This is a genomic window from Paenibacillus sp. J31R30, assembly GCF_059692115.1.
This window is the reverse complement of record NZ_JCAUAV010000002.1, coordinates 173,015-230,685: the sequence shown is the minus strand read 5'-3', so window position 1 is coordinate 230,685 and position 57,671 is coordinate 173,015. Positions and strand designations below refer to the sequence as shown.

The 57,671-nt window shown below is 45.4% G+C and carries 50 protein-coding genes and 1 pseudogene (1 of these 51 cut by a window edge); 11 read left to right on the top strand and 40 right to left on the bottom strand.

Going from position 1 to position 57,671, the window contains the following annotated elements; all coding sequences use genetic code 11:
* From AC58QO_RS06985 to AC58QO_RS06960, 6 genes are all read right to left on the bottom strand, one after another.
* Window positions 1-478, bottom strand: the 5' end (the start) of a protein-coding gene (locus AC58QO_RS06985; RefSeq protein WP_497264577.1) for a sensor histidine kinase. It extends 1,268 nt beyond the left edge of the window; 478 of the gene's 1,746 nt are visible here — the first part of the coding sequence; the start codon lies at window positions 476-478; its stop codon lies off the left edge, out of view.
* 126 nt (window positions 479-604) lie between these two features.
* Complete coding sequence (locus tag AC58QO_RS06980) at window positions 605-1,327, bottom strand: amino acid ABC transporter ATP-binding protein (RefSeq protein ID WP_497265440.1); 723 nt, start codon at window positions 1,325-1,327, stop codon at window positions 605-607.
* A gap of 12 nt (window positions 1,328-1,339) precedes the next feature.
* Entirely contained in the window at window positions 1,340-1,987 is a 648-nt protein-coding gene (locus tag AC58QO_RS06975; protein WP_497264576.1) for an amino acid ABC transporter permease, read from the bottom strand.
* Window positions 1,988-2,071: 84 nt separating this feature from the next.
* Window positions 2,072-2,848: a basic amino acid ABC transporter substrate-binding protein gene (locus AC58QO_RS06970; RefSeq protein ID WP_497265439.1), complete on the bottom strand. Its 777-nt coding sequence runs from the start codon at window positions 2,846-2,848 to the stop codon at window positions 2,072-2,074.
* Between the two features lie 237 nt (window positions 2,849-3,085).
* Window positions 3,086-3,388: a YunC family protein gene (locus AC58QO_RS06965; protein WP_056624253.1), complete on the bottom strand. Its 303-nt coding sequence runs from the start codon at window positions 3,386-3,388 to the stop codon at window positions 3,086-3,088.
* Window positions 3,389-3,822: 434 nt separating this feature from the next.
* Entirely contained in the window at window positions 3,823-4,053 is a 231-nt protein-coding gene (locus AC58QO_RS06960) for a hypothetical protein (RefSeq protein ID WP_497264575.1), read from the bottom strand.
* A 144-nt stretch (window positions 4,054-4,197) separates the two neighbouring features.
* Here AC58QO_RS06960 and AC58QO_RS06955 point away from each other — a divergent pair, with 144 nt between their 5' ends.
* Window positions 4,198-4,677 (top strand): hypothetical protein, encoded by a 480-nt coding sequence (locus AC58QO_RS06955; protein WP_497264574.1) that lies wholly within the window; start codon window positions 4,198-4,200, stop codon window positions 4,675-4,677.
* Window positions 4,678-4,719: 42 nt separating this feature from the next.
* Here AC58QO_RS06955 and AC58QO_RS06950 read toward each other — a convergent pair whose 3' ends face one another.
* From AC58QO_RS06950 to AC58QO_RS06915, 8 genes are all read right to left on the bottom strand, one after another.
* Window positions 4,720-6,579 carry a putative bifunctional diguanylate cyclase/phosphodiesterase gene (locus AC58QO_RS06950; RefSeq protein ID WP_497265438.1) on the bottom strand — a complete coding sequence of 620 codons (1,860 nt, stop codon included), beginning with the start codon at window positions 6,577-6,579 and terminating at the stop codon, window positions 4,720-4,722.
* 198 nt (window positions 6,580-6,777) lie between these two features.
* Window positions 6,778-7,146, bottom strand: a complete 369-nt coding sequence (locus AC58QO_RS06945; protein ID WP_497265437.1) for a DUF423 domain-containing protein — start codon at window positions 7,144-7,146, stop codon at window positions 6,778-6,780.
* 35 nt (window positions 7,147-7,181) lie between these two features.
* Window positions 7,182-7,484, bottom strand: a complete 303-nt coding sequence (locus tag AC58QO_RS06940) for a hypothetical protein (RefSeq protein WP_497264573.1) — start codon at window positions 7,482-7,484, stop codon at window positions 7,182-7,184.
* A 97-nt stretch (window positions 7,485-7,581) separates the two neighbouring features.
* Window positions 7,582-8,502 carry an AEC family transporter gene (locus tag AC58QO_RS06935; RefSeq protein ID WP_497264572.1) on the bottom strand — a complete coding sequence of 307 codons (921 nt, stop codon included), beginning with the start codon at window positions 8,500-8,502 and terminating at the stop codon, window positions 7,582-7,584.
* Between the two features lie 39 nt (window positions 8,503-8,541).
* The gene (locus AC58QO_RS06930; protein WP_497264571.1) at window positions 8,542-8,982 is read right to left on the bottom strand and encodes a MarR family winged helix-turn-helix transcriptional regulator; all 441 of its coding nucleotides are present in this window, start codon (window positions 8,980-8,982) and stop codon (window positions 8,542-8,544) included.
* 133 nt (window positions 8,983-9,115) lie between these two features.
* Window positions 9,116-10,708 (bottom strand): extracellular solute-binding protein, encoded by a 1,593-nt coding sequence (locus AC58QO_RS06925; RefSeq protein WP_497264570.1) that lies wholly within the window; start codon window positions 10,706-10,708, stop codon window positions 9,116-9,118.
* A gap of 80 nt (window positions 10,709-10,788) precedes the next feature.
* Window positions 10,789-11,679: a carbohydrate ABC transporter permease gene (locus AC58QO_RS06920; RefSeq protein ID WP_497264569.1), complete on the bottom strand. Its 891-nt coding sequence runs from the start codon at window positions 11,677-11,679 to the stop codon at window positions 10,789-10,791.
* Window positions 11,680-11,691: 12 nt separating this feature from the next.
* On the bottom strand, window positions 11,692-12,615 hold the full coding sequence (locus AC58QO_RS06915) for an ABC transporter permease (protein WP_497264568.1): 924 nt from the start codon (window positions 12,613-12,615) through the stop codon (window positions 11,692-11,694).
* Window positions 12,616-12,888: 273 nt separating this feature from the next.
* On the opposite strand from AC58QO_RS06915, the gene AC58QO_RS06910 reads away from it, so the two are divergent.
* The 3 genes from AC58QO_RS06910 to AC58QO_RS06900 all read left to right on the top strand — a co-directional run bounded on the left by AC58QO_RS06910 (window position 12,889) and on the right by AC58QO_RS06900 (window position 16,423).
* The gene (locus tag AC58QO_RS06910; protein WP_497264567.1) at window positions 12,889-15,174 is read left to right on the top strand and encodes a helix-turn-helix domain-containing protein; all 2,286 of its coding nucleotides are present in this window, start codon (window positions 12,889-12,891) and stop codon (window positions 15,172-15,174) included.
* Window positions 15,171-16,109 (top strand): hypothetical protein, encoded by a 939-nt coding sequence (locus AC58QO_RS06905; RefSeq protein ID WP_497264566.1) that lies wholly within the window; start codon window positions 15,171-15,173, stop codon window positions 16,107-16,109. Before AC58QO_RS06910 ends, AC58QO_RS06905 begins: the two co-directional genes overlap by 4 nt.
* A gap of 74 nt (window positions 16,110-16,183) precedes the next feature.
* On the top strand, window positions 16,184-16,423 hold the full coding sequence (locus AC58QO_RS06900; protein WP_497264565.1) for an NHLP leader peptide family RiPP precursor: 240 nt from the start codon (window positions 16,184-16,186) through the stop codon (window positions 16,421-16,423).
* A gap of 70 nt (window positions 16,424-16,493) precedes the next feature.
* Here the strand turns inward: AC58QO_RS06900 and AC58QO_RS06895 are convergent, their stop codons facing one another.
* From AC58QO_RS06895 to AC58QO_RS06845, 11 genes and pseudogenes are all read right to left on the bottom strand, one after another.
* Entirely contained in the window at window positions 16,494-18,401 is a 1,908-nt protein-coding gene (locus AC58QO_RS06895) for an ATP-binding protein (protein ID WP_497264564.1), read from the bottom strand.
* A gap of 137 nt (window positions 18,402-18,538) precedes the next feature.
* A complete protein-coding gene (locus tag AC58QO_RS06890) occupies window positions 18,539-19,792 on the bottom strand; it encodes an amidohydrolase family protein (protein WP_497264562.1) in 1,254 nt (417 codons plus the stop codon).
* Window positions 19,793-19,822: 30 nt separating this feature from the next.
* Window positions 19,823-20,638, bottom strand: coding sequence for an ABC transporter permease (locus tag AC58QO_RS06885; RefSeq protein WP_497265436.1), 816 nt, complete (start codon window positions 20,636-20,638; stop codon window positions 19,823-19,825).
* Window positions 20,639-20,740: 102 nt separating this feature from the next.
* The gene (locus AC58QO_RS06880; RefSeq protein WP_497264561.1) at window positions 20,741-22,081 is read right to left on the bottom strand and encodes an FAD-binding oxidoreductase; all 1,341 of its coding nucleotides are present in this window, start codon (window positions 22,079-22,081) and stop codon (window positions 20,741-20,743) included.
* A gap of 20 nt (window positions 22,082-22,101) precedes the next feature.
* Window positions 22,102-22,905 carry an ABC transporter ATP-binding protein gene (locus AC58QO_RS06875; RefSeq protein WP_497264560.1) on the bottom strand — a complete coding sequence of 268 codons (804 nt, stop codon included), beginning with the start codon at window positions 22,903-22,905 and terminating at the stop codon, window positions 22,102-22,104.
* Between the two features lie 38 nt (window positions 22,906-22,943).
* Window positions 22,944-23,756 (bottom strand): creatininase family protein, encoded by an 813-nt coding sequence (locus tag AC58QO_RS06870; protein ID WP_497264559.1) that lies wholly within the window; start codon window positions 23,754-23,756, stop codon window positions 22,944-22,946.
* Between the two features lie 102 nt (window positions 23,757-23,858).
* A pseudogene (locus tag AC58QO_RS06865) lies at window positions 23,859-24,580 on the bottom strand (NAD(P)H-dependent oxidoreductase).
* 9 nt (window positions 24,581-24,589) lie between these two features.
* The gene (locus tag AC58QO_RS06860; RefSeq protein ID WP_497264558.1) at window positions 24,590-25,969 is read right to left on the bottom strand and encodes an amidohydrolase family protein; all 1,380 of its coding nucleotides are present in this window, start codon (window positions 25,967-25,969) and stop codon (window positions 24,590-24,592) included.
* A 36-nt stretch (window positions 25,970-26,005) separates the two neighbouring features.
* On the bottom strand, window positions 26,006-27,091 hold the full coding sequence (locus AC58QO_RS06855) for an ABC transporter substrate-binding protein (RefSeq protein WP_497264557.1): 1,086 nt from the start codon (window positions 27,089-27,091) through the stop codon (window positions 26,006-26,008).
* Between the two features lie 203 nt (window positions 27,092-27,294).
* The gene (locus AC58QO_RS06850) at window positions 27,295-28,290 is read right to left on the bottom strand and encodes an aromatic ring-hydroxylating dioxygenase subunit alpha (protein ID WP_497264556.1); all 996 of its coding nucleotides are present in this window, start codon (window positions 28,288-28,290) and stop codon (window positions 27,295-27,297) included.
* 25 nt (window positions 28,291-28,315) lie between these two features.
* Window positions 28,316-29,701 carry an amidohydrolase family protein gene (locus AC58QO_RS06845; RefSeq protein ID WP_497264554.1) on the bottom strand — a complete coding sequence of 462 codons (1,386 nt, stop codon included), beginning with the start codon at window positions 29,699-29,701 and terminating at the stop codon, window positions 28,316-28,318.
* 275 nt (window positions 29,702-29,976) lie between these two features.
* Between AC58QO_RS06845 and AC58QO_RS06840 the strand changes: the two genes are divergently transcribed.
* Window positions 29,977-30,438: an Lrp/AsnC family transcriptional regulator gene (locus tag AC58QO_RS06840; protein WP_497264553.1), complete on the top strand. Its 462-nt coding sequence runs from the start codon at window positions 29,977-29,979 to the stop codon at window positions 30,436-30,438.
* A 171-nt stretch (window positions 30,439-30,609) separates the two neighbouring features.
* Here AC58QO_RS06840 and AC58QO_RS06835 read toward each other — a convergent pair whose 3' ends face one another.
* The 3 genes from AC58QO_RS06835 to AC58QO_RS06825 form a co-directional block, all read right to left on the bottom strand.
* Entirely contained in the window at window positions 30,610-31,566 is a 957-nt protein-coding gene (locus tag AC58QO_RS06835; RefSeq protein WP_497264552.1) for a 3'-5' exoribonuclease YhaM family protein, read from the bottom strand.
* A 113-nt stretch (window positions 31,567-31,679) separates the two neighbouring features.
* The gene (locus AC58QO_RS06830) at window positions 31,680-32,300 is read right to left on the bottom strand and encodes a hypothetical protein (RefSeq protein ID WP_497264551.1); all 621 of its coding nucleotides are present in this window, start codon (window positions 32,298-32,300) and stop codon (window positions 31,680-31,682) included.
* Between the two features lie 131 nt (window positions 32,301-32,431).
* A complete protein-coding gene (locus AC58QO_RS06825) occupies window positions 32,432-34,285 on the bottom strand; it encodes an FAD-dependent oxidoreductase (protein WP_497265435.1) in 1,854 nt (617 codons plus the stop codon).
* 359 nt (window positions 34,286-34,644) lie between these two features.
* Between AC58QO_RS06825 and yhbH the strand changes: the two genes are divergently transcribed.
* Window positions 34,645-35,802 (top strand): sporulation protein YhbH, encoded by a 1,158-nt coding sequence (gene yhbH, locus AC58QO_RS06820; RefSeq protein ID WP_497251522.1) that lies wholly within the window; start codon window positions 34,645-34,647, stop codon window positions 35,800-35,802.
* Window positions 35,799-37,232 (top strand): SpoVR family protein, encoded by a 1,434-nt coding sequence (locus AC58QO_RS06815; protein ID WP_497264550.1) that lies wholly within the window; start codon window positions 35,799-35,801, stop codon window positions 37,230-37,232. Before yhbH ends, AC58QO_RS06815 begins: the two co-directional genes overlap by 4 nt.
* 85 nt (window positions 37,233-37,317) lie before the next feature.
* On the opposite strand, the gene AC58QO_RS06810 is transcribed toward AC58QO_RS06815, so the two are convergent.
* The 4 genes from AC58QO_RS06810 to AC58QO_RS06795 all read right to left on the bottom strand — a co-directional run bounded on the left by AC58QO_RS06810 (window position 37,318) and on the right by AC58QO_RS06795 (window position 41,003).
* Window positions 37,318-37,899, bottom strand: coding sequence for an RDD family protein (locus AC58QO_RS06810; protein WP_497264548.1), 582 nt, complete (start codon window positions 37,897-37,899; stop codon window positions 37,318-37,320).
* A gap of 37 nt (window positions 37,900-37,936) precedes the next feature.
* Complete coding sequence (locus AC58QO_RS06805) at window positions 37,937-38,476, bottom strand: hypothetical protein (protein ID WP_497264547.1); 540 nt, start codon at window positions 38,474-38,476, stop codon at window positions 37,937-37,939.
* 479 nt (window positions 38,477-38,955) lie between these two features.
* Complete coding sequence (locus AC58QO_RS06800; RefSeq protein WP_497264546.1) at window positions 38,956-40,059, bottom strand: ABC transporter permease; 1,104 nt, start codon at window positions 40,057-40,059, stop codon at window positions 38,956-38,958.
* Window positions 40,056-41,003, bottom strand: a complete 948-nt coding sequence (locus AC58QO_RS06795; protein ID WP_497264545.1) for an ABC transporter ATP-binding protein — start codon at window positions 41,001-41,003, stop codon at window positions 40,056-40,058. Before AC58QO_RS06795 ends, AC58QO_RS06800 begins: the two co-directional genes overlap by 4 nt.
* 319 nt (window positions 41,004-41,322) lie before the next feature.
* On the opposite strand from AC58QO_RS06795, the gene AC58QO_RS06790 reads away from it, so the two are divergent.
* Both AC58QO_RS06790 and AC58QO_RS06785 read left to right on the top strand, forming a co-directional pair.
* Window positions 41,323-41,535 (top strand): hypothetical protein, encoded by a 213-nt coding sequence (locus tag AC58QO_RS06790; protein ID WP_173111184.1) that lies wholly within the window; start codon window positions 41,323-41,325, stop codon window positions 41,533-41,535.
* A 152-nt stretch (window positions 41,536-41,687) separates the two neighbouring features.
* Entirely contained in the window at window positions 41,688-42,476 is a 789-nt protein-coding gene (locus tag AC58QO_RS06785) for a hypothetical protein (protein ID WP_497264544.1), read from the top strand.
* Window positions 42,477-42,554: 78 nt separating this feature from the next.
* Here AC58QO_RS06785 and AC58QO_RS06780 read toward each other — a convergent pair whose 3' ends face one another.
* The 6 genes from AC58QO_RS06780 to AC58QO_RS06755 form a co-directional block, all read right to left on the bottom strand.
* Window positions 42,555-43,394 (bottom strand): aldo/keto reductase, encoded by an 840-nt coding sequence (locus AC58QO_RS06780; RefSeq protein WP_497264543.1) that lies wholly within the window; start codon window positions 43,392-43,394, stop codon window positions 42,555-42,557.
* Between the two features lie 268 nt (window positions 43,395-43,662).
* Window positions 43,663-45,108 (bottom strand): nicotinate phosphoribosyltransferase, encoded by a 1,446-nt coding sequence (locus tag AC58QO_RS06775; RefSeq protein ID WP_497265434.1) that lies wholly within the window; start codon window positions 45,106-45,108, stop codon window positions 43,663-43,665.
* Window positions 45,109-45,171: 63 nt separating this feature from the next.
* Window positions 45,172-45,720 carry a cysteine hydrolase family protein gene (locus AC58QO_RS06770; protein ID WP_497264542.1) on the bottom strand — a complete coding sequence of 183 codons (549 nt, stop codon included), beginning with the start codon at window positions 45,718-45,720 and terminating at the stop codon, window positions 45,172-45,174.
* Window positions 45,721-45,907: 187 nt separating this feature from the next.
* Window positions 45,908-46,228: an SPW repeat domain-containing protein gene (locus tag AC58QO_RS06765; protein WP_497264541.1), complete on the bottom strand. Its 321-nt coding sequence runs from the start codon at window positions 46,226-46,228 to the stop codon at window positions 45,908-45,910.
* Between the two features lie 463 nt (window positions 46,229-46,691).
* On the bottom strand, window positions 46,692-47,807 hold the full coding sequence (locus AC58QO_RS06760; RefSeq protein ID WP_497264540.1) for a stalk domain-containing protein: 1,116 nt from the start codon (window positions 47,805-47,807) through the stop codon (window positions 46,692-46,694).
* Window positions 47,808-47,928: 121 nt separating this feature from the next.
* Entirely contained in the window at window positions 47,929-49,632 is a 1,704-nt protein-coding gene (locus AC58QO_RS06755) for a methyl-accepting chemotaxis protein (protein ID WP_497264539.1), read from the bottom strand.
* Window positions 49,633-49,793: 161 nt separating this feature from the next.
* Between AC58QO_RS06755 and AC58QO_RS06750 the strand changes: the two genes are divergently transcribed.
* Complete coding sequence (locus AC58QO_RS06750; RefSeq protein WP_497264538.1) at window positions 49,794-53,588, top strand: response regulator; 3,795 nt, start codon at window positions 49,794-49,796, stop codon at window positions 53,586-53,588.
* Window positions 53,589-53,672: 84 nt separating this feature from the next.
* Window positions 53,673-54,578, top strand: coding sequence for an oxygen-dependent tRNA uridine(34) hydroxylase TrhO (trhO, locus tag AC58QO_RS06745; protein WP_497264537.1), 906 nt, complete (start codon window positions 53,673-53,675; stop codon window positions 54,576-54,578).
* Between the two features lie 147 nt (window positions 54,579-54,725).
* Here the strand turns inward: trhO and AC58QO_RS06740 are convergent, their stop codons facing one another.
* Both AC58QO_RS06740 and AC58QO_RS06735 read right to left on the bottom strand, forming a co-directional pair.
* Window positions 54,726-55,256 (bottom strand): hemerythrin domain-containing protein, encoded by a 531-nt coding sequence (locus AC58QO_RS06740; RefSeq protein WP_497264536.1) that lies wholly within the window; start codon window positions 55,254-55,256, stop codon window positions 54,726-54,728.
* 142 nt (window positions 55,257-55,398) lie between these two features.
* Window positions 55,399-57,606, bottom strand: coding sequence for a methyl-accepting chemotaxis protein (locus AC58QO_RS06735; RefSeq protein ID WP_497264535.1), 2,208 nt, complete (start codon window positions 57,604-57,606; stop codon window positions 55,399-55,401).
* Window positions 57,607-57,671 lie beyond the last annotated feature (65 nt).

The window sequence follows — 57,671 nt, the reverse complement described above, 5'->3', positions numbered from 1 at the left end:
ACGCTTCTCCTAAAGGCTCAAAACGTTTATTCATACCTTCCACTCGAGAAGCTAACGACCCTTCGGCTTCCCCGCTATGCGCACATAACGTTCGATTGGATGCTCGAATTGTCAGACAAACCTGCTCAATATAACGATTTTGAAACGTTTGCTCCGTTAATAAGCTATTCGCATAATTCGTTAGTTCTTTGGCAGTCTGTGAAGATGAATCTTTGAGTTTAGCCAATGAAATGAGGCCATAATCTGTTGCGTCTCGATGTGTCATTTCGGCAATAAAACGTAACTCCTGTTGGAATCCATTGATGATTTGATCGTGTTGCTGATCCACGGTATTCGTCATTGTTTTCTCCATGTACGATGAGAACTGCTGATTGCCAACATAAAGCAAAAGGAATAAAGGCAAGGTAATCGCCAAGAGTATATACAGGAACACACGCAGTTGGGATCGGTTAATGAGATGAGCAAACAACGATGGCATACGTCACCTTTCGTTTCGAATAGATTAATTAACTTAACCTCCATCATAGCATATTGGAATTTTTTCCATCTCATTTTTTTGGCAAAAAAAATAGAGCCGCGTTAAGCGACTCTATCCGGGATAGCTCTATAGCACTTTAGACAAAAATGATTTCGTACGTTCCTGGGTCGGCGCCTCAAAAATTTGATGCGGCTTGCCTTCTTCCACAATAACACCTTGCTCCATGAACATGACGCGATCACCAACTTCACGTGCAAAGCCCATTTCATGCGTAACGACAACCATCGTCATGCCTTCTTTAGCCAATTGCTTCATGACGTTCAGCACTTCACCGACCATTTCTGGATCAAGCGCTGAGGTTGGCTCATCGAACAGCATAATCTTCGGCTCCATGGCAAGTGCTCGTGCAATCGCAACACGCTGCGCCTGACCACCAGATAAGGAGTCCGGAAGTGCATCAGCTTTATCTGCAAGACCTACCTTAGCTAACAGCTCCAAGGCTTTCTTCCGTGCTTTATCCTCCGGCCATTTCCGTACTTGGATTGGCGCAAGCATAATATTATCAATAACCTTCATATGCGGGAATAAGTGAAACCGCTGGAAGACCATGCCCAAATCCATGCGGATCTCATTAATTTTATTCGTAGGATCCATGAGATTACGGCCATCAATCGTGATGGTACCGCCATCAGGCTGTTCCAAAAGGTTCAAACATCTGAGGAAGGTGGATTTCCCTGAACCTGAAGGTCCAATCACAACCAATACCTCTTGATGCTTAATCTCCGTGCTGATGTCACGCAGAACAACATTATTTCCGAACGCTTTTTTCAAATTCTTTACTTCAATCAAAGCTGTCATCCGTTATACTCTCCTTTCGATATAGCCAAGAAGCTTGCTAAGAGAGTAGGTAAGAATGAAATAAATAAGTGCCGCAGTTAAATAGGGCTCCCAAACTTTGAAATATTGGCTGCGCATTGCATTGGACCAATACATAAGTTCAGGTGCAGCAATGATCGCAAATAACGAGGAATCCTTGATCAAAACGATAAACTCATTACCAAATGGCGGAATCATTCGTTTAATCGCTTGCGGTAAAATAACGGATTTCATCGTTTGGAAATGTGTCATTCCTAATGAATGTGCGGCTTCAGTTTGCCCTTTATCAATGGATTGAATCCCTGCACGGAAAATCTCAGCCATATAACCCGCTGAATTTAAGGACAAGGCAACAATCGATGCAATGATCGGGTTCGTAGAGCCTATGAATAAGGGTACAACACCAAAGTGGACAAGCAATATTTGAACCAGCAACGGTGTGCCGCGGAAAAAGTTAACGTAAATACTAGTTGGCCATCTCAGATAGCCGCGGTGTGACATTTTGCCTAAACCAACTGCCAGCCCCAATACGGAACCAAAACAGATGGAGAGAATGGAAATACCAATCGTCCATAGCGTGCCTTTGAGCAGCAAGGGGACATAATCAAGAATGATATCAAAACGAAAATCCATTCCACACTTCCTTTCTATCGTTTATTCTGCTACTCACAGAAGAAAAGCATGCGTTAGGTTAAGTCACGCATGCTTTTGAACTTTTTATTTTTGGTCGAGCAACTTCTTCGTATCTGGCTCTTGACCGAACCATTTTTTGTACACAGTCGCGTATTTACCGTTCTCGATTACTTTCTTGATCGCTGGATCAAGTTTTGCTTTAAGGTCACTGCCTTTTGGAAGCAAGATGCCGTAGTACTCGGATTCAAAATTCTTCGCATCCGCAATCGAAACGAATTTTTTGTTAGGATTGTTTTTAACATACTCACGAATAATAGCAATATCCGCAACAACTGCGTCTACACCGTTATTCTCAAGTTCCATAAGCGCAAGTGTGTTGTTATCCATACGTTTCAGGGACTTGTTATCGCCACCCATGATTTTCGTCATAAGCGTATCCGCTGTTGTAGAAATTTGAACTGCTACTTTCTTGTCTTTCAAATCGACTGCACTTTTGATCGGGCTGCCTTCTTTAACAAGAATCATGTTCGTTGACTCAAAGTAAGGAGCGGAATAGTCATATGTTTGTTTACGCTCATCTGTAATCGATACGCTAGAAATCCCAGCTTGGTACTCTTTACCTTGTTGAACACTTGTCAACATCGTGTCCCAGCCAGTGTTAGTAACACTGTAAGAAAGACCTGCTTCTTTCATCACTTCAGCAAGGAAGTCGATATCGAAACCAGCCACCTTGTCTTTATCCATATATTCCATCGGTGCATAGGCTGCATCTGTTGCAAATTTAATTTTTGTTCCACCGCTGTCTTTTGACCCACACCCTGCGATTGTCAAAACCAAAGCTGCTGCTACGACAGAAATCATTAACTTTTTCACTTTTATTCCCCCGTTCTATGTAATGGACGAATCATATATTAACACTTGGTTAAATAAATAACAACTCTTTTATTGGTAAAATAGCCAAGGAAATTGCAGGAAGTGTGAACTTTTATACAATTTTAGTCTCATGCACTACTAGGCTATGGTTTTTTGTTCAATTGCATCATTAAAAAACGCCAAGGTCCTAAGACCCTAGCGTTTCAATTTGCCAATTCAGCTGATTTACATCATTTTCAAAATAGCTTCTCTACCCGTCATCCCGGCTACAATGCCAAGGTCTTCCGCCGTATAGGTTACTGACTCAAGCGGTGCTTCCAGGAGCTCCTCGATCGTTCGAACCCCAGTGGCTCGTGCCGCTACAATATTCCTGTCACTTAATCGCTCGTTGAGCAGCGCCACATCGAGGGCGCCACACATTATATAACCTTTATCCGTTGTCACAACTAGCAAGGTCGTCTTGGGCAATTTAACCTCTATCGCGATTGCTGTATGTCCTTCAAGAAGAATGGGTTCTACGCGCATCATGCTCTGCACAGCTCCTCTTCGCAGTCTTACGGTAGTATATGCGCCTGCGGCTAGTACGGTGTGAGGACACTGTAAAGATTCTGTGTAATTTTCCATTTTGTAGTTAAAGGGCATTCCTGATAACTTACAACCTCATTAAAGCTCTCCGCTCCGCTTGTGGTTTACATACCTTACAAACGCCAACGACTCTCCCTTGTTCATCTGAGTAGAAGGACAGTTTCTTCTCCTTCTTCCGACAAAAGGAACACATTTGCTTGTTGATCCTCATCGGTTTTTTACCCTGCAAAGACATTCTAATCACCTTAGTTGTCTCAACCCGGTCTCTCATTTTCAAAATAATTGTATAACCCAAAAGAAGGATACCAAATAGGATAATAACGAGTACGATCCATTTCATAAACTCTACCTTCCTTCATTCTATGTCTATTTCACATTTATTGGAGGTGTAGGCTTGATGTTGCTTTAATCATCCGAATTTTTTCTTTCTGTTCCTTGATCATAACTTCGTATTTCTTTAATTGACTTACATATAAATCATATTCTTCCTCGGCTTCTTTGAGAATGGCTTCTGCCTCAATTAACTTTAATCTCAAATCTTCTCTCGCTGCAAATTCATCCAAATCTGTTCCTCCTCCACATCCAACTAGAGCGTTCATTAGATCCATAGTACTTCTCCAGTGTATAGTAGGCAATACAAATATTACCTATCGGGTTGGTGAATGTTAGCTATTTATCAAAAGGAAGCTACATTTGGTTAGAATATCATGATATAGTTAGGATGAGTGCGATTTCAGTGCAGCAAGGAGGCTATGATGAACCAGCGGAATAAGAATGGACATTTATTCACCGTAGAGATATTAATTGAAGAAGACACAAATGGCCAAGCAATGGAAAAGCTCCTTCATTTATTAAATGTGGATAGCGTTAAAGATTATCAAATACTTAAGGGTATTCAGCTTGGTCAACTCATTGAACTGAACACGAAACAAGGAAGCCCAGCTTCCCTTCATTCAAATAAAAAGCCAACTGCTCCTACGCCGTCACAAGCAGGGAAATCAACGGATTCAGCAGCAGCCCTGCATATTGTTGAACAGTTAGAGAAATTCAAAGCCAATAATACCTTGATCCGTTTGACGGTGATCAAAGCGCAAGGTATTAAGCTGAATCTCCCTTGTCGCATCCTTAATTTTGACACAAGCAGCCAGAATGTTACCGTCTACCATGTTGATGAGAAGAAGGTATATCTGTTCAAGCTGAACGAAATTGATGATTATGTCACAACAAATTGACAAAAAGGTACCTTCGCTGACCACCAGCAAGGGTACCTTTTTCTATTCACCTGACGCTGCAGGTGTCGTGACTGAAATGCCATTTCTCAGCATCTGTTCAAGCTCCATGCTATCCACAGGAGGGCTGAACCAATAGCCCTGAACCTCGTTGCATCGGTTTTGATACAAGAATTTCAATTGATCTTCTGTCTCTACACCTTCGGCAATGACCTTCAAATTCAAATGGTGCGTCATGGCAATAATCGTCGCAACAATGGCCGCGTCATTCGGATCCACCATAATATCGCGCACGAAGGACCGGTCAATTTTCAGCTTATCAATCGGAAATTTCTTCAAATAGTACAGTGAGCTGTAACCCGTCCCGAAATCATCGATGCTCACATTGACACCAAGTTCTTTCAATTCAAGCAATGATTGTATCGCATGATCAACATCCATCGTCATACTTTCGGTAATTTCCAGCTCCAAATATTGCGGGTCCAGCCCTGTTTGCTCTAAAACATGACTGATCTTCCCTTTCAGATTATGCTGGAAAAATTGTCGCATCGATAAATTCACCGAGATGGGCATAGGGGAATACCCTTCTGACTGCCATTTCTTATTCTGCTTACAAGCCGCGCGTAGCACCCATTCACCGATAGGAACAATCAAGCCACTTTCTTCCGCTAAAGGGATAAAATGATTGGGCATAACCATGCCCTTTTCCGGATGCTTCCACCGAATTAAGGCTTCTACCCCAACAATGCGCCCTGATTCAATATCCACCTGAGGCTGGTAGTACAGCACGAATTCATCATTGACTAGCGCTCTTCGCAGCTCATTCTCCAGCCTCAACCGATCAATGGACACGGATTTCATATCTGTATTGAAAATCTGAAAATCGTTTCTGCCCTTCTCTTTGGCCCTTGCCAGTGCAATATCCGCATATTTCATCAGCATATCCGCATCATCCGTGTCTTCTGAGGAAATCGCGACGCCAATGCTAGCTGTGACATGAAGCTCATACTGCTCTAGGAGGAACGGCTTCTCCAATACACGGTTGATCTCCGCAATGACGGTCATAACATCATTCACATCTTCAACATTCGAATAGAAAAAGGCAAACTCGTCACCTTCCGTGCGCGCTAGGAAATCCTCCGCGGTTATGCACCGTGTGAAACGCTCGGCTAGTTGAAGCAGCAGCATGTTCCCATAGTCATGTCCGAAGCTATCATTTACGAGCTTAAATCGGTCAATATCCAAATAAAACACCGCGACGTTATGCCCATCCGCTTTGATTGCACGCAGTCGCTCATTCAGATGATCTTTAAATAGCCGCCGATTCGGAAGTCCAGTCATGTCATCGTAATAAGCCATATAACGGACTTGCTCGTCGCCACGCTTACGCTCTGTTACATCTTGGCAGATCAGAATGCTTCCTTTGGTATGGTGCTGGATATCAACAGGAACAGCTGTTACATGCAAATCTACACGATAACCACGCTGATGATGCACAGAAGTCTCAAAGGTATAGGGGATCCCATTATGGCTTTGCTGTAATTGCCACTCTGTACGCTTCAACTGTTCTTCCGTGACAATGTTCGTAAAGGGTTGATGCATGAGCTCAGTGGCCGTATAGCCCAGAATGGATTCCGCCGCTTGATTCATACGAATGAATTTGCCATCATCATTGAAGATACCGATCGCATTCGGATTATGTTCAAAAAGGGAATCCAACACACTCAGATAGGCATGATCCCTTGGCAGTTCCTTGGGAGTAGGTTGTTGCCGCGACATCCTTTTAGCACGCAGCAGGTAAAGCAGTGCAAGTGCGCCAAAGAGACAAATCCATGGGGCATACGGCTTTACAAATAGGCTAACGAATATGGCGGCGACGACATATACGCCAATATAGAGCCGCATTTTCACGAAATTGGCCTCCTTATATTGTTTAATCTTCGTTAGGGAAGCATTTCATTGATCTCCGATCTTGCTCCCAGAAGTAGTTCGTTTATCACGGTCTCATTACCATTCCTTGTTCTCTTTCTACAAAGGTTATGCCATTTCCTGCTAACCTGCCATAAAATACGAAAAAGAGCCAGATTTCTCCGGCTCTTTGTCCTATCTTATTTTGAGCGCAGCTAGGGCAAGCAGGATCCAGCCTACTAGGAAGCTCAATCCGCCTAGCGGTGTAATAGGTCCAAAGACCTTAAGTCCTGTCAAGCTTAGCGCATATAGACTACCTGAGAACAAGATAATTCCGATGAAGATTGCCCAACCAGAGGCATTCACCAATGAAGTATTTCCCAGCTTGTCCGACAGCAGCGCGATCACGAGTAAGGCAACCGCATGAATCATGTGATAATGAACGCCTGTTTGAAAGACATCGATCTTATCGGGAATTTTCGTTTTTAAATAGTGGGCACCAAACGCACCTAATGCAACTGAAAGGAAGGCATTTAAGCTTCCAATCAGCATAAACAATTTCATCATAAGACTTTATTTCCTTTCCTAACAAAAAATGATTATTCGAAATCTCCAATATCATGTTGGCCTACAATCAATTGAACAGGCTCCAAGAAAACACGCGTTACCGTTGGCTGCTCAATTAAATTAACTTCGATATCTTCAATTTTATAACGAATCGTCTTGCCTTCACGCTTGTCATAGACGACATCGAACTGCCTCAACCCCAACTGATGAATGAGTACAGAGGAACCAATAGCAACTGCATTAGACTCGTACACTCCATGTTCAAAGAGTACCTCAGACAAAATCTCTTCATTCATATCGACAATCGTAACATACTGGCAAAATTCATAGCGCATGGCATGTATCCCCCTTGAATTGGATAAAATTAGGTATAAGTACCCATTCGCCGAAAATTGTCGATATTCCTGCTAGTTTCATCATACCCTAGAATCTTCAAATAAAATCCAACAAATATATGACAATTGGGATCGTGAACATGCTAAACAATGTCGAAGTAAAGACAGCCTGTGACGAAAACTCCGCCTCATTCTCATATTCAATGGCAAGAAGCACACTGCTCAGTGATGTTGGCACTGCGCAGGACAGAATCAACGCTTTCGCCGTCAAGCCTTCGATCCCCAGCATCCAAACAACGAAGAAACCTAGCAGCGGCCCAATCGCCAAGCGCAGCATATTCGACAGCAGCACATTCGAGAAGTGAAATTCCCACTTCATTGCGCCCAGCTGCACACCTAATGTTAGCAATGCGGTAGCCATAAAGGCATTCGCTATGTAGGTCAAAGGAATATGGATCGAGGAAGGCACCGGCACATGGTAGTATCGCAGCAACAGGGCTATCGGAATCGCATAAATGACGGGTAATGAAAGTATCGTTTTCATCGTCGCTTTCCAAGTGGCTTTGTGTGCATTTAAGGTGTAAATACCGTAGGTATTCGGGATGAGCGATTGCATAACCATAATAACCATTTGGATTGCTAATGTGTAAGCATTACCGCCGAAAACGGTTTGATTCAGCGGGAGCGCATAGTTCGCACTATTATAGAAAATAACACTATTCCGCATGGCGATCCGCATGCCGCGCTGCAGCTTCTGTATACGAATGATCGCTTCGATTATGGCAAATAGCAGACTGAAGAAAATGACAAAAAATAAGAGCACTTGCATCAGTATGGAGAGACTCATTTCGGACTCATAGAGCTTTACAAAAACAAGCGCAGGCGAGAACACATAGAAATTCAACTTCGATAGGGTTCGAATATCAATGCGAAAGGCGCGATACATGGTCACGCCAATCGCGATCATAATACAAATTGGAACAATATTATTGATAAGAATATAAACGAAATAATTCATTTCCAAGCCTCAATTCCTCGAGAATCCCCATGATGCTCCTTACATTGAGGCATTCACGCTAGTAATAATTCGTTTCAATTGCGCATTGAAATTCACAATTTCCTCTGGCGATAATCCACTTGAAACAAATAGGGTCTGTGGAATGCAGAGCGCCTGCTCGTAAAGTGCTAGACCCGCCTCGGTGATGCGGATCAGTACAACCCGCTCATCTTCCTGCGAACGGTTCCGAACAAGCAGCTTTTGCGCTTCCATCCGTTTGAGCATCGGAGTCAGTGTGCCTGAGTCCAGATCAAGCTTGTCACTCAGCTCTTTAACCGTGCTTTCCTTTTGTTCCCAGAGCACAAGCAGAACGAGATATTGCGGATACGTGATGCCAAGCTCTTCCAGCATAGGGCGATACATGCGAGTAATCGCTCTGGAGCTCGCATATAAGCTAAAACAAAGCTGATTCTCCAGCTTCAAAAATTCACTGCTGCTCATTGTCGTTTCCTGTCCCTCCGTCATATTGTGAACAATCGATTTGCTTCCAATTTAAACAAAAAGCCCCCGACTGTCAATACAAAGCGAAAAGAGCACCCGTCCAACGGGCGCTCTTCCACTTATGCAAGCTTACTTATTTAATATTTTGACTTTTCACATACTCCAGCCACTGCTTCTTGTACTCAGCTTGAATTTTATCAAGTCCTGCTACTTTGGCTTTTTCCATGAATGTTTTCAGTCCGCCTTCAACATCTGCAACCAGACCTGCTTCAAGTGGATACAGATATTGTTTCTCCACTTGCTCTAATGCCGCTCTTTCAGCTTGGTAGCTTGTGTAGTCTTCTGCAAAGCCTGTGTATTTATCAGGTGTCGCAATTTTATCCAGATCAGCGAAGATCTTTTTCACGCCATCATAGCCTTTGTCGAACAACATAAACTCAGGATTTCTCCAAGCCCAGCCTTGCATAGCTTCTCTAGGGAAACCGTTGCTGTTGCTGTCACCGATCATGGTGTAATAGCCATTATCAACGGTATAGTTTTTGCCTAAGATACCGTACTCAGTCAATTGATTGTAAGTTTTGTCAGTTACCATTTTTTCGTAGAACGCAAGTGCGCGCTCAGCGTTTTTGCTGCTTTTTGGAATCGCGAAGCCGTTGTGAATTGGGTGAACCGGCTCTGCATGGCCTTTGATCATAGGTGCTGGGTAGTATTCAAGCTTCCAATCTGGGTGTGTAGAAGCAATTTTCAACTTTTGATCGTTAAAACGAGTAGGATTATCGCCTAAGTTCGCTGCTGCTTTACCGCTTGTGATCAGGTCTGTCATGGCATCCTTCGTATTCAGGACGTTCTTTGTAATGTAGCCGGCATCCTGCCATTTCTTCATCGTTTTCAGCTCATTCAAGTGCTCTGGAGAGCCCCAGTAAGAGCCAACCTCCGATGGTGTTTTATAGCCAATGTTCAACCCGTAAGGAACAGCTCCAATGGGATCGATGGTCAAGTTTTTGTATTGATCAGAAAGACTGCCCTTTACATCACTGTTCGCTGCCAATGGAACCATATCAGGCACATTTTTCTTGATTCCAGCTAGATACGCTTCGAAATTAGCAAGGGAATCCGGCTTCGGCAAATTGAATTTCTCTCTGAGGTCTTCACGCCAGATGAAGCCAGTCGTTACATACTCTTTATAGGTGGCAGGAACGGTGAAGATCTTGCCATCAATTTTGACAGCTTCCCACATATCCTTCGGTACGAAGCTATTTAATTTAGGGGCAGCTTTCGGGAGGAGCTCATCCAGTGCCAGGAAGGCCCCTTTTTTCGCGTAAGACTGGTACTGTGTCCACTCCGCCGTGAAGATCAGATCCACCGCTTGGCCGGATGATAGGAGAAGCTTATATTTTTGATCCCAATCCGTCCACGTTGTGAAGTTGAATTTGACTGTCGCGTTCAAATCCTTCAAAGCCAGCTTGTTAATTTCCTCTTCAATGACAGGAAGATCTTTCGGTGCAGGCCCTAGCATGTAAAATTGCAATTCCACTTTCTTGGATGTATCAAGTCCTGCTGGCTTAGCTGACGCTGCTACTGTAGCTTCTGGTGCTTTCGTTGCTTCTGCTGCTGCGGAAGGACTGGGAGAACTTGTGGATGTGGAACTGCTGCATCCTGCAACAACGGAGCCGGCAAGTGCAATTGCCATCGACACACTGTACATCTTTTTCGCATTACTTTTCATGTAAATCCTCCCTTTAATTGTGCAAATTTAAAATGGATAAAGCCATCTATGTTAGCTGACGGAATAGTTCCGTTTCAGTTCTAACCTTTAACAGCGCCGATCGTTAGGCCTTTTACAAAGAATCGTTGGACGAATGGGTAGAGGAATAGAATTGGACCTGTTACGATAATTGCCATTGCTAGTTTCGTAGATTCCGTTGGTATTTCCTGACTCATCGTTGCACCTGTGCTAATGCCAAGTGATGAAACAGCTGCCGCTGTGTTGATGATGTTGTACAAGAAATACTGCAGCTCGTATTTGTTCTGATCATTAATAAAGAGCGATGTCGAAAACCAGCTATTCCAATAATGCAAGGCAAGGAATAATCCAACTGTGGCAATCCCAGGCATCGCCAGGGGCAGCACGACTCGATAATAAATCGTAAAATCATTTGCGCCGTCAATTTTAGAACATTCGGTAAGCTCTTCAGGAATCGAAGACTTAATGAAGCTGCGCATTAATATAATAAGAAAGGGGGACATAAGCCCTGGGAAAATCAGTGCTGCGTAGGTATCTGTCAACTGAAGATATTTGGTTATCATGATGTACCATGGGACAAGACCGCCACCGAACAGGGTGGTGAAGTAAATATAGAAGGAAAGCTTATTGCGATATTTGAAATCTTTCCTCTGGAGCACGTAGCCGGCCATGGTCATCATGAACAATCCAAGAATCGTTCCAACCACGGTGACGAAGATGGTGACGCCGTAGGCTGTCAGTACTTTTTCAGGATACGTAAGTACCGCTTTGTAAGCTGTTAATGAAAAGTCATTCGGAATGAGGTGATACCCTTCTCGTATAATGGATTCATTATCTGTTAACGAGCCAGAAATGATGAGCAGGAATGGAAAGATACAAACGACGGAAATCGCAATAATGATGAGATAGGCAATGATATTAAATGTGACAGAATCAATTCCTCTGGTTCGCAAGGGGGTCACCTCCTAGAAAAGTGCATACTCTTCATTTGATTTTTTGATCAGATAGTTAACGGTCATGATTAGTACGAAACCGAAGATGGACTGATACAAGCCAGCAGATGTCGCCATCCCGATATCGAAAGTCACCTTCAAGGAGCGGAACACATACGTATCTAAGATATCCGTTGCATTGTACAGGATGCCGTTATTTCCAATCAGCTGATAGAAGAGATCGAATTGCCCCTTCATGATGCTGCCTAGTGCAAATAAGAGCAATATAATGAAAGTTGGCTTCAACATCGGAACTGTAATGTACCAAATCCGCCCAAAAATATTGGCCCCATCGATTGTAGCTGCTTCATAATACTCATCACTAATGCCTGTAATCGTTGCCAGATAGATAACCATTGTATATCCGACATTTTTCCATACATAGAACATCACAAGTAAAAACGTCCATGCTGACGGTGTGTTATAAATATCAATGGGGGTAGAGCCCCAAGATTTCAGCGTTGCGTTCACAAATCCAGTGTCGTAATTAAACATGTTGTAAGCGATTGCATTCAATAGAACAAATGAAATAAAATAAGGTAAGAACATCACGGATTGCGTAATTTTCTTGAAATACTTTCCTGTCATTTCACTTAATAGGATGGCGCAGAAAATCGCTGTCACATTCAGGAACACAATAAATGCCAAGTTGTAAGCTACGGTATTGCGTGTCAGTGTCCACAATACACCTGATTTCCATAAGAATTCAAAATTCTCCAATCCTACAAATGGACTTCCGAAAAGCCCCCCATTAAAGTCAAACCTAGTGAATGCGAAGTAGATCCCAACCATCGGTACGTACGAATTAATAAAGAAGAAAATCAATGTTGGCGCTATCATGAGAAACAACAATTTATTTTTGTTTAACTCATAGAAAAATCCTTTCTTCCGGATCATGCGGTAAACCTCCCTGCGTTAATATGTCCTGTCTAGCTTGTCGGTTGCCATACTCGAATTATAAACAGATCGATTCCCTCTCGGATACTGAATATCTGCTAACATTTATGAACGAACCGACCAAGAAAGGCTCAATTCACATATGTACAAATTAAACTTTCATGGATAAACTGGCTTTTCTAGTGCTTTTTCAGCCCCCAGGACTATCCGATTTCATGGCTTGCAGTATATAGTTGGGATATACTTTTTCTACCAAAGGGGGAGACGATTGACATGTTGCTTCGAAATCAAGAGAGCAAATTCATGTATCGCAACATACTTCTTAGTATTGTTTTGTCCATTGTCATTACACTGCTTGTCTCCTCAACCATCCTCTACGTCAATTTTGATAATATTGCTCTCAAGCAAGTGTATGAATCGGACTCCAACTCCTTGCTGCAGACCAGCCAAGAAATTCGGACCATAACCGAGACTGCAACCTCCCTGTCCTTTCAAATTTATCGTGATTTCGTGATCAGTAAATTGTTGTTTTACGATAAACCAGATATCTATGATGTCCAAGGCAGCATGTCACAACTGAATTTATATCGACTAGCGATGCCTTTTATCGAATCCATCTATGTGTATAACGGAAAATCAGAGCTATTCTATGTCAGTTCGAACAACTTTCAGAGCGGTATCCAAACGAAAGAGAACCTAGGCGATCCTAGCATGGTCGATATTCTCGATCATTTCCGGGATTATATTCCTTTTTTGCCGATCCCAAGGACATTCAAGACAACAGATGTAAGCACAATTCAATCCACTTCTATCGGGATCTATTCCTACTTGTGCTATGATGCCATCAATTTGAATAACTCCTTGAATTCTGCCGTTATCGTCAATATTTCAGAATCATTCTTTAATAAATCATTGAGAAACTTCGCAAAGAATCGGGCAAGCAACGAATTTATTATTAATAAAGAAGGCATGCTGATCTCCACCGATGGGACAAATCCTGTACTCTCCAATTATGCTGATAAAAGCTACATCCAAAAGATTATCGCCAATGCTTCTTCACCGGGTTATTTGGTTGACAACGTCATGGATACGAAGTCATTAATTTCCTATACAGCTCCTGATTCACTAGGATGGCGTTACGTTCGCACAACCCCCTACACAATCATCACCGAAGAGATCAGAGACATGCGAGCCAAAACGATTTATATCTCGCTTAGTATTCTTCTAGTCGGGCTGCTTACTTCGTTCTTCATGTCCAAACGATTATTCGATCCCATTGATAAAGTCATAAGAAGCCTAAAAACGTTAGAAATCGAAAAGCGTGATAATCTTCAAATTTTACGACAAAATTTCCTGAGAAATATTATGATGGGAAGAGATGTCTATCACCCTCAAGCTCTGCAAACGAAATTAACCTATTTCGGCTCCAAAATCACCATCGGGCATCCCTCTTTACTTCTCATGGTAAAAATCGATGATTATGAAGAAAATATTCGCACCTATAAGGATCAGCTCACTTTGCTGCGCTACGCGGTCATGAATATATGTACCGAAATCAGCTCCTCCACCTTCCACGCGGAAGGCATTGATATGGGGGATGATCATATCATTTTGCTGCTTTCCTCGAAGGAAGCTGATTTCCAGTGGGATCCTCATGCTTTCACCGAGCTGCTACATAGTATGCAAGCCTCGATCTCATCCTTCATTAAGCTATCCGTATCGATAACGGTAAGCCCGCTTCAGGACGAAGCGACCCAGTGCTCCCAGCTCTATAAACAGCTGCTAGAAGCCTCTTACCATCGCTTGTTTAGAGGCCATGGATGTATCATTTGGTCAGACGAGATCATTGCGTACCGCACCAAAGAGTACAAGTTCCCGTCGCAGAAAGAGAAACAGCTTGTCGATTGCCTCATGACGGGTGATTCGGAAGAAGCCGAAATCATTTATACCGAGATCGTGAATGAAACCTCCCTATATCCATACACGGTCGTACATTTGGCCATTTCCCATCTGACGTTAACGGTCAATAACGTGCTTACGACCATCAATAAGAATAACGCGCTGGCTTTTCCCCTCTATTTGGATGCAGATGTCGCTTCCCTTACCCATGTAGAGACGATTGAAGAAATTAACACGCAATTCATTGACGTATTCAAGCAGCTTCAGAAAAAGCTGGATGAGAAACGAAGCTCCAAGCATGTAGAGCTCATCAAGAAAATGAATGACATCATTGATCGGGATTATGCGAATCAGAATCTGTCACTCAACTCCATCGCTGATGAGCTTGCGATGTCTTCCATTTATATCAGCCGCTTATATAAACAACATACAATGGCCGCTATTACCGATGTCATACAAGATGTCCGCATGAATAAATCCAAAGACCTGTTATTGAACACAACGCTTTCCGTTGCAGAAATCGCCGAGAAGACTGGCTTCACGAGTGACTCTTATTTCTATCGGTTATTTAAGAAGTATAATGGCATTACACCTAACGATTTCCGCAAGCAGCTCAAATACGAAAACACCCTCACCCAGAAAGGGATGGAAGAACGATGAATTGGCTAAGTGCTCACGAAAACCAACTAAACGGCATTTTTGCCGAAGCAAAGGAAGCAGTACGCCAATATCCTGCGCCACTGGACCAATTAGGGCTTGCCTATTTAGCTAAGTTTGATGCTACGCATGAAGGGAGTACCAAAAATTATATTTGTTATCTCCTCCCGTATTGGATGAAAGATATTTGTGAGCTGACTGCCGAGGAGTTCAACAAGCTTTCGCTGGCTAATGTATTCGTTATGCTCTATTACTTCATTCAAGATGATATTATGGACACTGCTAAGGGAGAACACGCGAGCAAGCTGCCGCTTGCCAACCTATTTCACGTCCAATTTCTGTCCATCTACCGAGAACTCTTTCCTTCCCATTCGCCGTTCTGGAGCTATTATGAAACCTACATTCTGGAATGGTCCAAGAGTGTAACCAATGAGCTGCAATCCGATTACTTTCATCATGACAAAATGCAAATTGCCAAGAAAGCCAGCCCTGTCAAAAATGCCAGCACCGGTGCACTTCTCCTTGCCAACCAAGCTCATCTCATCCCAATTGTGACCGCAGCTGTTGAACAAACACTTGTTACCCTGCAAATGCTAGACGACTGGGCGGACTGGGAAGAGGATCTAGAGGAAGGGACGTACAACTGCTTACTTGCCTCAATTCGCAAACATTTACAGCATTCTACAGCAGACGACCTCAGCCATGAAATGGTCAAGCAGCAGCTCTATGTCCACGATTATTTGACCGCATATGGCACAATTGCTGATGCCCATCATGAGCAGCTAATAGGCTTATCAGTTGGCATGGAGCAACTCATAGCTTTCCATGATTCTCTTGTTCAAAATATCCATCGTGTTACCCAAGAAATTAAAGAACGGAGAGCAGCGTTAGTCTCTGGCGGCTTCTACTATTTTTTGTCTAATTCTGATGAATTTTGATAGATTAATAGCTATTTCCATGGTATACTTTTATTTGTAGGAAAAATTACCCAGATGACTAGGAGTGATTATTTATGTCCACAAATGAAAGCGTAAAAGCCAAAATTATTCAAAAAGCTTGGGAAGACGAAGCCTTTAAACAACAACTTCTAGCCGATCCTAAAGCAGCGCTGAAACAAGCATTTAACATTACACTCCCTAATGACATTAAGGTAAAAGCTGTTGAAGAAACATCAACAGAGTTTGTTCTTGTAATCCCTACTAATCCTGCTAAAATTTTGGTAACATCAAGTGCTCAAGAAGCACTTTGGTAAAATAATAAAGGTGTCCCGCTAGTCTAGCGGAACACCTTTTTCTTACCCCATAGGAAGGGAGTAGTTGTACTTATTCGATACTTCCATTGGGAAAACGCATGATGACCTCAGTTCCAAGGAATCTTTGACTTTTAAACTCGATATGACCCTTCATGATTTCAATCAGTCGAAACGTGACCATTAAACCTAGGCCAGTCCCCTTCGTCTTCGTTGAGTAATAAGGTTCCCCCAACTTCGTAAGCTGCAAAGGTTCAATCCCCTCACCATTATCCTTGATATGAATGAAGACCTCGTCATCCTTCTTATAGGCCCAAATATGTATTTGGCCATCCACTTGAAACGCTTCGATACTATTTTTGATAATATTGATTAGAATCTGCTTGAATTTCGAAGAATTACCTTGAATATGAAGTTCGGATGCGACATTGACTGTTATTCGTCCACCATTTAATGTTGCCAACGGCATAACAATTCCTTCGATTTGGTTAATTTCCTTACTCACATCCAATTGCACAACTTCATCTAGCTGCGGCTTCGCGAACGTTAAGAAATCAGTAATGATGACCGAGGCTCGATCCAACTCTTCGATCGCAATGGTCATATACTCCTTGTTCTTGTCATCCGTCCTAGCCGCTACAAGCTGTAGAAACCCCCGTGTAACCTGCAAAGGATTTCTCACTTCATGAGCAACTGAAGCTGCCAAGGAGCTAATCATTTCCATTTTTTCGGAAAGCTGCAGTTGATGATTGTAAAATTCCAGCTCCTTCGAATAGTTGGACATCTGCTCCTGATTAATTGCGAAACGCCTGCCCAATATGACAATGAGTGCAATTATAAAGCCCACGACTCCAAATTTCCAAAGGAAGAATTGATACTTTTGATTATTTGCGTAGTAAAGAATGAGGTCAAACGTCCCCATTAAAGCGAGTATGGCGAAACCTGAGGAGAAAATAACCGCCTCTCGGTTGCCTCGTAATACAAAAAAGACGGAAACCCCAATAATGAGAATAAACTGAAAAATCATAATCGAACTTAACAAGGTAAGCGTGAAGAATACATAGGTATCCATAAATTGATAATGACTGAGATGGTTAATTACCATAAAGATAATGGAAAAAACCGAATAGCCTATCTGAAATTTACGGAAAATACGGATCCATTTAAATTTGCCATTATCAAATATTTTCTCAAAGAAGTAAGTGAGTGCGGGTAGGAATATAGCCAGAGAAATATCGAAAACATCCAAGAAGACGTCCCCAAAACGGGTGAAATTAGCATATAAAAAGGGGGAATATCCAAGAAAAATCATTCCCAGTGTAAGTATAATTAGGCAAAGTGAAACCCAGCTAGCTTGCTGAATTTGTTTAAGAAACAAGGAACAAATAAGCATAATAGCAGCAATAAACAGAAAGGCACATCCGAGAATAATATTTTGCAAATCCTGGAGTATGTATGCACGTGTCAGTGTTTCAAAGTGATCTAATTGAACGTCCGAGTGGATACCAAGTCGGTCCATAGAAGTCTGGAGCTTCAAATAAACCACTTTCCCACCATCTTCCGTGCTCAGGGGAAATAAACTTCGTTGCTCATCGACGGGAAAGTCATAGTTGACTTCACGAACAAGTCGATCATCAATATAAACTAATATCTGTTGCGCATATATACCATTAATATACATGCCGTAATCTTTAGGAAGCTGTGGTGGCAGCTGGATTCGAACCCAAGCAGTAGAAATATCTTTCGGTTTATCCGGCATCTCCGCTCCACTCTCTATTGTCCTCCACTCCGCTAAATGCGATGTAGCAATGACATCTTGGATCTTATCATTAGGTCCCCCCCATAGTAGATCCCACTTTGAAACCGCTTTCACAGTTTCAGGCTGCTCCGCAATCGCATGATTGGCCATGAAGAATAAACCAATTATAATAACCAACCATGTTTTCAATCGTAAATGATGTATTTGAAGCAATGGTTGCATGTATTCACCTTCCCCCAGATGACTGTAAGTAATTTACATTAATTTAATTCGACGGGGTTGGGAGCTTTCCTTCTTAATGTGGTAAACAATATATAAACATAAATAAACGCCTAGCTGCATGCGTTGCAGCAAGGCGTTCATTTATTGTCTGTAAACCAACGTGTGCTTGCCGGAATCGTTTCGGTGATGAGTTGACCCTGACTAACTACATTGCGACAGTGGGGCTGCCCGCGAACAAGATCCACGCCATTCTCACCTGGCAGCATAATGAAGCTAGCAGGTAGACCTATTCCAATACCGTATTCCTTAAGCTGCAGTGTTTGGGCTGCTCGAATGGTAATCATTCGAACGAGCTCATCTATTTCTTCGCGCCCCGTCATATGGGCAAGATGAGCAGCCATATGTGCAGCTTGCAGCATATTTCCCGTACCTAGCGGATAGAATGGCGTCCGAATATCATCATGGGCAATACTAACATTAATGCCAGCTAACCACATCTCCTTAATCCGGGCAATTCCACGCCCTTTGGGATAAGGGTCGAACCGGCCTTGCATAGCGCTATTGATCAACGGGCAACACACGATATGTATGCCTGATTGGGCTACGAGGCCCAATACCTTCTGAAAATAAGCTTCACTATAATAGGCCGTCGCGTTGACATGAGCAGCTGTTACACGTTCTCTTAAGCCTGAACGTATAGCTAAATGAGCAACGTTTTCAAGGAAGGTGGAGTGAGGATCATCCATCTCATCGCAGAAGACATGCACGAAGCATCCATGCTTCTCGGCTAGTCGGAAGCAGATTTCCAACGAGGCTTCTCCCTCAGTTTGCGTAGGCTCCAGATGCGGGACCGCACCAATGCCATCTGCGCCAAGCTCTAAGGCAAGCTCGAGCCGCCGCTCGTTATCTGGACAAGCCCGAATGCCATCCTGAGGAAAGGCGATAACTTGCACATTCATAAAGGGCTTCACTCGTTCACGAAGAGCCAGAATCGCTCTTAGCGCTGTCAGGTTAGGATCTGAAATATCCACCATCGAGCGCACATGCAGGATGCCTGCTTCGATTTGCATCCGAAGCACCTTCTCCGCACGTGCCATAACATCTTCATAGGTTAGCGTCAGCTTGCGTTTCTGCCACAGACCAATACCTTCAAATAGTGTTCCACTCTCATTCCATGCTGGCTCTCCTGCCGTTAACACCGTATCCAGATGAATATGAGATTCCACGAAGGGAGGCAGCAACAAATGCCCCGTCCCATCTACTTCTCGTTCACCGTGATCGGAAATCCCTCCGATTTGTGCGATCTTTCCGTTTTTCACGCCAATGTCGACGGGCCCTTTGAAGGTGGCATCACCTAGTAATCTTACATGACGATACACCATATCCAGCATGCCAATCACCTCTTTGTCATCGCTTCTCGATTAATTGTCCCGCTTCATTTCAGACTCATGCCAGGAGCTCAGAAGCCATTTGGCGAAAGCATTGACCAATAGGAAGAAAATGATCCCTAGTGCGGATGCAGATAACCCGCAAGCGAACAGGTAAGGTGTTTTCAGTCGCGCAGCTGCATAGGTAATGGCATAGCCTAATCCACCTTGACCGCCGCCAATGCCAGCGATATATTCACCAACAATGGCACCTACAACTGATAAGGTACAAGATATTTTCAAGCCTGCAACGATATAAGGCAGCGCAGCTGGAATGCGCAGCTTCCACATCGTTTGAAAGCCATTCGCATTATAGAGGTAGAACAAATTGCTCATATTTTGATCCGTCGAATTGAGTCCTATTAAGGTATTGGACAACATCGGGAAGAATCCGATTAGGAACGTAATGATCACGATCGCATTCATCCCTGCATCGAACCAGATCACGATCAAGGGCGCGATGGCAACAATTGGGATCGTTTGTAAGATGATCGCGTAAGGATACACACTTTTCTCAATCCATTTCGAGCTGGCAAGCAGAATGGCTCCCGCTATTCCTAGAATAATACTGAGGATAAAACCAAGAACCGCTTCAAAGGTTGTCGTTCGCACAGATACCCAAAGCCCGCTTTTGTTCTCGATGGCGGCTTTCACGATATCCGACGGTTTAGGAACGAGATACACAGGTGCATGCGTCAAGGCAGCGATCAGCTCCCATCCGCCAATAAAGACGATAAACGCAACTAATGGCGGCAAAAGCTGCTTGAGCAGCATCAGTAAGCGGCGACTAAGCGACACGCCCTCTTCCATGCGACTCATCCAAGCTGCACGTTCACGAGCAGGAAATATTTCATCGGGTAGTATTTGTAGGTACTTCGAATCGACAGCCATTGCACATATCCCCCTTTTAGATTACTTGCAAATGATTTTGCCAGGATTGAGAAGCCCCTTCGGATCATTCTCCCGTTTCTTCCGTTCCATACTGCCTACTTCGCCACGACCACCTTGGTCGAGCACCCAGGTATGTGGATCAAATATTTTGACACCTGCAGATTCAAAGAAATCAATGATTTCATATAATCGCGCTTCCGTTGTAAACTTTACAATAGGGAGTGCCGAAGGCGTCACAGCTCCGCCACTGCGAACCCATTCGACATGGAGATAGACTTCGTCGCCGAATTTCGATTTGATTTGCTTGATTTGCTCCAAGTAGCTGTCCGCTTTAAAACCCGCTTGCAGATACGTCATCGATGCGTCCGTTTTCATTGCCCACAACGTCGTGTGATTCCATGTAAAGTCGGACACGCCTATCGTTTTGCGGTAATTTTTGGCTTCGATCACATGACCGATATGTCCGCCAAATCGTTTGGCTAGGACATCCACTAAGCGCAATGTTTCTTCTGCGAATTCCAACATAACAGCTGCCATTTCTGGCATAATCACTTTGTTAAAGGGTACAAAATATGAAGGAATCGGCCATTCCATAGGTGCGATAAGCCGTTTGGGAATCGCTTCTTCGTGTGCGAGAGCCTCGCCAAACTGCATCGCCTGTTCAAAGGTAGGGAATTGCGCAATCGCCTGTGCCCATTCGGTACGCGGTGAAAGCGGAATGGTCACCTCAGTCAAAATACCTGTAGTCCCGTAATTATGAATATAGTTAAACAATTCGCGCCCTGTTACAACGAGTCTTTGTGGTTTTTCTTCCATTGTATAGATAACGGCCTCATAGACATTGCCATCCCACAGATTACCATGCGTGATCGAACCGATTCCGCCAGATCCTCCGCTCACGAAGCCACCAACGGTCGCTTTCACATACGTACTCGGGTATATGCGAATTTCTTGGCCGACTTCACGCGCTCTCTTATCAATAACACCTAGACGAACACCACACTGAAGGCGAGCGTAGCCAAGTCCAATCTCCAAAATCTCATCCATCCGACTCAGATCCAACACGATCCCTTTCTCTAAAGGAACAGCCTGACCATAATTGCCAGTTCCAGCACCGCGCACTGTCACGGGAATGCCATGTCGATATCCAAAAGCCAATGCCTCTGCGACTTCACCTTCATTACGGGGTAACACAACTACATCAGCGGATGCTAACCCCTGCAGCTGACGATTAAGGACTGGTGAGTACCAGTAATAATCCTTAGAAAGCTTATCTCTTGTTTCTTGATCGATCGATACAATTTCTTTCCCAAGCTTCTCTTCGATCTCATGAACCCAGGTAACTTCCGCTTCTGTGGACATGCTGTCTTCACCCTCTCGTCTTAATGGTCCAAAGCGTCATTCACGACACGCACCAAATCACTGAATTGCACCGTTGTTCGGTACGTTTCATCTCTAGGAAAAGGAACAGGAATATCAATACGCGCTGAGATTTTTCCAGGTCGTGGTGTCATGACAACCACACTTGTCGATAAGAACACCGATTCGAATACGTTATGTGTCACGAATAACACGGTCATCGATTTATCCTGCTGCCAAATATTGAGCAGCTCCATTTGCAGCGTCTGACGCGTAATTTCATCCAAAGCGCCGAACGGCTCATCCATCAGCAGCAGCTTCGGTCTTGAAATGAGCGCGCGTGCGATGGACACGCGCATTTTCATACCGCCTGAAAGCTGCCTAGGCAGCACTTTCATGTAATCCTTCAACCCAACAAGCTCAAGCACCCGCTCCGCTTCTTGCTGTTGGGTCTTCTTATCCACACCGCGTAATTCTAGCGGAAGCTTCACGTTCGCTTCAACCGTCGACCAAGGCAACAGGGTGTGATCTTGGAAAACGAAAGCGATGTCACTCTGCTTACGCGCTTCCTTCGGTGTAGTCCCGAAGACATCCAACGAGCCTTTGCTCGGTTTGGATAAGCCTGTAATGATTTTGAAAATCGTCGACTTCCCGCACCCCGATGGACCTACAAAGCACAAGAATTCGCCTTCTTGAATCGTGAGGTTTACATCCTGCAAAGCGATCGTTCCGTTCGGGTAGGTTTTGGAAAGATTCGTCATACTCACGAAAGAAGAACCTGAGGTTTGTGGGCTAGCTGTATCCATTAGAGAAGAATTTTTCGACATGTTCGTCATCTCCTATGCGTGTTTTTGGCTTGCCAGATCTACTTGCTGACTTTGAGCGATTGCATATCAAAAGCTTGGAATGCGAGCAGCGCCTCTGCGATATAAGCCCCATACTTGTCTGTCATTGCTTTGCCTTTGGCGATGGTTGCCGCCGTTGCATCTCCAGAAACGCCAGAATGAGAGAGGTCATCCATTACCCAAGCGAAGGCACGATTGCGAAGTGCCAGATAGCGGGAATCCGGATAATTCGGATATTCGGTTGGCGCGACGTCCATGTGCACCCAATGCGGCATCGCTGCCATCACGATCGATGTTTCCATATCTCCAGCATGTATACCCGCTTGTTTCTCCAGCGGAGTAATCCATTCATCTGCGCCGCCGAGCCCACCTGGATCTAATCGGAACACGGCTAGGCCCGTCTCGATGCGAATTTCTCTCCCCATCATGTTCAACAGATCGGTATTCCCGCCATGCGAGTTAACGAGAACGAGCTTCTGAAAGCCGCTTCGCCGCAGGCTTTTGGCAATATCCATCACGACAGCCATTAAGGTGGTTGCCGATAAGGTGATGGTTCCTGCATGACCTAAATGCTCATTGCTCTTGCCGTAGGGGATGGCTGGCAGCATCCATATATTCGCATCGTCAGGAAGCTGTTCGAAAGCTTCTGCTAACAGCACTTCGGAAATTAGTGTGTCGGTAAACACTGGCATATGTGGACCATGCTGCTCAACCGCCCCTACAGGCAGCACGATAAGTGCATCATCTTTAGGAATCTCAGCTACTTGAAGTTTACTTAGGCGCGGGAAGAAGCAATGATCCCAAGCTTTTCCTTGATACCGATTGAATGTCATGCTGAGCACCTCCTCGTCATGTTGACGCTATATTTGTGAAAAAGACCCAAGCTCTTGCTTGAGCGGATCTTTCAGCTTTCTGATTTAATGATTTTTGCGACGCTAAGCCTTCTTGTCATGAAACTGCTTTAAGGCAGCTGCAACATCCGCCACTCTTTCACCCAAGCGCGCTGCCATCAGCAGCTCTCTAGGATCTGGCGAAAGGGAGCTATCCGGCCCCGCTAAGGTTGATGCCCCATAAGGCGAGCAGCCAATCGCATCAGCGGTTAAATACTCTGGATTTTCGGAATAAGGCAATCCCACGAAGATCATACCAAAATGAAATAAAGGTACCATTGCCGTTAAAATCGCCGCTTCATGTCCCGTATGTATGGAAGCGGTACTATTAAATATGCCGGTCGGCTTCCCCTCAAGGGCACCCTCGATGCAAAGCTCACCGGCCATCTCAAGGAACAATTTGACTTGTGACGGCATGGAGCCGTAATACGTAGGAAAGCCCCATAGAATCCCATCGGCCCAGCGAAGATCATCATTTGTAGCGATTGGGATATCCTTTTGCAGCGCTAATGCTGCTTCATATTTATGATAACGATCGGTCAAACGAAATTGCTTAGATAGGCTAGTTGAGCTAGAAGTCCTCTCACTCATGGGAGAGCGTCTGTCTTTATCTGGTGTGATCACACGATTCGCGTCCGCAGCCATTTCGGGGATACGCAAATTCTCACGGAATGCGCTCCCGATTGACTGGCCCCATCTGCGACGGCTTGCGCCATCTGATAGACATGACCAAAGGCGCTGTAATAAATGACCAACAGATTAGCCATCTAGGCGGTTCACCCTTTCGCGAATTCAGGCTTTTGGAACGAAACGGCTTCACTTGCCTCTTGCCAGTACTGAGCTAAAGCATGATTGTTCCACGCAGCCTTCGTGCCAGGCGATCTGACGATGCGTCCTTGGCTATACACCCATCTGCGTTCTGGGAGCATGGTGAAGATTTCTTCGGTTGAATGACCATCCGCGATAACGAAGTTAGCTGGATGACCTTCTGTGATCCCATAGGCAGAGAGTCCAAGTACCTTAGCGGGTACTTCGGTTATCATACGCAGCAATGTACGAAGATCTGCCGGTCTTCCCATATGTGCCGCATACGAGGAAATAAGCGCTATTTGCAATAAATCCCCTCGCCCAAAAGGGTGAAAAGGATCATGAATATTATCCGATGCAACTGCAATGGGAATGCCTCTCTCATGAATTTGCTTCAATCGCGTGACGCCTCGTCTCACAGGAAATGAATCATGTCGACCTTGCAAATACAGGTTAACCGCAGGCAAGGAGACCGCTTTGAGCTGAGCACCTGCCATCTTCTCAATCAAGCCGCCTGCATCCTCATCCGTCATCGAGGCTAGTGCGCACAAGTGATCGACAGTCACTCTGCCCTCGTAGCCTACTTCTTTCGTGCGTTGCGCCACATATGCAACAGTTCGCATCTGCGGATTATCCGTTTCGTCACAGTGTAGGTCAATGGGTACATCGTATTTCTCTGCCATTTTAAAAATAAAATCAATATCTTCCTTCGGTGTCAGCGATAAATGCGGTGCACCACCGATGCCATCCACGCCCATGCGTAAGGCTTCCTCAATCGCTTCATTATCCAGGGACATGAAATTGTAGGGGCACATGGGAAAAAGCTGCAAAGCCATATAAGGCGCTAACGCTTCTTTGGCCTCCAGTGCGGCTTCAATCGTGCGCAGGGCAATATCACGCGAGAACCTCAGATTGAAATCAAGGTGAGTTCGAATATGCGTCGTCCCAAAAGATAAGGCTTGCAGCGCAGATCGCATCATTCTTGCCTTGATCTCGTCTTTCGAGAAGTTAGGCGATGCCGCCGAGTAGTTACGAACAGCCTCTTCTAACGTGCCGCTGATATTCTCCACGGTGGTTAAGGAAAACGCTTTATCGAGATGCATATGCGAATCTACAAAGCCGGGAAGTAGGATTTTACCCTGCAGATCAAGGGTTGTAAGACCATCTGTTTGCGAGTGCTGATCAGCCATCCACGTCTCTAAAGAAATTCCCATAGGACCGGCGGCATCCGCTTCTTGTTTCCGAATATGTGTCCAGCTGCCATCACGAATCGAGAGACGAAATAATTCCCCTTCATTTAATAATGGCAATCGGACATTACATAAATCGATATTGCTGTTAGAAACCAATGCCGCCACCTCCTCAGGTTTTATGCTGCTTACCGCTTATTTCTTAGGCAAGAATTGTGTCGTGAACACTTTATCAATATTCTCAGCGGTTTTCAGAACGCCTACTTCAACTAATTGCTTCTGTACTTCTTCCCAACGTTCCTTGGTCATAATACCCGTGCCTTTGGTCGCTGCATCGCCGCCGAATACAAAATCCATTTCCTTCGCTGCGCTGTATTTCATCATATCTAAGCCCATATCCGGGTTCTTCGTTTGAATGCTCGGGTTAATCTCATCGGAATGATCCTTATAGTAATCCCAGCCCTTCACCGTCGCTTCAACGAAGGCTTTGACTTGATCAGGATGCTCTGCGATCATTTTCTCCGTTGTGAAGTACACGCCTGCGTAAATTTTGTAGCCAGAATCCGCCACGAGCAGGGTGCCGTAATCCACCTTTTGCTGATCCATCGTGAATGGCTCTGAAGTCACATAGCCTTGCGTTAGCGCTGTTTTGTCACTCACAAAGTTCACCAATTGACCTGTATATTTCATTTCTTGCGCGTTATTCAATTTGTATTTATTTTTGATAAACTGCCAGAAGCTTGCTGTAGAAGCAACGTACACTTTATGAGTGTTCAAATCAGCGAAATCTTTCACACCTGAATCTTTATGATAAAACAAGGCTTGTGGGCTCTTTTGCATCGAAGTTGCGATAGCTACAACAGGAATCCCCTCTTGTCTGGCTACCAAAATATCATCACCATTGGCCATCCCGAATTGGGCTTTACCCGAAGCAACGATTTGCGTTGAAGATACCTGTGGACCACCTGGCATCAAAGTCATATCAAAGCCGGCATCCTTGTAATATCCTTTGGCTAACGCAGCGAAATTCCCACCATGCTCAGGCTCGGCGAACCAGTTCAACACAACAGTTGCAGGAACAATGGGTTTGGCTGTTGGTGCTGCCGATGCTGCAGGAGAAGCCGCCGCCGCCGTCGTTGGGGCTGCTGTTGGCGCTGACGAAGAAACGGGGGTACTCGAACTTCCACATGCGGCTAACAAACTTGAGATCATCACTAAGCTCAGAGATACAGCTGCTGGGCGTTTCATTACTAAAGTGCGTGTACGTTGAAATCGTTTCATGGTTAACTTCCCCTCCATATTTGGTTTTCTATGTCTATAACTCTTGTTTAACCTTGAGTCAAATATACGTTTCACGGCTTGTCTCCGTCAACGAATAGGCTGACGTTTTGTATTTTTACACAATAAAAGTACGTCTTTTCATTACTTTTCCAACTATATGTTTATTGTAAAGTGAATAATACCATTCAAATCCGAACATTAACTTAAACCGTCCCAACCACCACACCTAATTCCCTCAACCAACGACGATACGCAATGGAGAAGCGATCCACTTTATGATTCAGCTCGACTTGAAGATCCAGGGGCAGCAGCTCAGGCTTCTGCGTCTCAATAACTCTGGCGTCCTGTTCAAACACGATGTCTTGGAATTTAATGAAATTCGCATCATCAACATCGTACGCATAGTTACGAGAGACCATCATGAAGACGACGCATTCTTCTGCAGCCACTGGCAGCACGGTCAGCATAATCCATAAGGTTTGACCATTGCTCGGATCGGCTTTCGATAACCTAGCAGACAATGGCCGGTACACTTCTTTCATATACACATACGTAGTGCCATCACTTTTATCCGAACCGGAGTGGGCAACTGGCTGGAAAATAGGAATATTTTCGATAAAAATGCGATCCTCTTCCTTCACAACCTGGAAATCAGGAAGCTCCGCGTAGTCCGGGTGACCCAGTAAATCCTGATGCACGAACATTAAGTGAGCGAAGTCTGTGAAATTTTCAATAACACGCGTTCCTGCTGCCGCAACTTTATACGGACCACACGGAAGTGGATGATACTCGGGATTCGCGAACTCTTCAAAATGCGGAATTGGCGCTGCAGGTTCACCGATACATACCCAAATGAAGCCATATTTCTCTTCACACGAATACGTCAAGGCTTTCGCTCGAAGCGGAATTTTCTCCCCTTTGGGCTGTGCAGGAATACAAACGCATTGCCCTGAGGAATCGTACTGCCAGCCATGATACGGACAGACCAATACATCATCCTTGACCCACCCCTTAGATAACATAGCTCCGCGATGGACGCAGAGATCTTGCATGGCGTGAACGCCTCGGCTAGAGCGATAAAGCGCTACTCTTTCTCCTAAAATGATGACACCTACAGGCTGATCCTTCAGTTCAGATGCAAGGTAAACCGCATGCCAATCATTTTCAAGAACGGGATCGTGCAGACGTTGTAATGCCATAACAATCATCCTCCTCCAATTAAACCTACATCTGATTTGCGAAAATAGGGTACTGCCCTGCCAGCTTGCTTCTAAGTACATCCACTCTTGCTTGCGCTCTTCTCAAAATTTCCTGCTCATCAATCCATGTGCTCTTCCCATGCTCGACAACAACCTGACCGCCAACTATTACGAGATCGACATCGTTCCCATTCGCGTTATAAACGAGAGCTGAAGAAGCGCGATGCACAGGACTTATATGTGCTTTCATCATATCTACGGTAACTAGATCCGCTTTCTTCCCAGGCTCCAGACTCCCCAGATCATCGCTTCGGCCAACCGCCTTAGCCCCGTTAACGGTCGCCATGCGAAGGACATCCATCGGAGGCAGCAGCGTTGCATCCAGCTCATTCACCTTGTGTAAGCATGCAGTAAATTTCAACACTTCGAGATTATCTTGGCAGTTATTGCTGCCGGGACCATCTGTTCCTAGCGCGACATTGATCCCCATTCGCAGCATCTCGGGTACACGGGCAACGCCTGAAGCTAGGTACATATTGGATACGGGACAATGAATGACGGAGGCTTGCTTTTCCTTGATTAGCTCGAGCTCCCCATCATCAAGCCACACACCATGCACAACCTGCGTCTGTTCGCTGAGTAAGCCCACTTCATTTAATAGCTCCAAATTTCTAAGACCATAGCGAGCCATCGTTGTGTCGATTTGTTCACTCGTTTCTGCGACATGTACATGTGATATGAGTTTGCGATCCCGACTGAACCTTGCAGCTCGTTCGAGATAGCCTCTGGAGCAGCCGTATAAATTCAATGGACCTAATGCAATCCGGATGCGGCCGCTCGCTGCGCCTTCCCATTCATCCAGCAATTGATCTGTGGCATTGAAAATTTGCTCCTCCGTTTCCCGCAAGCGAACTTCCCCTGCTAGGTCGGAGCCTCCTCTTGCCAAATGTCCGCGTATCCCCGAATCGACCATCGCCCTTAGCACGCTGGCATCATTCTCCGGGTAGGTGTGGATATAGTGATGATCCATCATATAAGTAGCGCCTGATTTCAAATTCTCGATGCAACCGATCAAAGCGGCTAAGTAGAAATCCTCCGGCTCCATCGCCAGACTCATCGGCCAAATAATCTCTTTCAGCCATTGAGCTAGGGGGGAGTGGTCCGATACGCCGCGCATGAACGTTTGGAACAAATGTGTGTGGCCATTCACGATGCCTGGAATAACAACCTTCCCCTCTGCGTTGTAACGGTAAGAGGCTTCTGTGAGCAGATGATCTAAGCTGCCATCTGACTTCCATTCGCCAACTTCACAGATGACATCATGCTCCATGTAAACAAAGCCAGGTTTGAAGATCTGATTGGTGGCATTCATCGTTAGGACAGTTCCGTTGTAAATAAGTTTTTTGGACATGTGGCGGCTCCTATAAATGTTATATAATATAACATGTAATGATGAATCGATCTTAAGTATGTTATATTAATTAACACGATTATATGTATGAAATGAAATTCCGTCAACACCATGTGTTAATGTATTATTTGATTTTTGTTTCGTTTTTTTGTATTTTTATCATATTTAGGTTAACGATAGTAGTTTAACGGGCGATTTCCGCGTTATTTTTATGAAAGGATGAAGATTTTTGATCAAATGTATATATTTTTGCATTTATGATTGGAGTGATGTTCATGTTAGATTTACACGATCTCGATCCCGTTGATCAAAAAATTATTAAGTTGCTGCACGAAAACGGCCGAATGTCTTATGCCAAAATCGGTGAAATACTGAATCTTTCGCGTGTCGCCATTCAAAAACGCGTAGAAAACCTCATCGAAAATGAAATCATCGAGAATTTTACGATACGCTTGAACGCGACAAAGCTAGGAAAGGTGGTTAGTGCTTTTTTCGAGGTCGAGGTGGAGCCGCGCTACGCGGAGGAGGTCGGAAACACACTTTCGGCCGACCCGAATGTGGTGTCGATTTACCAAATGACAGGCACGAGCTCCTTGCATATGCATGCTTTATTGAAGGATGACGCTGCGCTGGAGGATTTCCTCTATAAAAACATCTACAAGCTGAATGGTGTTGTGCGCGTGAACACGCAGATGGTGATCAAACGGTTCAAGCAGGGAACCGGCTTGGAGCTTTGATTGGTTGGCGGTTCAATTAAAACGGGAATCGAGTGAAATTAGCTACCTATTTTCCAGTTATTTGATACGGGATACCTGAAACCCTCGACACCAAAACAAAAAGGCCATTCCCAAGTAGATCTCTCTACTTGAAAAGGCCTTATTTCCTGTTCAACTTCCTAACCCTCAACCCTACAGCTTCAACCGATACATCGCTTTGTTCTCCAACCCGCGGATCATCGGTGTCCATGACTCGGACTCCGGTGTGAGGAGCAATGTATCCTCGACCATTTGCAGCTTCGCATCCATCGAATCGATGTAGTGAAGCGCAACCGCCTCCGGAAGCTGCGGAAGCACAGGACTTCCCCACTCCGGCAAGTTGTGGTGGGATAGCACAATATGCTGCAATCCAATGACGAGGTCTGATTGGAGATCTAGTCCCAAATGCAGCGCCGCTTCTGTAATCCAGTTGGACGCCATGGAGATGTGTCCCAGCAGCTTCCCTTGTACGCTATAATCAGACACGATACCTAGCTGCGCGATCATTTCCTCCGGCTTCGCAATATCATGAAGGATAATGCCCGCTTTGATCAGGTCAGGATTGAGGAATGGCCGTTGTTTGCAAACAAACTCGCCAAGCTCCAGCATCCGAACAATATGATAGGCTAGTCCAGCGAAGTAAGCATGGTGATGCGTTTTGGCAGCAGGATAATGGTCCAGCTTATCGCCAACCTTCGCCACGCAAAACGCGACGATCGACTGAATCGTTGGATTCGAAATACTCGCCAAAACACTATTGATTGTATGAATCAGATCCGCTGGACTAATCGGTGCAGAGCGGATGAAATCAGTGATCTGCACGCCATCTTCCGGCAACGCTTTGCGAATCTTCCCGATCTTTACTTGCAAGCGTTCACGATACATTTGAACCAGTCCCTGTACCTTGACTAAGGTCATCGGGAAAAAGGTCTCTTTATCCGAAGCACTGACATCCCACATCTTCGCGGATACTTGCCCGGTCGCATCACAGAGTACAATATCCATGAAATCCTTGGCAGGCGTTGTATTCGTTTGTTTAATTTCCAATTCTTTAATTAAGTAAAAACCTGTAAATTCATCTGGTGCTTGTAACTGTTTAATTAATGTCATGTATGTGCCTCCAATAATCAATAGGAACATTATACTACGAAATGCTTCTTAGTGATTAGTGGAGCGCTTAGAAATTTATGGCGTTAGGGATCGAAGGGGTTTTGAACAAGCTATTACATCACAAATTCACGGAATACTTCATTTAAATACACAAACTTACTCGCTGGATATTTGAAGCCGAGAAAGAATCCCGAGAAGTCAATGTGAACAGAGATTAATCTCCGACTCGTCACTTTACTCCGTACCAAACGATTCAACAATGCCTCATTCTGCGTATTGATCGCTTTCACAACTAGCGCCGCGTAACTGGGATTGCACATAATTTCCCGATATAGCGGAATGACCGCCTTGGCGATCGCGCGATTAATCGCAGCGCTGAATGTGAACTGCACTTGACCCGGACGAATCGTCGTCCCATTCGTAATCACGAGAAGCGGTTTTGGCAGCGGAAGATCGACGAACCAGCCCACCCCATTCGACGCCAAAGCTGACAGTGGTTCCGAGCCGATAACAGATCGGAGCAGCGTATTCATGCGAGCAATATCAGCTTCCCGAACGGCCTTCGCCCATTGGACGGAAAATGTACGATTACTTGCCAACTTACGGTAAAAGGGCAGCATTACCCTAGCAACCTTACGGATTGCGAACACCCTCTGCTTGATTGGCTTTGCAGCCTTCAAAGCAACTTTCGATTTTATTTTTACACGTCTATGACCCGTTCGGTAGATCTCCATACGCATGCTCACTCCCCAAACATCATATAGACTAGACTATTACATAAGTTAGGAGAATGTGTGGGTAAAGCTCTCGAAATAAAAAAGTCTGTTTGAGCGTATATGCTCAAGCAGACTTTTTATATAGGCTTCTATAATCGCCTTACGATAACCACGTCTTTTGCCGCGTTCCAATCCCAAGTGTAGCCCAATACTTCCGCAAGTTTCGCCCAGCTTACGAGCACAAAATTGTTCAGCACATGTACCTCAGCCGATGGAATCGTCCCTGTATTCCCCTTGGAAGTGTATAAGATACGTTTGTTTTCTTCATCATACGTAGCATCTCCAAGACCAAGCTTCTCAAATGTTTGACTAAGCGGTACCCAAGGAATGCCTCCAATGACAATTGGCTTTATCCCATCGTAAGTAAGCGCTTGACCTTCAAAGCTGATTCGGATAAAAGGGAGGTGATGAGCGACCTTCGTCCCCTTCAGCAACGTGATCAAGCCTTGGTCTAACTCGGCTTTTTCTGTCGCAGATAGATGCGCGATCTTGTCCTTCGCAATTCGATCACGCAGCTTGATATGATACGTATGCTCCATCCGTTCATGAAGTCGGGTCATGTCCTCCGGCGTCGTCGACTTTAGGCTTCTGCCTTGCATCTGTGCCATGAGCACACCGATGGTCTCCCCAGCCATTGTTCCGTTCGGTTGAATTCTCGCACTTCCATAGGCTACTGCGGTTGCTCCTACCAGCTTCCCTGTGGTGACAACATTGTCGTAATCGTGAAGCAAATAGCTTCGCAGCGGAATCCCATATTTATCCGGTCTCCCGATAGCTAGCCCCTCTCGATTGGAGCGCGAGCCTTGAATGTCCATGAAATACCCGCCGATGCTGACGTTATCCCAAAACATTCGCCCGCTCATCAAATCCGAGGCTTGCAGCACATAATCTGTTGGATAATGATTATATTCCCGAATGTACAAGGAATTCGGTTCTCCATTCAGCTCCAACTGCTCAAAACCAATCATAGTCTTTCGTAGATGATCTCGTATGAAGGGCATTTCTGCTTTCGCTTGTTCAATCCCCCATGCAATCGTTACTTCCTTGCTCGGATCGATGCCATATACTTGCAGTGCGTTAATGATGATCTCCCCGCCGCCTTGATTCAGGATGTTCAATCCTCGGAGGTTGAGTTCGTTCTTGTTATGCAGCTCATAAGCCGAAACAATCGGTGGAAAACCATACGCGATATGTGAATTCACATAACTTTCTGGTCCATATTTATGCCCACGCTCGATCTTATCCATAGCCCAAAAATGTTTCTGAAACTTCTCCCAATCGACGCCTTTAAATTTCATCATGTACGTGCCGCTCATATACTCGCGTTCCTTCGCCCCATACAGGGCTTCCAGTCCTGGAAGCGGCTGCACATTCAACTTGCTAATCAGCGCCGCGTCATCCGAATTATCAACGACATAGGAAGGCTTCACAATTCTTTTCTTCCCATCACCGCCTAGATAGGCAAGAGAGACCACTTTACCGTCCGTCACTTTTAAGTCTTCTAATAGAACGTTTTTCTCAAGAGGAATACCTTCGATAAGCTTGTGAAAATAGTGGGCAAACTCTGTTTTTTTGCGAATGCTCCCTTTCGTATACTGATGGAATAGCTCTTTCATGCCGCCTTGCATGAGTTGATTACCATCATCATCGTATACGCCGTCAAGATAGAGCATCTCCCCTTGAATAAGCTGACCACCAAGATTCCCCTTCGTTTCGAGGATCAGAACATCGAGTCCTTCGTGCTTCGCCTTTTGTGCGAGATACATGCCTTCAAGCTCCGTCCCCATGACAACCACATCAGGTTGAAAGGCTGTTTGAGAATGCAGCGTAAATCCCCCGTCGCTGTCTCGGTGCAGTCCGAAGTATCCTAATACTCCTGAGCCTATGGCAATGACTAGGAGAATGCCGATTATAATTATCGATTTCATATGACGTATTAACATATTTTTCAAAAATGATCACCCTGCTGCATCTAATGTGGTATTTTTGTATGCTTTTGGATCCCTATATGTACATCTTGCCCATAAAGCTAAGCATATCATTAAAGTTGGCGAACATGAAGAAAATAGTACGAAAGTACGATATGAAAAATAAAAAGTTTGCCCGATCTCCATCGTACAGGAATCCGGAAAGCGTAGATGTGCTTCCGCAGTCAAACAAGTCACCTTCTTTTCCCCAAATCAAAACATTCACACACAATTCACCACATATCCCCCGCACACTTGAATATATTTAATAACAAGCTTTATTTCCCTATGCCTGATAGCGTTCCGCTTATCATAATCACCAAGGAGGTGTCCCCATGACAGAGCCCTTATTTATCGTTTCCAAAGAGGATTGGTCACTCCACCGCAAAGGATACCAAGATCAAACTAGACATCAAGAGAAGGTCAAAGATGCTATTAAACAGAACCTTCCTGATCTGGTGACAGATGAAAGCATTGTGATGTCCAATGGTAAACAAGTCGTGAAGGTACCGATAAAAAGCTTGGACGAATACCGCTTCCGCTATAACTTCAACAAAGGTAAGCATGTTGGTCAGGGGGATGGCGACTCTCAGGTTGGCGATGTGCTCGGAACAGATCCGCAGCCTGCTCAAGGGCCTGGCAAAGGCGAAGGCGCGGGGGATCAAGCCGGTGAGGATTATTACGAAGCGGAAGTGAGCATGGAAGAGCTGCAAGCGATGTTATTTTCCGAGCTGGAGCTTCCGAATTTGCAGCAAAAAGAGAAGCGAAACATGACAACCACCGAAGTTATTTTCAACGATATACGTAAAAAAGGGATCATGTCCAACATCGATAAGAAACGGACGATCCTCGAAAATATGCGCCGTAATTCGCGAGGCAGCTCGCCGGGCATTCATCATATTTCACCAGATGATCTGCGCTTCAAAACGTGGGAAGAAATCGAGAAACCACATTCCAATGCGCTTATTATTGCAATGATGGATACCTCCGGAAGTATGGGCTCCTTCGAGAAATACATAGCTCGCAGCTTCTTTTTCTGGATGACCCGCTTCTTGCGCACGAAATATGAGAACGTTGAAATTGTGTTCATCGCGCACCATACGGAGGCAAAAGAGGTTACGGAGGAAGAGTTTTTCACAAAAGGAGAGAGCGGAGGGACGATCTGCTCCTCAGCCTACCAGACCGCTATTGATATTATTGATAAAAGGTACCCCCCTTCCCAGTTCAATATTTATCCCTTCCATTTCTCAGACGGCGATAATTTAACCTCGGATAACGAGCGCTGTGTGAAGCTGATTACGCAATTAATGGAGCGGTCGAACATGTTTGGCTACGGGGAAGTGAATCAATATAACCGCAGTTCTACGCTGATGTCAGCCTTCCGTCATATTAACAATCCAAAATTCCTGCATTACGTCATTCGTGAAAAAGGTGAAGTGTATAAAGCTTTGAAAACCTTTTTTACCAAAAAGGAAGGAGTGCCTGCACAGTGAGTAAATCCGAAATCCAGAAGCTGGAATATGCCATTGATGAAATTACGGAGATCGCGAAAGGCTTTGGGCTCGACTTCTTTCCGATGCGGTACGAAATCTGTCCGGCAGAAATCATCTACACCTTCGGTGCGTATGGCATGCCAACACGTTATAGTCACTGGAGCTTTGGCAAAAACTTCCATAGAATGAAGACGCAGTATGACTTTGGACTTAGTAAAATTTACGAATTGGTCATCAATTCGGACCCTTGTTATGCCTTCCTTTTGGACGGAAATTCTCTGATTCAAAACAAACTGATCGTCGCGCACGTGCTCGCGCATTGCGACTTTTTCAAAAATAACGCACGTTTCTCCAAAACGAATCGCAATATGGTCGAGAGCATGTCCGCCACAGCCGAACGCATCCGCCAATACGAAATTGAGCATGGGATCGATGAGGTGGAACAATTCATAGATGCTGTACTCGCCATCCAAGAGCACATTGATCCTGTACTAACACTAACGTATGGCCAAACTCGCAAACGCCAAGAAAATAACAAAGCGGCAACACCAGCGGTTCGAGGCGAAGCCACATACGGTTATGAGGATTTGTGGGACTTAGATAGCCGAAATAAACCCATTGTTTCACTGGATAAAGAAGATACGAAGCGTTTTCCGCCGAAGCCGGAGAAGGACCTCCTTCTTTTTATAGAGGAAAATGCCCCTTATATGGAAGAATGGCAACGCGATATCTTGACCATGCTGCGCGATGAAATGCTCTACTTCTGGCCGCAACTCGAAACCAAAATCATGAACGAAGGCTGGGCTTCGTACTGGCATCAACATATCCTGCGAGAAATGGATCTGACCGAGGAAGAAACGATCGAGTACTCCAAGCTGAACTCCTCCGTCGTCGTTCCCTCTCGCCATTCTTTGAATCCTTATTATCTGGGTGTCAAAATATTTGAGGATATCGAGAAGCACTGGGATGCGCCGACGGATGAGGAAATCCGCAGATTCGGGCGGACGCCTGGGCAAGGCAGGAAGAAGATCTTCGAAGTACGCGAATACGAGTCCGATACCTCGTTCATCCGCAACTATTTGAATAAAAACCTGGTCGAAGAATTAGACCTCTACGTGTTTGAGAAGAAAGGGCCTGAGTGGAAAATTACCGATAAAACGTGGGAAAATACGCGGGATCAGCTTATTTACTCCAGGGTGAACGGAGGTTTCCCCTACATCGTCGTCGAGGATGGGGACTATCAGCGCAATGGAGAATTGTATTTGAGGCATGCCTTTGAAGGCGTGGAACTGGATCTGAAATATGTGGAGCGCACACTGCCGTACATTTATAAGCTGTGGGGTAAGACCATTCACATGCATACAGTTGTGGAGGATAAGCCGGTATTGTTCAGTTTTGATGGGAAGAAGCATCATCGGCGGTTTTTGTGAGCGTGCATAGTATTTAGTAGTGTGAATGTGAATAAAACATAAAAAAATAAGCTGAGACCTAATTTGAAACGGTCTCAGCTTATTTTTATTTCAACGTATGGTTAAGATAGGATTCCTTTGAAATGACATAGGACTTAGCGAGATAATCGTGCAGCGCTTTCTTCTTCTTGTTAAATACGATAAAAAGAGCATCTACGATTATCAGAAAACTTAGAAATAGATATATCGGATTTTTTTGACTATTCTCGCTTACAATATGTACTAAGTCTTTTATATTCTCAGGTAAATCGGGTTTCCCTAGAATTTGACTGGTTAAAAACAAGGACACGAGTAAAGGCATCATGCTTATGGCATATCTGATGAGTGAATAAGTAACTGAAAGATAATGAATCTCTTTGTTAACTATTCTAGCCCTTAATAATAATCGTCCGGGAGTTCCACCAAATTTTACTGTAAAGATAATATATATCACATATGTGATCAGATAATGCATCACCAGAGGGATGATCATCTTATACTCAAAAGATAACGAAACAGCGTAACGGTATAGTAAAATGAGTGGAGAAAAAATTATATAGTCAATAATATGAATCCCTACCCTATGAAATACACCAACATATTTCATGGGTTCGGTCTCAACATTTCCATGTTCTAACTCCTCTTTCAAAAGAGTACCCCTCCAATACTTCAACAGCAACTTAAAATCAATTGAATAAACCTATTATTATTGGTATCCAGAATAACACGCCAACGACAAGTAGAACCCACTGTCGATTAGTGAACTTATCCCTCACCACACGTTGAGGTTGTTCCTTTTTCCAGTATGCATTCAAAGCAAATTGAGCATGAGCGAGTGGGATGATGGATAGAAATCCTAAAAACCAATACAAATTTGGTAATCTATAAAGTGCATTCAGAACATAGAATGCAATCATAAAAATGATTGGATACATCTTGATATGAATTCCACTTTCATTCAATAGTTTCTTAATTCGCTTGAACAAATCAGCCACAATAATAAAACCAATAATAGGAATGAAAGAAAATACTGTTCTGTAAACGTAGCTTAATTCCCATCCATGATATTTCTGCAATTGTTTCCATGTCTTGTAAAACCAAACAAATTGATAGAACCCAGTCGTGACTATAGTCAACACGATCAAATGCCATAAGGGTTGAATATTGGAGTAATTGAAGTCAATTTTACTTTCTAATGTACGCTCCCCAACTTGAACGTCTGTCAAATAATTTCCGCCTTCCACTTTTTGCTGTAAATTTATTTATCCTAATACTTCCATGCACACCACTAGTTACCCTGCACAACAATCTCATTGAAAACCTCTTTCTTACTCGTCACATTTAAATGCACGATATTAAGGCGATCAATTTAGTGAGAAAGCCCAACCCGTGGCGGGTTGGGCTTTTGTTTGTGATGCGTATCGATGTCCCCTTATTATGGCACTATCCAAACTCTTACGGAACTACAGTGTGCTATTTACATGAAATCAGGCTTTTTAGCAAGGAAACGGAACGTAGATACGCTATTTGCGCAATTTGTACGGAAAAACGAGTATTTTTCGCCAAATAGCGCCCTCTCGTTCCCTTTCGCCTCCTAAAGTCGGCTTTAAGGGACAAATAAGGGATCTACGTTCCGTTTCGGCCAAGGTAAGCTAGGAACGAATCGTTGGCAATACGCTCGAGTCTTTCGTTCAGGAACATGAGCCTACTCCCACTTAAACGTGAAAGTAGCCACGATGAACGACACAACCAGCCAGATGGCCAGCATCAGCCCTTCCTGCCACAGCTCACCGATGCCCGCACCCACATTCATAACCTGCCGAAGGGCGGTACTGAGCTGGGTAATCGGAATCGATTTCACGATCGGCTGCAAGAACTCCGGCATGCTGGATACGGAGAAGAACACGCCGCCCAAGAACATAAGCGGGAACGAAATCAGCCCGGAAATCGGCCCGGCACTCTCTGGGGTTTTGGCCACACCGGCGATGATAAAACCGATGGACATGAACGTCAGGGTACCCATGACGATAAACAGCAGAAGCAGCCACCACGAGCCGTTTACCTGCGTCCCGAAAATCAAGGCGCCTACAAGCAATACGATCAAGGCTTGTGCCGTGTTCATCACAAGGCGCGCGGTAATCTGCGCAGCGATGAACGTTGAGGCCTTTAGCGGAGTACTCTGCATCCGTCGCAACACACCACGCTCACGCCAGGAAGCAATTTGCCCCGAGACGCCGTTTAAGTTGTTGGTCATGATCATCATCGCCAAGATCCCTGGAACAAGGAAATCGATGTAGCGAAGCTGCAAAGCTTGCACGCCAACGGGCTCTATTTTAACAATCGGAATGTAGTTAGAAATTTGCTTGGATACACCATCCGCCACCTGCCCGACCGTTTGCAATCCGATCTGCGCACTCTGCTGGTTCGTCTGATCATAATAAACCTGCAAGAAGCTTGCCTTGGTGCTATCCGCTCCTTTCAGCGCTACCGCCTGCCCGTAGTTCTTCTGAATAATCACAACGAGCTTCTGATCCCCATGCTTCAGCTGCTCCAGAGACGCATCCATGTCATCGGAGGGCTTTAGCTTCAGAATGCTATTGGTTTGAAGTGCCTCCACCATGATCCTCGATTCCGCACTTTGATCCTGGTCAATGACAACGCCGTCAATAATGATATCATTTCCCTTTCCTAGAAAGGAGCCGAGCATAATCATAAAGAATAACGGCATGAATAAGGTGAATACGAGCACTTGTCGATTACGCACAAAAAAACGAAGCTGGCTTAACGTCAATTGGATATAAGCATTCATTCTTCTTTCAAGCTCCTTCCGGTCATGGAAATAAACACATCTTCCAGCGTAGCCGTTCGTGTCTGCAAGTCTGCCAATTGCCACCGACCATCTGCGCTCTTCTCAATGAGGTCGATCAGCGATTCCTGAAGTTTATCTGTGTATAGAACAAATACGTCCTTCCGCACGTCAATCCCCTTTACTTCACGAACTTCCCGAAGCTCTTCAAGGACGGTTACCTTATCATCTTCCGCCAAGTCTTGCAGTCTGAACTCAATCGCGCTATCGGATTGCAAGCTGCTCACTAGATTACGAGGCGTATCCAAGGCAACAACTTTGCCTTGATCCATTAAACAAATACGATCGCAAAGCACATGCGCTTCTTCCATATAATGGGTAGACAGCACAATCGTTTTGCCTCGCTCTTTCAGCTTCAATATAATCTCCCAGAGTGTTCGTCTTGCCGTTGGATCTAGCCCCGTTGTGGGCTCATCCAAGAAAATAACTTTAGGATCATTAAGAAGCGCAAGACCGATCGCAAGCCTCTGCTTTTGCCCGCCAGATAGATGCTTGACGCGGCCGTTTCTTTTATCTACTAACGTCATATCTTCTAGTAGCGGCCCGATAGGAACTGAGCTCGGATAGAAGCTGGCATACATCCTCATAATTTCCTCAACCGTCAACAGTTCGAATAAGGACGTCGACTGCAGCTGAACACCGATGACTTCTTTGACCTTACCTAAATCCTTCTGCGTATCAAATCCAGCCACAATAGCACGACCGCCGTCAGGCTTCCGCAGCCCTTCAATCATTTCCATCGTTGTCGTTTTCCCGGCACCATTAGGACCGAGCAAGCCGAATACCTCGCCTTGATAGACCTGAAAATTAACACCTCGCACTGCCTGGAAGGATCCATAATTTTTAATTAAACCATCCGCTTCAATAACAATGTGTGAAGACTCCATACTACTAGCCCCCTCCGCTTCCAATTTTTGCTTAACTCACCCTATCATACAAAATAAACGGCTACGCCGTCCATCAAAGGACGGGAGTGTTTATGGAGAAATATAGCCAACTTATTAGGTGAAACATATAATTTCTTATATTTTAACAAATGAACCCACAGTTACACCTTCTCAAGGAGGAGCTCTCCCAGCTAGCACTCTCTCACATTTTTACTGACAGAACTAGTGGAATTCCGACAACGCCAATCGACGAACTTATTGAGAAAGATATGATAATCTTAATATCTACTTAATAAAACTCAGAAGGAGATGTGTTGAAGTGAGAATGAATATTTTATTTAATAAGAAGCCGATTTCCGTTAATTTCGTCGGCACGGATCATAAGTTAATTCCTTCCTTGATCAACGCACTTCGCCATAACAAATTCACCACCATGAATTTAGTTAATTCGTTAGAGCGTGTAGATTTATTTAGCTCGGAAGCGATTTTATATGCCAAAGATGGAAATAAAGCACGTATACCTATTTTTTGATTCAAGTCGCTACATAGATGCTTGTTGACCAACGCCTACGAATGGTAGATTCCTTCGTAAGCGTTTTTTTTCGTAGATAAATTGGCATATTCCTCCTATTCTTTTCATAGACTAATAGAAATAAGACCACAACAGCTGGGATGGAGAGCTCTATGAACGTTATCCGCCTTTTCAAAGATCATGCTGCTCAGCTACTAATCTATCTACTCATCATGTTAACTAGCTTTGTATGGACCTTAATTTGGGGTCTTCACACGACTTCTCACCCGCCTCCACTAGCGACGGCCGCGTACAGCATCCAACCTGCAACGAATGGTGTTCTTCTTCACGTTATCCAAACCTCACCTGACAACATAGGACTCAAAGCGATAAAAAACAATGTGACCGACCTACAGGACAATGGGATTAATGGCGGTTTTTTCTGGCAGGGTTATTTGCTGAGCATCGCTGTGACCAATGATCAGCCTGTAAAGGGGCAACCTGGCGATTACGGCTCTGGCTGGTACAATACGGATCGGAAACGAGGAACGCTGGTGTGGGATGAAAAGGCACAAACCTTTACAGTCCAAGTGGTTGAAAATGCGAGCGAGCTGAAGGTGATGGACCGCACGCGTTATTGGGCGCAGGGCGGTGTGAGCATGGGTCTTACGAACCCATTCGGCTGGGCCGAGCAAGCGATCTCAGAAGAAATGCCCGTGATTAATGAGAAGCGTATGCGTTCAGGTATCGTGTATGATCGATTCAACAACGTGTATCTGGTTGTAGCACCAACACCATGTACAGGCGAAGAGTTCCGTACAGCGGTACAGGAGCAAGTAGGGGAGAAACAACTGGTCGACGGACTTTTCCTCGACGGAGACGGCTCCTCCCAGCTGAAAGTTGCGAACTTCTTACTGCCAGGCGATCACCGCGAGGTCTATCAGATGATTACTTTGAAATAAGCGGAGGGAGGTGAAACCTTCCCACGCAACAAAAAGAGGAAACCCCGCGAAAGCGGGCGTTTCCTCTTTGCTAATCACTTAGAACGTTACGTTATCCGGATCCGGACCGATACGCTTGTTAACATTCATCGCATCAACTAAAGCCATATCCTCCGCACTCAACTCAAAATCGAAAATATCCGCATTCTCACGAATACGATGCTCGGTCACAGACTTCGGAATCGTCACGACGCCATGCTGAATGTCCCAACGCAGCACAATTTGCGCTGCTGATTTGCCGTATTTAGCCGCGAGCTGCGCCAATTCAGGCTGATTCAGCTTACCCTGCATAAGCGGGCTCCACGCTTCTAATTGAATGCCTCGTTCACGTGTGAACGTGAGCAGCTCCTTTTGCGAAAGCTCCGGATGATACTCCACTTGATTAACCGCAGGAATCACACCAGTATCTTCGATCACGTGCTCCAAATGAGAGATTTGAAAATTACTCACGCCGATCGCACGAACATGCCCCTCTTTGTAGAGGTGAACCAGCGCTTTCCAGGTTTCTCTATACGTCGCGGACACAGCCCAGTGCACCAAGTAAAGATCAATCGTCTCCAAACCAAGTCGCTTGCGGCTTGCTTCGAACGCTTGCAAGGTAGACTCGTAGCCTTGATCCGCATTCCACACCTTCGTCGTGACGAAAATCTCTTCACGCGGCACGCCACTTTGGCGCAAACCTTGACCAACGCCTTCTTCGTTGCGATAGACAGCTGCCGTATCAATGCTTCGATAGCCTAATTGCAAAGCGGTTTGAACCGCTCCGATAACCTCTTGACCTTCTTTGCTTTTATAAACACCGAGCCCCAGCCAAGGCATATGTACACCGTTGTTGAGCGTAACTCCAGCTGTTAATGCTTGATTCGCCTGCGTAGACATTGTCAATAACCTCCATCGGAATAAGATTAGAATGAGCGCATCTTTACCGTGTAGCTCTTATTAATCATACCACCCAAGTCGGGTTATTCCAAAATCTACGTTAGAAGGAGGCAGGAAGGTGGAAACGACTAAAGAGCTGAAGGCGAACAGACTGAAGAGCTGAAGGCGAACAGATTGAAGAGCTGAAGGCGAACAGATTGAAGAGCTGAAGGCGAACAGATTGAAGAGCTGAAGGCGAACAGACTGAAGACCTGAAGGCCAAATCTAGCTAGTTTTGATGGGCATGAATTAAATCCATTTTCAGTTGCCACAAGGCGGTGCTCAAATTGACACGATACACCTCGGGATTCAGCATCCGCAGATATTGCGGCCAAACGGTTTGCATTTGCTGTGCGTGATAGTCACGAATGCCTTCCAAGGTTGGCAGCTCATAAACCAACTTGCCGTCTTCGAAAATCGGTTTCAACAGCGGAATCGCCTCATAATCCTCGATATATTTGAACAGGTACGGATGGATGGGGTCGAATAGCTTAATTCGCTGCCCCCCCCGAATATCCACTTCGTCCTGCAAAGCCAAGTAATCAGCTTCCGCTTTGCCGGTTTTCAAGTTCATAATCCGGTAAGCTTCCTTGAAGCCCGGATTCGTCACCTTCTCCGGGTTGCCCGAAATCTTAATGACCGGCACGAACGCGCCGTCCTTCTCCCGGGCAACAAGCTTATACACGCCGCCCAGCGCAGGCTGGTCGGCCGCTGTAATCAGCTGGGTGCCAATGCCCCAGCTGTCGATCTTAGCCCCCTGGGCTTTCAGCCCGGCGATGATGTGCTCATCCAAGTCATTGGATGCCACAATCTTCACCTCCGGAAAGCCCGCTTCATCCAGCATGCGCCGCGCCTGCTGGGACAAGTACGCCAAGTCGCCGCTGTCGAGGCGAATGGCGTTCAAGCGCTTGCCGCGGCTCGCGAGCAGCCGCGCCGTAGCAATGGCGTTCGGCACGCCGCTGCGCAGCGTGTCGTAGGTGTCCACGAGCAGCGTGACCTGCTCGGGCAGGGCCTCGGCATACGCACGGAAGGCTTCCTCTTCCGTGTCGTGGGCCTGCACCCACGCGTGCGCGTGCGTGCCCTTGGTCGGGATGCCGAACAGCATTCCGGCTCTTAGGTTCGATGTCGCGTGGAACCCCGCGATATAGGCGGCTCTTGCGCCCCAGACCGCGGCGTCAGCCTCTTGGGCGCGGCGGGTGCCGAACTCCATCAGCACATCGTGCGGAGCAACGCCTTTCATACGCGAGGCTTTGGTCGCGATGAGCGTCTGGAAGTTCACGAAGTTGAGAATCGCCGTCTCTACGAGCTGCGCCTCAATAATACTGCCGATAACGCGAACCAGCGGCACATTCGGGAAGACAAGCGTTCCCTCAGGGATGGCTTGTATATCGCCTTTGAACGTAAACGCACGAAGCGCATCGAGGAATTCTTCCCGATAGTTCTCTTCTTGTTCACGCAAATATGCGATTTCCTCTTCACCGAAATGTAAGCTTTGCACATAATGAATCACCCGCTCCAGCCCAGCGAAGACGGCATATCCCCCATTAAAAGGCAGCTTGCGAAAATACACCTCGAACACAGCTCGCTCCGTATGTGTCCCTTGTAACCAGTGGGCGTACATCATGTTAATTTGGTATTTATCCGTGTGGAGCGTTAAGTTATTCATCGCGTCCATTGCATGCCATTTCATCGGATTCATCCTTTCCATCGCGCATTCGTTCATCCAATACCTCGTTCGTTAATTTTTCCAATTCCGAACAACCTTAGCCCCTAGTGTATGTTCAAAATGTCTCAACGCCCAATCATGACCTTGCGCATCAAAGCTGGCAACCGCATCCGCATGAATGATGAGGGAGAAACCTTTATTATACGCATCCACCGCCGTATGTAAGACACAAATATCTGTACATACGCCTGCTAGATGCAACTCCTGAATGCCTCTCGTTCTAAGCTTCAGCTCAAGATCTGTCCCGCTGAAAGCACTATATCGTGTTTTGTCCATCCAATAGATCGATTCCTTTCGATCCTCATACACATCTCTTAGGCGACCATAGAGCTCTCGCCCCTCCGTATCACGTATATTGTGAGGTGGGAACAAATCCGTCTCAGGATGGTAGGGATCCCCTGCCTCATGTAAATCAATGGCCATCACAACAAAATCCTGCTGATCAACAAAGCTATTAGTTAGCTCACACATCCGAGCTTCAATAGCGACCGCTGGATCCCCGCAGGGCAGCTTTCCAACGACGAAATCCACTGTGTAATCAATGAGAATCAAAGCTTTCATATTCACCACTCCTTATATTGTATATGTAATATTATTACAACGACTTTATCACGAAGTAAAAGAAAAGCCTAACTGTAAATGACAGCTGAGGCACGGATTGGAAAGCTGATGCCTTCACTCCATATTGTCATTTCGATAATTTCATTATGACATAATGAAATCCATTTTTCAACATGCACTCGCGATATTATTGCGAATCTGGATACAGATTGGCGTAATTAATAAGAATCGTCATAAACCCAAGTGCTATGAATGAGAAAAACGCCAGAAATGAAAGATGAAATACATTAGGAAATACGATAAAAATGGCGCCAGTGGCCACACAAACCCAGTTCTGCCACATATGCTTCCCTGATTTCCCCAAAGCTAGCATCGAGCTAACGAATTGTAGACTTCCGAACAGTGCACAGGTGTATAGCGCATTGGTTACATCTCCAAACCCAAACACCCAAGGAGTCATCAAGAACCAGAGTCCCATGAGAGCCGACAAACTATTTTTGAGATACATACCGTTCACACCTCCTAAAAGCGGGATGTTACAGTATATGCAAACGCTTACAGTAATGTGTGCAAGAAAAGCCCGATCCCAACCACTGCTGCGAGTATGCAACACTTTAAGCCCCTTTACGGGCCTTATTGACGCGCACGCACCTCGAGATCACGCCTTTAACGCCCAATATGGGCGTTAAAGTTGGGGATCTGGCCAGATGCTGCGAGTATGCAGCACTTTAAGGCCCTTTTCAGGCCTTATTGGTGCGCACGCGCCTCGGGATCTTCCCCTTTACGCCCAAAAAGGGCGCTAAAACCTTGAAATCTCGCTAGACGCTGTGGAATGTGCAGCACTTTAAAGCCCTTTTCGACTAGTCCCTCACCGTATCGCCACTACCTCTTACAAATCAGTCGAATTGTTCGTACATAAAAAAGGTTGGTTAGTCTAACGACCAACCAACCTTTCATATTATATTTCCCACTTATTGCTCGATATGAAGTCCTGTCGAAACTGATGTCACATCGGCTTTAAGAATATCCGTTACGAATTTAACAGGTACATAAAGAGAATCGTTCAGAATAACCGGAACCACTCCTAGCGCAACTGGCGCCATTTTGGCAAAGAAATAGCTGTCTTTCCCCACGCTTACACTCGTCCACTGCGCACCCTTCGTCAGCTCAGCAGCATACGTATCTTGATTCCATTTCACCGTGTAGCCAAGTGCTTCCGCTACTTTACGGAATGGAACGAGTGAAAGTCCGTCCGCATTCACGACAACATCGCTCGTTACTAGATCCACTGTCACCTTATCGGAACCAGGCAGTGGAGCAGGATTTGGCTTGATGGTCATATTTTCAGGCAAGCTGAAACGGAATTCTGGGCTGCCAGATGAACCGGGAGCAATCGAATATTTCGGGAACACAACAACCGCTTCCCCTTTTTCTACATAAAAGCCTTGTTCTGCACTAATTCCTTTAAATTGATCCTTAAAGAAATTTAGTGGGTTCTCATTTATTTTGGCAGTAACACCTGCATCGATCGTTGCCTTGTAGTCCGCACCAAGCAGATCCTGCAGCGTTACACGCTGAGCTGCTGCTGCATTCAGCACATTATACGTATCCACTCTTGGCATGCCCGTACCGCCTGTAGAACCATATGTTGTAACTTCAAGTGAGACAACTCCTGCTGGGTTTCCTGTGCCATCGGATTTCAGTTCATACGTGATCGTAAGCCCGTAAGGACGATACGTATATCCATTCTCTTTGGCTGCTGCTGAAGCCTCTGTAGCCTCCTTTTCCCAAACTACTACATCTTTGTTAGCATGCGAGAGGATAATGTCATTCAGCTCGGCTTGATATTTCGTATCGACCATACCTGTCAACTGAGGCACTTTGATGTTGGTCGTAAGATCTGTACTTTTGGAAGTAAGCACCACTTCTTTAATAACAACTGGGACTGATGATGCAGTTGCAGAAATAGCTGCTACGGTATCTGCTGAAGCAACGCCTGCTGCTGGCAATACAGAAGCACTCACACCTACAAGCATCGCACAACCAACAACACCAATTTTTAACATGTTCCACGGATTTTTTTTCATTTCTGATTCGCTCCTTCTGAGTTATCGTGATCTTCTCTCTCTTGTTCTAACCTTCACGATAACTAGACGCACCAGGGTTCGAAAAAGTCTGACCGCTAAAATTTTTTTCATAAAGTTCTTCTCATGAAAGACGGAAAGTACCCACCACTTGATTCAGATCGGTGGCAATCACGGCAAGATTCTTGGCTGATGCTGTAATCTCTTCAGCAGATGCCAGCTGTTCTTCGGTTACTGCTGCGACGGACTGCGCTGTGCCTGACGTTTGCTGTGCAACGAAGCCTACTTGGGCAACTGTAGCTGCCACTTCTTCGGAGCTCGCTGCCATCTGCTGCGCTGCAGCTGCTGTTTCTTGAATCTTACTCGCCACTTCTTGCGAAGCATGTACGATTTGACCGAAGGCTTTCTCGGCAATGCCTACCTCATGAAGTCCTTCTTGTACCTCAGTCCGTCCATTGTTCATGACACCTACAGCACGTGCTGAATCTCTTTGTATCGAAGTAATGAGCTCTGAGATCTCACGAACCGAATCATCGGTTTGCGATGACAATTTACGAACCTCTCCAGCTACAACGGCAAAGCCTTTACCGCTTTCGCCCGCACGTGCAGCTTCAATTGCTGCATTCAATGCAAGCAAATTCGTTTGCGAGGCTATATTTCCTATTAGCGTTGTGATTTGACCGATGCTCTGTGAATGTCTTTCTAGCTCTTGAATCACCTGATTGGCTGCATCAACCGATGTGCTTACAGCCTGCATTTTATGAACTACACGTCCCATTGCATGGGTGCCTTGCTCGGCGATGTTCGCAGCCGATATAGATAATTCTGAAACATCTGCTGTAGTTTCCGCAATACGCGAGATCCCGGCCGCCATTTCTTCCATAGCTCGACCGCACTCAACAGAGCTTTGAGCTTGTGCATCTGCCCCATTCGCGAAATCCTGGACGGAGACCGCGACATGCTGCGAAGCCGATGTGTTCTGCTCGGAGCTGGCGAAGAGCTGCTGTGATGAAGCTGCGACACTGTTAGAGGCTTGCTGCATTTGCTCCACAGAATGACGCAAGTGATGAACCATTTGATTGACTGCTCCAACAAGCAGCCCAATCTCATCTTTATTTTTGACAATAATAGGCTCAACAGTTAGATCACCATTCGCAATCCGATTCAAGGCAAGGGAGGCTGTACGAACAGGAACGGAAATAACTCTTACAAGGATATAACAGGCGGCGATCATGAATAGGATGATGACGGAGAGCACGGTTACCGCGATCGTGACACTTTCTTTGTACACTTCCTCACTGTCTCGCTCTGCTTGAAGTCCTCCATTTTGGTTGTAGACTACCATGCTTGCCATCGTATTTTGCGCCTTCGTAAAAGCTTCCGTCATTGCCGCTAGGCTATCTTGTGCTGCTTTACTTGTTGGATCAGCAGTATGTTTGGCATTCTCTAGAAAAGATGCTTTAAACCCTTCCCAATTCTTTGTGAGCTCTTGATATTGCGCAGCATCATCTTCATTTGCAAGTGTTTCCTTATATTTTCCTAACAAATTGTCGATTTGTGTAATTGTTGCCGCGATTTCTTTGTCTAAAGGCTCATGCTTTTTCGCATCAGGCTCTAGCTTTTTCCCTCTATAAACGGTTAGCAAATGCTCGGAGTTAAAATGTATCTCTTCAATAATTTGAATCCCCAGCATCCAATTCTCAACGAGCTTCTTATTGCTATCTTTAAGTGCGCCCATACGGCTCAGATCCGTCCAGCTTAATCCCCCAATCATCAGTAGAATAATCGTAAATACCATAATTAATTTTGTACGTACGGTAAATTGCATTTCTTAAATCCCCCTATACAATGTATGATTATTGAAGACTTGGTGTATACCCCTTTCATCTGTTGGATATATCATAGAAGGAATTCATTAAATTTGTTCTGTTCTAAACATGTTTAAACTATGAGGTTTTTTAACAATTACAATGCTTCAGGAGGCTGTTCATGTCATCATCCTTGCGCTTTAAACTGATTGCCTGGCTTGTTCTTATCACCTCCATCTCCCTTGCCGTCGTAGGGATAACCAACTATACACTCTCAAGAAATAAGCTGTTACAGCAAATCAACGAGCAATCGACGACCTCAGTCTCGAACTCTGCTCGCAACTTGTATGATTTCTTGTCCATTCGTTTGGCTGAAGTGGAGCTCATCAGTCGGGTAAGTATTATGAAACAGGGAACCCAAGCCGAACGCCTGGATTTCCTCACGCATGAATTACAAACCGATGAGAATCGCTATCATGCTATGGCTATTGGAGATTTGGCAGGTAACCTTCAATTCACATCAGGTACGACGATCTCCATATCGGATGAGCTCCGGTTCAAGCAAGCATTGCAAGGGAATACCTATATTTCCGAACCCCATTTTAGCAAAATGAATGGCATCTACGTCATCTCGATTACAGCCCCTATCTTTGATGATCAACATAAAGTCGTTAGCATCATTGATGTTTCTCTCAAAGCTGCCCCTGTGTTTGAAGAACATTTACTTGCTCCGCTGACAAATGGTGAGCTGCTGATCGTGAATCGAAACGGCCTCACCCTATATGCTTCTGACGCACCTACAATTCTCAAACTGAACATTTTCGCTGAATATCCTGAGCTTGGACCTGCTTTTAATAAGGCCTTACAAGAGGGGAGCGGTTTTCTTGACGAATCCTTTCTCAGCGGTCACAAGACGAGATGGTTCTACGCACGCATCCCGCAGTTAAATTGGTTCCTTACCTATTCCATGCCGATCACTGCGATTGAAGCCCCTACGAGTCCGCTGCTTTGGTCGACAATAGGCATCATTGTGATGACAGCGCTTATTATTTTTGTCCTGATTTACCTCACTATGAACAACCTGATTATCAAAAGGATCAAGCAAATCCTTCAAGTGACCGAGGCGGTCGCTGCCGGTGATTTCCACACGAAGCCCATCGTGTTTTCCAGCAAAGATGAACTAGGTGCTCTTGCCCTTTCTGTTAATGGCATGATAGCGAATATACGCGATCTCTTCGAGCCGTTTGAAGCTTTTATTCGACATAATCAATATGCCATGATCGTCATGGATCCGAATTTTCAAATTAACCATCTCAATAGCAGAGCTACCCAGATGCTTGGATATCAGCTGGCGGATGTACAAAAAATTGCTTCTCCGATCATCTGGTTGGATCAGAATCAACTTAACGAAAGAGCAGCGCAGTATTCCGCAGAGCTGGGAGAGACGATTCCTGCTGACTGTACAACACTGGTGATTCGTTCCTTGCGTCACCTGAAAGAGGATTCCGAGTGGATCTGGTATCACCAAGACGGTACTCGCATCTATGTACAAGCCAGTGTTAGCTGCATCACACACCCCAACGGGGATTTAAAAGGATACGTCCTCATTGCTCGCGATATCAGTGATATTAAGGAAAGTAATGAGACCAAGGATCGACTGCTCACCATTGTGGAGAGCGCACGGGATGCCATCCTCACCTTTGATCAGGCTGGGTATATTTTCTATATCAATCCTGCTGGCATTCATTCGTTGGGGTTGGACGACACGGATTATGTACGTACGCATTTCCATGAGATTGTTGAAATTCTGAATGACATTAATTTCGAGGCAGGTCTTCAAACGGCTATCCGAGATGGCTTCTGGGAATTTGAAGCAGAGGTCATGACGAAGAAACAACGTCGCAATATGGTTTCTTTTATCATTGTCCCTCACGTCCCTCTCGATAATGGGGAACTGTATTTCTCGGCGATTACGAGAGATATCACGGAGCAAGTCCACGCCAAGGAAGAGCTGATTCTGGCTAAACAGGAAGCAGATGAGGCCAATTTGGCCAAAGGTGTATTCCTTGCACGGATGAGCCACGAAATAAGAACGCCTCTCAATGGGATCGTGGGACTTTCTCATTTGCTAGAGAAAACGGCTATGACGGAATTGCAGAAGGACTATATACGCAAAATCTCGCGTTCCTCCCTCTCGCTTTCACATATTATTAACGACATTCTGGACTTTTCTAAGCTGGAAGTAGATAAGCTGGTGATTGAACATCACCCTTTTCAATTGGATGAAACGATTGATCGCGTATGTGAAACACTTAGCGTGCTGCTGGGTCATAAGCCGGTAGATTTCATTTGCGACATCCCTGAACATGTGCCTATCGGACTTATCGGAGACTCCTTGCGACTCTATCAGGTGCTCCTGAACTTATCCAGCAATGCGATTAAATTCACCGAGCAAGGAACGGTCACGCTTCGTGTTCAAGTTGACCAACTGAGAGAGAATGAGGTTACTCTCAGCTTCCGTATCGCAGATACGGGAATTGGCATGGATGAGAAGCAGCTCGCCAATTTGTTTCAACCCTTCGTCCAAGGTGATGAAGTGACTAGCCGCAAATATGGGGGAACCGGTCTCGGGCTTGTCATCTCCAAAAACATTATCGAAAATATGGGCGGCTCTATCTCTGTATCCAGTACGCATGGTACGGGGAGTGAATTTATTGTCGTTCTTACTTTCACGCTATACCTGCCGATCAGCAAATCGTTCATTCCCTTGCCGCTTGCCTTACTCGTTGTGGAAGACCATCCTGAACTGGGTAAAGTGCTCGTTCAAAACCTTCAGTCCATGTGTACGGACGCGGCAGGCGTTTCCTCGTGGAAGGAGGCGCTTCAAGTGGTTGCGCATATCCCTTTTGACATCCTCCTGCTGGATATGGAAGCCGATGATATGTACGGGGAGGACGTGTGGCTGACCATGCTGGCAACTTGTCAAAGTCAGGGGATCAGAACCATTATCTATACCTCTTTATCCGGCAGGGATGCTCTCGAACAGCTTCCCGCAGAAGCAGCCCCAGATGCCATTCTGGTCAAACCCATTTCCCGGAGTCTGTTATACAGGACGCTAGAGTCTCTTCATGCTGAAAAGAGGATCGTTCCTGTCACATCGTCTGATGCACGTACGCCATCTAGTGAAAACGTGTCAACGTTATTCCCCTTATCCACGCCAGGTGAAGCTCCTCTTCACATTCTGATTGTGGAGGATAATGAAATTAACCAAACCGTTGCGCGCTCGCTACTGGAAAGCATGATGAACTGTCGCATCCAATTGGCCGGCAACGGCTTCGAGGCGCTGAATGATTTGGAGAATCATACGTATGATTTGATTCTGATGGATATCCACTTGCCAGAGTTGGATGGCATTGAAACGACCAAGCGTATTCGTCTTGAACCGAAATGGGCACACATTCCCATCATCGCCATTACAGCCGATTCAACACTAGACAATCGATTGGCCTGTATGGAAGCTGGCATGAGCGAAATGATTTCCAAGCCCATCATTCCCGAACGACTGCTGGGGGCCATTGAAGCTACCCTCAATCAGCGGATAGAAGTTCGGGAAGCGCCTGTTCTTGATATTGCGGAAGCGCTCAAACGAATTGGCGGAAAAACGGAGATTTACCGTGAGATGCTGCGCAAATTCCAGGAGCAAACCAGACCTCTCATGGTGCAACTGAAAGCTGCCATTGATGCTCAGGACTTGGAGCAAGCAATTCGCCTACTGCATAGCCTGCGCGGTTCTTCCAGCAACCTTTCCGCTAATCGTGTGTTTGCCGCGGCAACCGAATTGGAGGAATATGCGAAGGCACAAGAGCAGCTGCAAGAGGCGGAAAGAGATCTCCTTCGCATGAACCATCTGCTTAACTTGATTGAGGATGAGCTGCTTTCTCTTTTTCAAAAGATCCAAAAATTGCTGCTTGATTGAAAAAAACATAAATTTATGTCACTATATGCGTATACTCCTTCTTGAAGGAGTGTGTCATTTTATACGTATAGGTGGTTAATTGTTATGACTGAACATGGCGCTCCATACCGCATCTTGTTGTATTATAAATTCGTCGCTGTTGCTGATCACGAAGCATTGGCGCGAGAACATCTGGCTTATTGCAAAAAGCTTGGAGTGAAAGGACGCATTCTGATTGCTCCTGAAGGCATTAACGGCACCCTTTCTGGGACCGTAGAGCAAACGGAAGCCTACATGGCGATGATGAATCTCATGCCATTGTTTAAAGATATGGTTTACAAGATTGATGATCATGAAGGGCATGCCTTCAAGAAGCTTTTTGTCCGTCCGAAAAAGGAGCTCGTAACCTTCCGTCTTGAGGAAGATGTGAATCCGAATGAGCTAACAGGTACGCATCTGAAGCCTAAGGAATTCTATGACAAGCTCAAAAATGAAGATGTCATCGTTCTCGATGGCCGTAATCACTATGAGTATGATATCGGACATTTCCGTGGCGCCATTCGTCCTGAAGTCGAAACGACCAAAGAATTCCCAGAGTGGATTCGCAACAATCTGCAGGAGTTTAAGGACAAGCCTATCCTCACTTACTGTACTGGCGGCATCCGTTGTGAGAAGCTGTCCGGCTTCCTCATCAACGAAGGCTTCAAAGAGGTTTATCAGCTGGACGGCGGGATCGTTACCTATGGCAAAGACGAAGATGTGCAGGGTCGCCTCTTCGATGGGAAATGCTACGTGTTCGACGAGCGCATCTCTGTGCCGATCAACCGCACAGATGAAGATATCGTTGTAGGCAAATGCTACCACTGCGGAACCGCAGAGGATCGCTATATCAACTGTGCTAACGATCTGTGTCACTTGAAGCATATTTGCTGCGAAGCTTGTGAAGAGGAGCATGATAGCTTCTGTTCCAAGGAATGCGAAGAGAAAACGTTGAGCTCGCTGGAGGCTTAGGCTAACTGTTGGAAAACGCGTTGCTCAGACCAAGCTGACTTTCGCCGACCGAGTTGCTTACGAATAGATGGAGTCGTGCATATGTATAAGAGGACCTTCCTAAGTCGATTGACTTGGAAAGGTCCTCTTTGGCGAATACTCGAGCTGCTACGCGATCTGTTCCATAATCCGATCAATTAACGGGTAGACAAGCTCCTCTTCCAGCGTGAAGTGCTTCAGCAGAATGAGACACGCGGTCAACAGCTCAGAAGCCATGACATGGATGAAGTCCATGTCGATGGGCACACTCATGGCATTGACACCGTTGACGTATGACTGTACGACACTTTTGGCCAAATCATGATCCTGCTCTAATACATGCATAGACCGCGACACCGAGATGGCCATCGTCGGATGTAAATAAGTCTGCAGGCTCGGGAACAGAATTTGCTCCTCCCATTCCGAATGCTGCTCCAACTCCTCCACCAGGGATAAGATACTATCCTGAAGTTCGATCAGCCGACACATTCCAATTGAGCAATCTTCAAGGGCGTACAAAGCTGCAGCTAGCGTTCGAATGTCGGAGAGCTGCTCACGCATTTGCACATGCTCCTCCTTCAAACGCTGGGCTAGCATTCTAAATTCATTAGGATTCACATTATCTGCCCGATTCGTTTGAATGCTCAAACGGTCACTCATTCGACATCCTCCTTAACGTTCTTTAGAAACGCATTTCGTAAGTATAAGTATCCATATCTTAATGAAACAGAAAAACCCCATTCCGCATTATCATTGTATGCGGCATGGGGCTATTAACATGCGAAAGAATGTCTAACCCTTTTTAACGAATACGGCTCTCTGTCAAATGGAACTGATTCACAAGCAGCAGCATGGAATGCGTAATTGCCCCTACATCCCCTGTCGTTTGGCGAACATGATGCATGTCCTGCAGCAGCTCTTTCACCGTATGCTCAACCTCCGCCGAGATCTGACGGTTCTCCTTGCTCACCGCTGCAATCTTCTCCATTAGCGCAACCACTTCTTCCACAACCTGCGTTTTCATGGTATCGTGGGCGTTCGCACTGCTGAGAATTTCAGAAGCCGCCGCAACAATCTGCGTCCCTTCCAGAACGACCCTTGTGCCTTGCTCCATGGAGACAAATGCTTCATTGGCATGTCTTTCAATATGCTCGATCGTCGCATTAATTTCCGTCGTTGATTTCTTCGTCAAATCAGCCAACTTCCGAATCTCGCCCGCAACGACCGCGAAGCCTTTACCATGCTCACCAACCCGCGCTGCCTCAATCGAGGCATTCAAGGACAGTAAATTCGTCTGTGCAGAAATTTCCTCGATCACCTTAAGCAGCTTCGGAATTTCTTGCGTCGTTTGGAGGAAGGTTTGAATCGTCTGATTCGTTTCTTCAACCTTCGCCGAAATATCCGTCATCTTCTGGCCGATTCGCTCTACTTCGTCCTGAGCGACAGCAATTTGACCGGAAGCCTTCTGCTCCAGTTCACGTAAGGTTCCGCTCATATTTTGCGTAACATCCTTCGCGACATCGATATCCTTCAGCTGACCACGCAGCGAGCGAATCATATCATGGATTTTCGTGCTCATCCGCCCCGTCGATTGCTCCGTTGACCCCGTGGAGTCATTCATCCGTTCTTGACTAACTTGCACCTCAGCAGCCGCTTGCTTCACTTGCAGCATGATGCCTTCCAAGGAATCGATCATATTATTGATCCATTTGGCCAAATCTCTCGTCTCATCGCCAGCAAATTCATCAACCTTCAGACGCTGCGTCAAATCCCCTTTACCCTCTGCATTAATCCGGATAAACTTATTAATTTGCGCAAGCTGTCTTGCGATCGGTCTACTTCCTTTGCGTCTAATTAAGCTTGCACCGATCCCGCCGAAGAGCAGATTAACACCCACCATGATTGCAGCACCGGTACCATTTGAAACCTGTCCATTAAGCAGCCAGAAGCTGCCTGCGGATACAAGCACCATGAGCGCAATAAATCGCATTTGCAAGCTGAACACCTTCCAATCAATTGAACGAATGCGATATACCTCTTCCAAATCTCCCTCACACATCATTCCCCACACATCTGGGCAATGAGGCAGCTGAAAGGTTACGCCTTTGCCAATTACAGAAATATGACGATAATCGGAATAACCGGGGAATTCCACGAATAGATTATTTCCCTTAGCAATTGTTCCCGCAACGCCTGGATGCAGTTGTCCAGTAGCTGGATCCGTGAAAACGAGCTCAAGCTCAGTGTGCTCTTTGACACCTACGATGCCATAATCCGTTCGAACACCATCTTTCAAATTGTCCCCATGCGTAAAGGTCAAATCCTCAAAACGACTTCGCGATAAGGCTGTGCCCGGAATAATCTGTTTATTCAAAATAGGCTTCGCCATAAATAAATAATTATCACCAGAATCCGGATACACATGTCCCGATTCACGCTGAATTAAATCTCCGAGTACATCGTTCGGCACACGTCCGCAGACGGCTCCCTTCCAGTGCCCACCTACCATAATAGGTACGATAAAAGCGATCGTCATCGCATCATGAAACGGCGAGGTGCTTGGACCAATTTGTAGTGTAAGAGGATCAGAGAATGGCCCAAATAAGCATTTCACACCTTTTCTCGATTCATCCAATCCTTTCCCTAGCACACCGCCAGCCCCATAGGACCTTCCAACATGCGCGTGATGTGTGGAGTATACGACAGAAGCTTTTTCATTCAAAATGAATACTTCTGAGAAGTCAGCTCCACTCTTCTGTGTTGCTGCCAGGAGCCTTCCAACCGCAATTGCGTCCTTAGGCAATGTTCCTGTCAGCGACTCCGTCAATACTAGTTGCTCAAGCAAACGGTCCAAATTGGACCAAGAAGCTAGCGCCCAGCTGCGTAAAATTTCCATCCTCGTATGCGCAATACCTTCGAAAATATGCTCAACATCTTCTTTGATGTGACGATTCAAGCGGTAAGACCACCACAATGGCAGACCTTTTCTAAAACCTAACCAATCAAACATACCGCAGCCCCCTCATATCACATTCACAATGTGACTTTACTTAACATTAACCATATTCGACATTT

What these genes read in the sequence shown, in the direction of transcription:
- AC58QO_RS06975 (WP_497264576.1), bottom strand. Translation starts at nt 1,987, where the DNA reads ATGGATTTTCGTTTTGATATCATTCTTGATTATGTCCCCTTGCTGCTC.
- AC58QO_RS06970 (WP_497265439.1), bottom strand. Translation starts at nt 2,848, where the DNA reads ATGATTTCTGTCGTAGCAGCAGCTTTGGTTTTGACAATCGCAGGGTGT.
- AC58QO_RS06965 (WP_056624253.1), bottom strand. Translation starts at nt 3,388, where the DNA reads ATGATGCGCGTAGAACCCATTCTTCTTGAAGGACATACAGCAATCGCG.
- AC58QO_RS06960 (WP_497264575.1), bottom strand. Translation starts at nt 4,053, where the DNA reads ATGGATCTAATGAACGCTCTAGTTGGATGTGGAGGAGGAACAGATTTG.
- AC58QO_RS06955 (WP_497264574.1), top strand. Translation starts at nt 4,198, where the DNA reads ATGATGAACCAGCGGAATAAGAATGGACATTTATTCACCGTAGAGATA.
- AC58QO_RS06950 (WP_497265438.1), bottom strand. Translation starts at nt 6,579, where the DNA reads ATGCGGCTCTATATTGGCGTATATGTCGTCGCCGCCATATTCGTTAGC.
- AC58QO_RS06945 (WP_497265437.1), bottom strand. Translation starts at nt 7,146, where the DNA reads ATGAAATTGTTTATGCTGATTGGAAGCTTAAATGCCTTCCTTTCAGTT.
- AC58QO_RS06940 (WP_497264573.1), bottom strand. Translation starts at nt 7,484, where the DNA reads ATGCGCTATGAATTTTGCCAGTATGTTACGATTGTCGATATGAATGAA.
- AC58QO_RS06935 (WP_497264572.1), bottom strand. Translation starts at nt 8,502, where the DNA reads ATGAATTATTTCGTTTATATTCTTATCAATAATATTGTTCCAATTTGT.
- AC58QO_RS06930 (WP_497264571.1), bottom strand. Translation starts at nt 8,982, where the DNA reads ATGAGCAGCAGTGAATTTTTGAAGCTGGAGAATCAGCTTTGTTTTAGC.
- AC58QO_RS06925 (WP_497264570.1), bottom strand. Translation starts at nt 10,708, where the DNA reads ATGAAAAGTAATGCGAAAAAGATGTACAGTGTGTCGATGGCAATTGCA.
- AC58QO_RS06915 (WP_497264568.1), bottom strand. Translation starts at nt 12,615, where the DNA reads ATGATCCGGAAGAAAGGATTTTTCTATGAGTTAAACAAAAATAAATTG.
- AC58QO_RS06910 (WP_497264567.1), top strand. Translation starts at nt 12,889, where the DNA reads ATGTTGCTTCGAAATCAAGAGAGCAAATTCATGTATCGCAACATACTT.
- AC58QO_RS06905 (WP_497264566.1), top strand. Translation starts at nt 15,171, where the DNA reads ATGAATTGGCTAAGTGCTCACGAAAACCAACTAAACGGCATTTTTGCC.
- AC58QO_RS06900 (WP_497264565.1), top strand. Translation starts at nt 16,184, where the DNA reads ATGTCCACAAATGAAAGCGTAAAAGCCAAAATTATTCAAAAAGCTTGG.
- AC58QO_RS06895 (WP_497264564.1), bottom strand. Translation starts at nt 18,401, where the DNA reads ATGCAACCATTGCTTCAAATACATCATTTACGATTGAAAACATGGTTG.
- AC58QO_RS06890 (WP_497264562.1), bottom strand. Translation starts at nt 19,792, where the DNA reads ATGCTGGATATGGTGTATCGTCATGTAAGATTACTAGGTGATGCCACC.
- AC58QO_RS06885 (WP_497265436.1), bottom strand. Translation starts at nt 20,638, where the DNA reads ATGGAAGAGGGCGTGTCGCTTAGTCGCCGCTTACTGATGCTGCTCAAG.
- AC58QO_RS06880 (WP_497264561.1), bottom strand. Translation starts at nt 22,081, where the DNA reads ATGTCCACAGAAGCGGAAGTTACCTGGGTTCATGAGATCGAAGAGAAG.
- AC58QO_RS06875 (WP_497264560.1), bottom strand. Translation starts at nt 22,905, where the DNA reads ATGTCGAAAAATTCTTCTCTAATGGATACAGCTAGCCCACAAACCTCA.
- AC58QO_RS06870 (WP_497264559.1), bottom strand. Translation starts at nt 23,756, where the DNA reads ATGACATTCAATCGGTATCAAGGAAAAGCTTGGGATCATTGCTTCTTC.
- AC58QO_RS06855 (WP_497264557.1), bottom strand. Translation starts at nt 27,091, where the DNA reads ATGAAACGATTTCAACGTACACGCACTTTAGTAATGAAACGCCCAGCA.
- AC58QO_RS06850 (WP_497264556.1), bottom strand. Translation starts at nt 28,290, where the DNA reads ATGGCATTACAACGTCTGCACGATCCCGTTCTTGAAAATGATTGGCAT.
- AC58QO_RS06845 (WP_497264554.1), bottom strand. Translation starts at nt 29,701, where the DNA reads ATGTCCAAAAAACTTATTTACAACGGAACTGTCCTAACGATGAATGCC.
- AC58QO_RS06840 (WP_497264553.1), top strand. Translation starts at nt 29,977, where the DNA reads ATGTTAGATTTACACGATCTCGATCCCGTTGATCAAAAAATTATTAAG.
- AC58QO_RS06835 (WP_497264552.1), bottom strand. Translation starts at nt 31,566, where the DNA reads ATGACATTAATTAAACAGTTACAAGCACCAGATGAATTTACAGGTTTT.
- AC58QO_RS06830 (WP_497264551.1), bottom strand. Translation starts at nt 32,300, where the DNA reads ATGGAGATCTACCGAACGGGTCATAGACGTGTAAAAATAAAATCGAAA.
- AC58QO_RS06825 (WP_497265435.1), bottom strand. Translation starts at nt 34,285, where the DNA reads ATGTTAATACGTCATATGAAATCGATAATTATAATCGGCATTCTCCTA.
- yhbH (WP_497251522.1), top strand. Translation starts at nt 34,645, where the DNA reads ATGACAGAGCCCTTATTTATCGTTTCCAAAGAGGATTGGTCACTCCAC.
- AC58QO_RS06800 (WP_497264546.1), bottom strand. Translation starts at nt 40,059, where the DNA reads ATGAATGCTTATATCCAATTGACGTTAAGCCAGCTTCGTTTTTTTGTG.
- AC58QO_RS06795 (WP_497264545.1), bottom strand. Translation starts at nt 41,003, where the DNA reads ATGGAGTCTTCACACATTGTTATTGAAGCGGATGGTTTAATTAAAAAT.
- AC58QO_RS06785 (WP_497264544.1), top strand. Translation starts at nt 41,688, where the DNA reads ATGAACGTTATCCGCCTTTTCAAAGATCATGCTGCTCAGCTACTAATC.
- AC58QO_RS06780 (WP_497264543.1), bottom strand. Translation starts at nt 43,394, where the DNA reads ATGTCTACGCAGGCGAATCAAGCATTAACAGCTGGAGTTACGCTCAAC.
- AC58QO_RS06775 (WP_497265434.1), bottom strand. Translation starts at nt 45,108, where the DNA reads ATGGACGCGATGAATAACTTAACGCTCCACACGGATAAATACCAAATT.
- AC58QO_RS06770 (WP_497264542.1), bottom strand. Translation starts at nt 45,720, where the DNA reads ATGAAAGCTTTGATTCTCATTGATTACACAGTGGATTTCGTCGTTGGA.
- AC58QO_RS06765 (WP_497264541.1), bottom strand. Translation starts at nt 46,228, where the DNA reads ATGTATCTCAAAAATAGTTTGTCGGCTCTCATGGGACTCTGGTTCTTG.
- AC58QO_RS06760 (WP_497264540.1), bottom strand. Translation starts at nt 47,807, where the DNA reads ATGAAAAAAAATCCGTGGAACATGTTAAAAATTGGTGTTGTTGGTTGT.
- AC58QO_RS06755 (WP_497264539.1), bottom strand. Translation starts at nt 49,632, where the DNA reads ATGCAATTTACCGTACGTACAAAATTAATTATGGTATTTACGATTATT.
- AC58QO_RS06750 (WP_497264538.1), top strand. Translation starts at nt 49,794, where the DNA reads ATGTCATCATCCTTGCGCTTTAAACTGATTGCCTGGCTTGTTCTTATC.
- trhO (WP_497264537.1), top strand. Translation starts at nt 53,673, where the DNA reads ATGACTGAACATGGCGCTCCATACCGCATCTTGTTGTATTATAAATTC.
- AC58QO_RS06740 (WP_497264536.1), bottom strand. Translation starts at nt 55,256, where the DNA reads ATGAGTGACCGTTTGAGCATTCAAACGAATCGGGCAGATAATGTGAAT.
- AC58QO_RS06735 (WP_497264535.1), bottom strand. Translation starts at nt 57,606, where the DNA reads ATGTTTGATTGGTTAGGTTTTAGAAAAGGTCTGCCATTGTGGTGGTCT.